Here is a 57,302-nt window from a genome sequence, read left to right on the forward strand (position 1 = left end):
CCCTGGCCCCCGCCCTTGCCGGTCCTTTTTGGGGACCCCTTTGATGCCCCCGTCGCCCAAGGGGCCCCCGCCGACATAGCCGCAGGCGAAGCGGCGGATAAGCGGAATGTCCATGCCGCCGACGAAGCTGATGGTGCCGGTCTTCGAGGCCTTGGCGGCGAGCACGCCGACCAGGAACGAGCCTTCATGCTCGTTGAAGACGATGGACTGCACGTTCGGCACGTCCACCACGCTGTCGATGATGGCGAAGCTGAGATCCGGAAATTCTTTCGCGACCTTCTCGATCGCCGGGCCTTGGGCGAAGCCGACGCCGAGGATCGGATTGGCGCCCTTGCGCGCCATGCGGCGGATCGCCTGTTCGCGCTGGGTCTCGTTGGTGACCTCGAACTCGAGATAGCTGGTGCCGGTTTCCTTCTTGAAGCGCTCTGCCCCTTCGTAGACGCCTTCGTTGAAGCTCTTGTCGAACTTGCCGCCCATGTCGAAGACGACGGCCGGCTTGAATTCCGCGGCATCGGCGGCGGCGCCGAGACCGATCGCGGCAATCGCCGCCAGTACCCACTGTTTCATTTTTTGCCATCCCTGTTTATTGAGGTCCGTCGGACCCGTTCACGGACTGCATTCCGCGGAAGCAGTCTAAGAAAGAAAGACAACGGAGTCCTCAGTCTTTTACCAATTGGTCGAAGCGCGCGCCGGTCTCTCGCGTGCCCGCGGCGGAGTACCCGATGAGCGCACCGCGCCTCAAGTCGAAATTGCTGGTTCAGGCCGGTCTCAGGCAGTGCATGGCCATGGGGATCATGGCGACCGTGGTCCGCTCCGGCGATGATGACGCGGGCGCGGTCTATCTCAAGATCAACCGCCTCGGCCCCGGCTTCACAATCCTGGCACTCGCTCGTGAGATAGACGGCAGTCTCGCCTGGCGGTCGCGCACCGGCGACGCGCCGGTCCCGGAACAAGAGGCCGACGCGGTGCTGGAGCGCGAGCGCCGGATCGATCCGGATATCTGGGTTCTGGAGATCGAGGACCGGGAAGGGCGCAATCCGCTCGAAGGCGCGCTGTTCTTCTGACGCCGACCTTTAAGGCCTGTCCCCCGAACGGTACCCGTTCGGCTCCGGAACGGTCCCCGATATTGCAATTTCGGCGTCCGCCCATACCTCTGGTCGGTCTGAAACTTTGCCGAGAGAGCCCGCCCCGATGGAGATCAACGCCGATTTCTCGCGCTTCGTCGCGACCGACAGCAACCAGTTGCCCTGGGTCCCGTCACCGATGCCCGGGGTTGACCGACGGATGCTGGACCGGATCGGGGAGGAAGTGGCGCGGGCGACGACCATCGTGCGCTACGCGGCGGACAGCGAATTTTCCGCCCACACCCATGGCGGCGGCGAGGAGTTCCTCGTACTCGACGGCACCTTCTCCGACGAACACGGCGATTACGGGCCGGGCATGTATGTCCGCAATCCGGTCGGCTCCAGCCATTCGCCCTTCACCCGTGCCGGCTGCACCATCTTCGTGAAGCTCTGGCAGATGCGGGAGGAGGACCAGGAGTTCGTGCGGGTCGACACGCGCGCGCCGGACGCGCGCTGGGAAGAGGGAGCCGTGGACGGAATCGCCGTGCTGCCGCTGTTCGATGCGGAGGATGAGCATGTGTATCTCACTCGCTACGAGGCGGGTGCGGCGCAACCGCCCTTCGAGATGGCGGGCGGTGGAGAGTTTCTCGTGCTGGAAGGTGCGGTCGAGAGCGGCGGAGTGCGCTACGGGACCGGGAGCTGGCTGCGCTTTCCGAAAGGCGCGCGGGCCGAGTTCGCCGCGCGGGAAAAGGCGCTGGTCTGGACCAAGACCGGCCACTTGGCCGGTCTTGGATCCGGGAAGTGATTATTCGGCGTCGGCTGCGACCTGGACCTTGACCATCTTGTCCGGGTCGACCGGCGGCTCGCCGCGCTTGATCATGTCGACATATTCCATGCCTTCGACGACCTCGCCCCAGACGGTGTACTGACCGTCGAGGAAGCGGGCGTCCTTGAAGCAGATGAAGAACTGGCTGTCGGCGCTGTTCGGATTCTGTGCCCGGGCCGCGCCCACGGTGCCGCGGCGGAACGGGGCGTCGGAGAATTCCGCGTCCAGCTTCTGGCCGGAGCCGCCCATGCCGGAGCCGGTCGGGTCGCCGGTCTGCGCCATGAAGCCGTCGATCACCCGGTGGAAGACGATGCCGTCATAGAAGCCCTCGCGGGCGAGTTCCTTCACCCGCGTGACATGCTTCGGCGCCAGATCCGGCTTCAGTTCGACGACCACGCGGCCGTGGTCGAGGTCGATAAAGAGTTGGTTTTCCTGATCGCTCACGTTTCGATCCTTTTTCTTACTTGTGTTCGGGTCCTAGAGACTTGAGCCGGTTTACTTGACGTCCGCGGCGACGCGCAGCGCGACGATATGATCGGGGTTCGCCGGCGGTTCGCCGCGCTTGATCATGTCGACATATTCCATGCCCTTCGAGACCACGCCCCAGACCGTGTACTGGCCATTGAGGAACTGGCAGTCCTGGAAGCAGATGAACCACTGGCTGTCGGCGCTGTCCGGATTGCGCGCCCGGGCGGCGCCCACGGTGCCGCGGACGAAGGGGGCGTTCGTGAACTCCGCCTTCAGCTTCTGTCCGGAGCCGCCCATGCCGGTGCCGGTCGGATCGCCGGTCTGGGCCATGAAGCCGTCGATCACGCGGTGGAAGATGATGCCGTCATAGAAATTCTTGCGGGCCAGTTCCTTGATCCGCGCGACATGGTTCGGCGCGAGGTCCGGCCGCAGGGTGATTTCCACCCGGCCATATTCGAGATCGAGATAGAGCGTGTTTTCGAGGTCCGCCGCGCGCGCCGGTCCGCCAAAGGCGATCGCGGCAAGCAGCACCAGCAGGACGAAGAGACGTCGGGCCATGCAAGCCTCCGTGGTTGAGCACTCCGGCGCACCATAGACGACCGCGCTCAGCGGGCAAGCGAGAAGAGCCGCGCGGTGTCGATATGCGTTTCCAGATGATCGGCGAGGCGGTCCAGTACACCGTCGATCACGGTCTCGAAGGAGGTCTCAGCAAGGCGCGTCGCGCCGAGTTCCGCGAGGAAGGCCCGGCGGAACCCGTCGGACGCGAACATGCCATGCACGTAGGAACCGGCGATACGGCCGTCCGGGGACGTGGCCCCGTCCTCGTGCGGGCCGCTGCCGTCATCGATGACGGCGAATGGACGGGCTCGGTCGGGACCGTCCGTCCGTCCGATATGGATCTCGTAGCCCGCGATGGCGGCCCCTGCCGAGGTTTCTCCGGAGATCCGGGTCAATGACTTTTCCGGCGTGAGCACAGTCTCGACATCGAGCAGGCCGAGACCGTCCGCAGACCCTGCGGGACCTTCCAGCCCGTCCGGATCGTGCACCCGGCGGCCGAGCATCTGATAGCCGCCGCAGATGCCGAGCGCCCGGCCGCCGCGGCGGACATGGGCCGCGATATCGATATCCCATCCCTGCGCGCGCAGGTCCTGCAGGTCGCCGATGGTCGATTTCGACCCGGGGATCAGGATGAGCGTCGCATCGCCCGGCAGGCATCGCCCGGGCTCGACGATTTCTACCGACACCTCCGGTTCGAGGCGCAGCGGGTCGAGGTCGTCGAAATTGGCGATCCGGGAAAGCCGGGGCACCGCGATCTTTAGCGGTCCGGACCCCTCTCGCGTTGCATGCTCCAGCGCGACGGCGTCCTCGGCCGGGAGCTTCCGCGCCTCCGGGAAATAGGGAACGACGCCGAGCGAGGGCCAGCCGGTATGCTCCGTCACGATCCGGAGCCCCTCGTCGAACAGCGAGACGTCGCCGCGGAACTTGTTGATGAGGAAGGCCGCGATCCGTTCCCGGTCGCGGGGCGGGATGACGTTGTGGGTGCCGACCAGCGAGGCGATGACGCCGCCGCGGTCGATATCGCCGATCAGGACGACCGGACAATCGACGGTCTCGGCGAAGCCCATATTGGCGATGTCGCCGGCGCGCAGATTGACCTCCGCCGGGCTGCCGGCGCCTTCCACCAGGATGAGATCGGCGTCGGCCCTGAGGCGCTCGAAGCTGTCGCGGACCGCGCCCAGGAGCTCGGGCTTCATCGCCTGATAGGCGCGGGCCTTGGCATGTCCGCGGACCTTGCCCTGCACCACAACCTGGGCGCCGAGCTCGGATTCCGGCTTCAACAGCACCGGATTCATGTCTGTATGCGGTTCGATCCCGGCGGCGCGGGCCTGTAGCGCCTGCGCCCGGCCGATCTCCCCGCCATCCACCGTGACGGCGGCATTGTTCGACATGTTTTGCGGCTTGAACGGCCGCACGCGGAGGCCATTCCGAGCGGCGAGGCGGCAGAGCCCGGCGACCAGAACGGATTTCCCGACATCGGAGCCGGTTCCCTGGAACATCAGCGTTTTCGCGGTCATGACCATGGCCTCTTCGCACGCCCCGGCGAGACCCGCCACGCTTTTCGTATTTTGTGCGTTCTGTTTACGAAATGTTCAGGTTTGACGCGTAAAAAGGGTATCAGGCCAGCAAGAATACGCTGGCAAAGTAAAGTTCGAGCCATCCGACTTCGCTCCCTCCCTCTCGGCTCGGACCAGGGCGGCCTCTCGGGGCCGCCCGCTTATTTTGTCCCCTCTGAAAATCGATGAAAACCGGCAGAGTTCCAGGCGTTTTTGCGCCCGCATTGATATAGAACAAATCCGGTCTGAATTTCCGTATTGACAATCAGTCGCAAGAGACTTCATATGCGAATGACTCTCAATTGCGGAATTCGCACGATGTATGTGTGTCTTTGCAACGGCTTTACAAATCGATGTGTGGACCGGGCGATCGATTCGGGCGCGCGGACCGTCGGGCAGGTCTATCAGAACGTCGGATGCCGTCCGCAATGCGGCACCTGCCGGAACACCATCCGCGAGCAGCTCGCCGCCCGCACCGGCGAGGCCGAGCTTGCCGTGACGGATGCCGTCTAGGTCAGCCAAACCTCCCTAAGTTACTGTAATATTGAGTGTTATTCGCAGTATAGATTTTGCGAAGCCCCTTGGAATTATTCTAAGGAGTGCTATGTTCGGCCTCAGGACATCCAATCTGGAGCAAGGCCGATGAAGGGCGACAAGAAGGTTCTCGAGTTTCTGAACGCTGGTCTGAAGGGCGAACTCACCGCCATCAACCAGTACTTCCTGCACGCCAAGATGCTGCAGGATTGGGGTTTTTCGAAGCTCGGCAAACACGAGTACGACGAATCCATCGACGAGATGAAGCATGCGGAGAAGCTGATCGCCCGCATCCTGTTCCTCGAAGGCCTCCCGAACCTGCAGTATCTCGAGAAGCTGCTGATCGGCGAGGATATCAAAGAAATCTTCGAGGGCGACCTCAAGCTCGAACATGACGGCATTGCCAACTACAAGGCCGGCATAGCGCATTGCGAGACGGTGGGTGACTATGTCACCCGCGATCTCTTCCTGGAAATCCTCACCGACGAGGAAGGCCATGTCGATTACATCGAGACGCAGCTCGAGATGATCGAGAAGATGGGCATCCAGAACTACATGCTGCTGCAGTCCGAAGCGAACGAGATGGACTGATCCGGTACGCCGGAACACGAACAGATTGCGAAAGGCATCTCGCTCGCAGGAGCGGGGTGCCTTTTTCGTTTCCGCCTATGCCGAGATGGCGCGGGCCGGACGCGTTCATCGGCGCTGATCGGAGCCGCAGACGTGGTGGCGATGGCGAGTTCGCGCCGGCTTGCGAGGATGAGCAGGGGCATCATTCGATTGAGCGGGGCCGCGGCCAGGCCGGAGGACGTCACTCGCCGGAAGAGTTCGCCAGGGCCAGACCGGCTTTGAGAATGGTGCTTAGCGCAGCCGCGGTATCGCCGGAATCGACGGTACCCGCTGCCGCGATTGCGGTGGCCGCGAGCTGATTGTCGCGTGCCATCCGCAAGAAGAGCTTTGCCAGGGCCTTGCCCGGATATTCCTTCTCCGGATTATTCACCACCTGGATTGCGCCGAGGGTCTCGATCCGGCGCGCGGTGACAAGATGTTCAAGATTCCACGGAACGATAGCTTGCGGGGTTCCGGCCATGGCGCCGGCAATGGCGGTGGAGAGACCTCCGTGATGCACCAGTAGCCGCGCCTTCGGCATGATCTCGTTGAAGGGCAGGGGGCTGGGGCTGACCTGAAAGGTCCCGGTGCTCTGCTGCGTCGCCTGCTCCGGTCCCAGACCGCTGATATAGGCCCGGACGTTGAGTTTGCTCTGCTTCAGCGCGTCCATCACCGTCCGAAGGCTCGGGTGGCTGCGCGGCATGTAGAAAAAGACGCCGTCCTCCGCGCGCTGCTCGAGCGGCAGCGGCTGGATCCCGGTCGGCATGTTGAAGGGAGGCAGGGTTTCCTCGCTCCGGCTGGCCGCGTAGGGATCGACGATCGGCAGGGTGAGCGGGAAGGAGCGGTCGCCGTGGAAGGCATCGCTCAGGAAGGCGAGCTTCTCCTCGCCGCGGAGGCGCAGCACCTTGTTGACCATTTCCAGCAGGCGGGTCTCGTGATCTACGGAGAAGGCCTCAAGCTTCGATTGCCAGGGCCGGATCGGCGGCATCTCGCGTCCGCCCGGCGGCATGGTGTAGCCGTTGCCGATGGTGAGCGAGGGTACGCGTCCCCGGGCGGCGATGTTCAGCGTCGGGCTGAAATCCCCGATGACGAGATCCGGCTGCACGGCGGCGATAAGTCCGCACCAGGCCTCGAGCCGGGCGGCGAATCCCAATTCGTTGCCGTAGCCGATCAGGGTCAGCACGTCGGCGAAGGAATGGGTCGGTACCTGCCGTGCCTTCGGATCGGTCGGCATGCGCCAGTTCGGGATCGGCAGCAGATGATAGCCGTCCGGCAGGCGGGCCGTCGCCGGGTTCCAGAACGCATCCGCACGCTCGTTTTCCTGGAGCGCCAGAAAGATCTCCGCGCCCCGTTCCCGGAACGCCCGCGCGATCGGTTTGATCCGATTGATATGGCCGAGACCGGCGCCGAATTCCCACCCGAATAGAATACGCATGAACCCGTGACTTTTCAGTGCCTTGAATTCTTCGCATAGTGACGCCGCAGATTCGGAAAGCAAGTCGGGAAAGACATCGATATGGAACAGGCGCGCCAATTGCCGGTCGGGGAGGAGATCTTTCTCGATCACGTTGCGCATTTCGTCCCGGACATGGCGGAAGCGCACCGTGACCTCAATCGGCTCGGGTTCGTGCAGACGCCCTATACGGAACACCGGCATCGTCTCGACGAGACCTCCGATCCGGTGCCGTCGGGCACGGCCAATCGCTGCATCATGCTGCCGGAAGGCTATATCGAGGTGATCGCTGTCTCGGATGCCTCTACCGAACTCGGCGAGCGCACGCAGGGGCAACTGGACCGCTATGTCGGCCTGCATCTGATCGCGTTCTCCTGCGTCGATCCCGAGAGTGTCCAGGGACGTCTCACCTTGACCGGGTTCCATCCGCAGCCGCTGGTACATCTGAAGCGGCCGGTCACCCTGCCGGACGGCGGCGAGGACGAAGCGTCCTTCACCTGCTGTCGTGTCCGTCCGCAGGACATGCCGGAGGGCCGCGTGCAGTACGTCACTCACCTCACCGAGGATATCGTCTGGCAGGAACGCTGGATGCGTCACGGCAACGGGATCGTCGCCCTGCGCGATGTGATCATTGGTGCCGAGGTGCTCGACAAGACGGCGGCGCGCTACTGCTGGTTCCTGAATCGCGGCGGCCCGAAACCGGTGAGCCCGCACATCTGGCGCGTTCCGCTCGATCGCGGCGGGGTGGTGATCGCGGATGAGGAAGGCCTCGAGCAGCTGGTGCCGGGCACGGAACTGCCTGACGAAGGCCCAATCGTCGCCGGATACGGGCTTCTCTCCGCGGATCTGCAGCAAACGGAAAGCTTCTTCCGCGAGCGGGGTTTCGAGCCGGAGCGCGTCGGTAAATATCTTCGAATGGCGCTTCCCGAGACACTCGGGGGAACGCTTTTCATCGCCGAGCAGGATGACGATTTCCCCTGGGCGGTCAGATAGGGGCACACTTCGGCCGGCAAGGGCGGGCCCGGACAAGGAGAATAGAGTGATGTCGAGAACGTTGGTCGCGACGATGATGAGTGCCACGGGGGATAATCAGGAGGAGTACGTCTTCACGACCGAGGATGACGATATCTGGCAGAAGACACCGCTCAACATCATCCGTGCCTTTGCCGAGTATGTCGACGAGGAGGTGTTTCCGAAGGAAATGGTCGATTTCGAGATCAACGCGTCCTTCAAGAACGAGGAACACAAGTGTGTCACGGCGATGGGGCAGATGGTGTTCGAGCGTGGCCGCATCCCCTTCACGCTGATGATCGGCGAGCGCAAGGTCCCGAAATAAGCCGCGCTTCCGGCGCCCGGTGCGCTATATGGACCCGATGACAGACAGCCCGACCGAGAATGTTCCGGCGCTCCCGCCGCCGGAAGGCACCGAAAGATTGCGTGCCTGGTGGCACCTGATGATGACGGACCATGGGTTCGTCCGCTCGATCTATCTCAACAAGCACCGGGTCAGCGACGAGCTCTGGCGCTCCGCGCAGCCGTCGCCCTGGCATCTGGAGCGTCTCGCGGAGCAGGGATTCAGGAGCGTCCTCAATCTGCGCGGAGCGGAGGAGGACAATTACCGCTACCGCCTTGAGCGCGAGGCCTGCGAGCGCTTGGGGCTACAGCTCGTCAGCCTGCCGATTCGTTCACGCAATCCGTTGAAACCGGAAATCCTGAAGCAGGCGATCGAGGTCTGGAACAAGCTGGAGGCGCCGACCCTGATGCACTGCAAGTCGGGCGCCGACCGTACAGGGCTGATGAGCACGCTCTACCTGCATCTGGTCAAGGGCGTTCCGATGCGCGAGGCGATGGACCAGCTTTCGCTGCGCTTCGGCCATCTCCGCCACGGCCGGACCGGCATCGTCGATCATGTCTTCGAACAGTTCGCGGCACGGCACGACGAGACCGGGATCTCCTTCCGGGACTGGGCCGAAAGGGAATACGACCCGGACGCGCTCCAGGCAGGGTTCCGCGCGGACTGGTTCGAAACCCTGATCACCGACAAGATCCTGCGCCGCGAATAGGCGCAGGCCCTGGTTTCCGGCCCCGACTCAGGCCGCGATCTTGCCGCCGAGCTCGTCCTCGATGAAGGCGCGGATCACGCTTTCCATGCCCTCGTCCTGCACGAAACCGAGCGCGTTTGCCTTCTTCGTGTTGAAGGCCGGCGGCCAGCCACGGACGATTTTTTCGATGAAGGGATCCGGCGTCCAGTCGATCCGTCCGGCGACGGCCGGGCCGGCGACATTCTCCAGCGCCTTCGCCATTTCCGCCACCGAAATGGAGAAGCCGGGCAGGGAGACGGTGCGCGAGGCGCCCCAGGCGTCGGCGGCGAGGTTATGGGCATGCACCGAGTTCTCGATGATGCTGCGCGGCGAGGCGAGCCACATCTTGGCGTCGCCGGCGACCGGACAGACCGCCCGCTGACCCTGCAGGGGCTCGCGGAAGATCGAGCTGGCGAAAGTGGAGGCGGCCTTGTTCGGCTTGCCCGGACGGACCACGACGGTCGGGAAACGCAGCGAGCGACCGTCGACGAAGCCCTTGCGGCTGTAGTCGGAGACCAGCAGCTCTCCGATCGCCTTCTGGGTGCCGTAGGAGGTCTGCGGTGTGGTTGCCGTCATATCCTCGACGATATGCGGCAGGTCGCCGCCGAACGCGGCGCAGGAGCTGGCGAAGACCATCTTGGGAACGCCGTCGGCGGCCCGGAGGATCTCGAGGATCTTGCGAGTCGCGTCCAGGTTGACCGCCATGCCGAGATCGAAATCCTCCTCGGCGCCGGCACTGACGATGGCCGCGAGGTGGAAGACGCTGTCGGTATCGCCGGGGATGGCCTCGGCCAGCAGCGCCGCGTCGGTGATGTCGCCGGCGAGGCTGCGTACCCGGGCGTCCGAGGTGAGCGCCTTCGGCGCTTCGACGACGTCGAGCAAAGTCAGTTCGGTGACGGGCTTGCGGCTGCCGTCGGAGGCGACGAGCGCGTTGCTGTCCAGCAGGCGGCGGGCCAGTTTCTGGCCGATGAAACCCGAGGCGCCGGTGATCGTGACCTTCATCGAATCCACTCCTTGCTCCAGCCGAGTCCCGCGACGGTCTCGCCGCGCGGCTTGTACTCGCAACCGACCCAGCCCCCGTATCCGAGTTCGTCCATCAGGGCGAAGAGATAGGGATAATTGATCTCACCCACGTCCGGTTCGTGCCGGCCGGGCACGCCGGCGATCTGGATGTGCTCGATGATGCCGAGCTGCTCCCGCATGTGGATCGCGAGGTCGCCTTCCATGATCTGGCAGTGATAGAGGTCGAACTGCAGGCGGACATTCGGAGCGCCGACGGCCTCGAGGATCGACAGCGCCTGCGTCTGGTAATTCAGGAAATAACCCGGAATGTCCCGCGTATTGATCGGCTCGATGATCAGCGTCTTTCCACGCTCGGCGGCCAGCGGCGCGGCGCGGCGGAGATTGCCGATCAGCGTCTCGGTACAGGCCTCCCGCGACGTGCCGTCGGGTACGATTCCGCTCATCACGTGCAGGCGCGGGCAGTTGAGCGCCTCGGCATAATCCAAAGCTTTCGCAAGGGCGGCGGAAAAAGCCTCCTCGCGCCCCGGCATGGCGGCGAGGCCGCGCTCGCCATTCTCCCAGTCGCCGGGCGGCAGGTTGAACAGCGCCTGTGAGAGGCCAGCTTCGTCGAGCTTGGCGCGGATCGTCTCCGCCGGAAAGTCGTACGGGAACAGAAACTCGACGCCCCGGAAACCGGCATCCGCGGCCGCCTTGAAGCGGTCGAGAAACGGCAGTTCCTGGAACATCATGGACAGATTTGCTGCCAGCCTTGGCATGAAGCCTCCCCTGTCGCCATTCTTGATGGGCGCTGTATATCGCACGGACGTGTGCTTGCTTGAGGGCGCAGCCTACAGCAGACTGCCCGGCCCGATCCATAATCCGTTTCATTGAGGGAGGTAGGCCGCCATGGCGCCCATTCTCGGCTGCATCGCCGATGATTTCACCGGAGCCACGGACCTGGCGAATATGCTGGTGCGCGGTGGCATGCGGACGGTCCAGCTGATCGGCGTTCCGGCGACGGATACGCCGGTGCCGGACGTGGACGCGGTCGTCGTCGCCCTTAAATCGCGGACCAACCCGGCCGCGGAGGCGGTCGCGCAATCGCTCCAGTCGCTGCAATGGCTGAAGGGCGCGGGATGCCGGCAGTTTTTCTTCAAATACTGTTCCACGTTCGACTCGACGGACGACGGCAATATCGGCCCGGTCGCCGACGCCCTGATGGCGGATCTCGGAACCACCGTCACGATTGCCTGCCCGGCCTTTCCGGAGAACGGACGGACGATCTTCAACGGCCATCTCTTCGTCGGCACGCAACTCCTGTCGGACAGTCCGATGCGCAATCACCCGCTGACGCCCATGACGGACAGCAATCTCGTATCGGTGTTGCAACGACAAACTAAAAAGCCAGTTAAATTGATCCAATTCGCTACCGTCGATGCGGGTGGCGAGGCGGTTGCGGCCGAGCTCGCGGCACTCGAAGCTGAGGGAGGAGGTATCGCGATTGTCGATGCCGTCCTTGATAAGCATCTCGAATCAATCGGTTACGGAGTGAAAAATCTGCCGCTCGTCACCGGCGGGTCCGGGATAGCCATCGGTCTGCCCGAGAACTACCGGCGTGCGGCCTTGCTTGCGGATCAAGGCGCGGCGGACACCTTGCCTGCCGTTTCGGGGAGTGCCGCAGTCCTCGCCGGAAGCTGTTCGGCGGCGACGCTCGGGCAGATTGCCCGTTTCGAGGCGGAACATCCTTCCTTCGCCGTGGATGCGCTGCGCCTCGCGCGCGGCGAGGATGTCGTGGCAGAGGCCCTCGGCTGGGCCGCCGCGCGGATCGCGGACGGTCCCGTGCTGATTTATGCGAGCCAGCCGGCCGAGAAGGTGCGCGAGATCCAGAAGGAACTCGGCCGCGCCGAAGCCGGGGCGCTGATCGAGGAAGCGATGGCCGCGATCGCCCGCGGCCTTGTTGCCTCGGGGACCCGCAGGCTCGTCGTTGCCGGGGGCGAGACTTCAGGTGCGGTCGTCTCGGCGCTCGGAATCGAGGGATTGCAGATCGGCCCGCAGATAGATCCCGGAGTCCCTGCCACAGTCTCGCTCGGCGGTGAACCGCTGGCGCTCGCCCTCAAATCCGGCAATTTCGGCGGCCCGGATTTCTTCGCGAAGGCGCTTGCCTCCATGCCCTGAAGACAGGCGATCAGGCTTTCGGCGGCGGGAAAACCAGGGAAACCGAGGTGCCGAAATTCGGATTGCTGCGGATCTCGACAGCAACGCCGTACGGAGCAAGCTGCTTCTTGACGATGGAAAGGCCGCGACCGGTCCCCATCTCGCCTTGCAGACCCTCGACCGGTTTTACCGGGAGAAATTTCAGGACCTCGGAAAGTTTCTCCGCGGGCATCCCGATCCCGGTATCGCGGATCACCATGATCACCGCGCCGGTGACCGGGTCGCGCTTGCCGATCACGGCGACCGTTCCACCCGCGGGCGTGAACTTGATCGCATTGACGACGAGATTACCCAGCACATCCTCGAGGACCGCGACCGGGATCGGAACCTTGGGGAACTCCCGGTCGAACCGCATGTCGAGCGTGATTTTCTTTTGCTCCGCCATGGCGCTGTAGCGGGCGATCATGCGTTTCGCGACAGCGCAAGAGTCCGTCTCGACGCCAGCGTCATCGCTGCCTGTCTCCTCGCCCAACAGCAGCCGGTCGCAGATTCGCACCAGAGCCTCGGCGGCATCGTGGGCGATGTCCGAATATTGCTTGTATTTCGGATGGCTGTGCCGACCGTGCCGCTCGGTCTTGAGCAACTCGGTATAGGCGAGAAGCGCGTTGAGCGGATTGCGCATCTCGTGCGCCACATCGCTGACGAGATCGCCCCTGGCGCCGAGCGCATTCAGCTCTGTATCGTCGTCGGACGGGTTTTGACCGTTGGGCATACAGGATCTCGGTGTACCCATGCGGGTATCACTTCCGTCTATTGTTGCATCCGCTTCAGTCGACAGTAACCCTCAGTTAAGTCCGGATTTCATCGCGCGGTGCGGCCCGCCGAATAACCGGATCCAGCGGACGGCACAAAGTGTCTCACAATTTGCGCGAAACCTGCAGTGCAGATTATCGCGCTAAATTGCCAACTTTTCCTTAATGAGACTCGCGCATCAGCGGGGTTCCGCTCTTTCCGACGAGGAAATCAAGATCCGCCCCTTTGTCGGCTTGCAGAACGTGCTCGACATAGAGTTTCGAATATCCCCGGTCATAAGGGGATTCGAAGCCCTGCCACGCGGCCCGGCGTTTCTCCATCTCCGCGTCGGAGACGTCGAGATGCATGCGCCGCGCTTCGACATCGACCTCGATCATGTCGCCGTTCTGAACGAAGGCCAGCGGACCGCCGGCAGCGGCCTCCGGTGCCGAATGCAGGATCACGGTGCCGTAGGCGGTGCCGCTCATGCGGGCGTCGGAGATCCGGATCATGTCCTTGATGCCCTTCTTGAGCACCTTCGGAGGCAGGCCCATGTTGCCGACTTCGGCCATCCCCGGATAACCCATCGGACCGCAATTCTTAAGAACCATGATGCAGGTCTCGTCGATATCCAGCGCCGGATCGTCGATCTTCGCCTTGTAATCCTCGATATTCTCGAACACCACGGCGCGGCCGCGATGCTTCATCAGTTCGGGCGAGGCGGCGGACGGCTTGATGATGGCCCCGTCGGGTGCCAGGTTGCCGCGCAGCACTGCGATGCCGCCGTTCGGCTTGAACGGCTTGTCGATCGGGAAGATCACGTCCCGGTTCCAGCACTCGGCATCCTTGGAATTCTCCCATAGCGTCTTGCCGTTCACGGTCATCGCGTCCTTGTGGATGAAGTCCCCGAGTTCGCGGATGATCGCGGGCAGGCCGCCGGCATAGAAGAAGTCTTCCATGAGGTATTCGCCCGACGGCATCAGGTTCAGCAGGCAGGGAACGTCACGGCCGAGCCGGTCCCAGTCGTCCAGCGTGATGTCGATCCCCATACGCCCGGCGATCGCGAGCAGGTGCACGACCGCGTTGGTGGAGCCGCCGATGGCGCCGTTGACCATGATCGCGTTCTCGAAATTCTCCCGCTTCAGCACATCGGAGAGGCGGATGTCCTGACGGACCATCTCGACGATGCGGCGGCCCGCCATTTGGGCCAGCACGTTGCGCCGGGAATCGACCGCCGGAATGGCGGCGTTATGCGGCAGGCCGGCGCCAAGGGACTCCACCATCGAGGCCATGGTCGAGGCGGTCCCCATGGTCATGCAGTGGCCGGCGGAGCGGGCCCCGTCCTGCTCCGCGTCCATGAATTCCTGCAGCGTCATCTCGCCGGCGCGGACCATCTCGGAAAACTTCCAGACATGGGTGCCGCTGCCGACCAGCTCACCGCGATAGTGGCCGTTCAGCATCGGTCCGCCGGAAACGGTGATCGTGGGCAGATCGCAACTCGCCGCGCCCATCATCAGCGAGGGTGTGGTCTTGTCGCAGCCGACCAGCAATACGACGCCGTCCATCGGCAGGCCGCGGATCGCCTCCTCGACATCCATCGAGGCGAGGTTGCGGTAGAGCATCGCGGTCGGACGGAGCTGGCTTTCCGAAGTCGAGAAGACCGGGAACTCGACCGGCATGCCGCCGGCCTCGTAGACGCCGCGCTTCACCCGCTCGGCGATGTCGCGGAAATGGGCGTTGCAGGGATTGAACTCGGACCAGGTGTTGCAGATGCCGATGATCGGGCGGCCGTCGAACATGTCGGCGGGGATGCCCCGGTTCTTCATCCAGGACCGGTGCGCCCACCCGTCCTTGTCCATCTTGCCATACCACTCGGACGAACGGCGCTTGCCCTTGTTCGGATCCTTCGGGTTCGAATTGTCTTCGGCCATGCTGCCAGCTTCCCCCTGCTGCCGGTCCGGCTCCTGGGCCGGACCTCGTTATGATGTTTCGTTAACCGTCTCACCGGTTCGGCGTACGGTCAAGACGGGGCAGCGTGGACGGCCGATCAGCCGTTGTCGGCGGCCCAGTCCGTCAACTTGCTCATGAACTCGACGCATTCCTGAACCTGGGAACGCTCGATGAATTCGTCCGGCTGGTGCGCCTGCTGGATATAGCCCGGCCCGAAGATCACGCCCGGGACGCCGGCTTCCTGGAAAAAGCCAGCCTCCGTGCCGAAGGAGACCGCACCCGACTGGTTGAGGCCGGTCAGGTAGCGGACCAGTTCCTCGGCCGCGGATTCGGTGTCCGGAATCAGCGGCGGCACGACATTGACCAGCTCCATGGTGATGCCGGCATCCGGCGAGAAGGCCTTCATCTCCGGATTGAGCTCGTTCTCGATATAGTCGCGGACGCGCTGCTCGATCGCCTCGCCGTCGTCGCCCGGATGGATCCGCATGCCCCAGCGGAACTTGGTGAATTCCGGGATGATGTTGTGCGCGGTGCCGCCCTCGATGATGCCGAGATCGATCGTGGTGTAGGGCGGATCGAACGGGCTGTCCTCATACGGGGCTTCGCGCAGCTCCTTCTGGATGGTTTCCAGCAGGTTGATGATGCGCGCGCCGTACATGATCGAGTTGACGCCGCGGTGCGGTTCGCTCGAATGGCCGGGGATCCCGCGGATCGTCGTCATCAGGCCACGGCTGCCCTTGTTCCCGCCGATGATCTTCATGCCGGTCGGCTCGCCGACGATGACGGCGGTGGGCAGCGGCAGATTCTCCGCCATGTCCTTGATCAGGCCGCGCACGCCGATGCAGCCGACCTCCTCGTCATAGGAGAAGGCGAAATGGATCGGGGTCTTGAGCTTGCGCTTCTTCATCTCCGGCGCCATGGCGAGCGCGATGGCGCAGAAGCCCTTCATATCCGCCGTTCCACGGCCGAAATACTTGCCGTCCGCTTCCCACATCCTGAAGGGATCGCGGCTCCAGTCCTGGCCGTCGACCGGCACGACGTCGACATGGCCGGAAAGCACGACGCCGCCCTTGTCCTCGGGCCCGACGGTCGCCCAGAGATTGGCCTTGGTGCCGTCCTCGTTGAAGGTCGTCCGGGTCGGAATACCCAGATCCTCCAGATAGTCCCGCGCGTAATCGATGAGCTCCAGGTTGGAGAGCCGCGACGTGGTGTCGAAGGCCACAAGGCGTTCCAGCATCGAAACGGATTGGGAGAGCATATCGCTCATGAGGATCGGCCTTTCAGGTTGGCGCGTTCAGCGGCGCCAGAAAGAGGGAGAGAGCATCACCAGAACAGTGAAGAGCTCCAACCTGCCCAGCAACATGCCGAATGACAATAACCATTTGGCGCTGTCGGGCAATGAATCGAAATTGCCGGCCGGCCCGATGATCGGTCCGAGCCCCGGTCCGACATTGCTGATCGCGGTGGCCGCGCCCGAGACCGCGGTGATGAAATCGAGGCCGATCGCGGCAAGCAGGGCGGCAAGGATGCCGAAACACAGCATGTAGAGAAAGAAGAAGCCCATGACCGATTCGGAGACCGTCTCCGGGATCGGTTTGTGATTGTAATAGGGAATGAAGACGCCGTGCGGCCGGAGCAGGCGTTCGATCTGCACTTGTGCGGTCGCGTAGAGCACCTGGATGCGGAAGATCTTGATGCCGCAGGTCGTCGATCCGGCGCATCCGCCGACGAACATCAGACAGATGACGAGGGTGACGGGAAAGCCGCCCCAGATCCCGTAATCCGTCGTCGCATAACCGGTCCCGGTCATCACCGAGATGATGTTGAAGGCGGCGTAGCGGACCGCGTCGTGCAGCGGATAGTCGAGTTCCTGCCAGTTCCAGATCGTGACCGAACCGACCACGACAGCGACGATCGCAAAGAACCATTTTACCTGGCTGTCGCGGAAGATCGGCCGGATCGAGCCGCGCATCATGCGCAGGTAATAGACGAAGGGCAGGCTGCCGACGATCATGCCGGCGACCACGATCCAGTCAACCACGACATTGTCGAAATGTCCGACCGAAGCGTCCTTGGTCGAGTACCCGCCGGTCGCAATGGTGGTCATCGCATGCGCGATGGCGTCGAAGCCGGGAAGGCCCGCCGCCCAAAGACCCGCCGCCCAGGCCGCCGTCAGCGCGAGATAGATCCCGCTGATTCCGCCCGCCAGCTGTGCCGCGCGAGGTACCACCTTGTCCGGGGTGTCGAAGGCTTCGGTCTGGAAGAGCTGCATGCCGCCGACGCTCAACATCGGCAGCACGGCAAGCGCCATGACGATGATCCCGATGCCGCCGAGCCATTGCAGCAGCGCGCGCCAGAGCAGGATGCCGGGCGGCGCGTGATCGAGGCCGACGATTACGGTCGAGCCGGTGGTCGTGACGCCGGACATGCTCTCGAAGAAGGCATCGGCGACGGTCATGTCGAGCTGCGAGAAGGCGAAAGGCAGGGCCGCGACGGTCGCGATGGTGAACCAACTCAGCGTGGTCAGCAGAAAGGCTTGCCGCAGGCTCAGGGTCGAGACGGACGGGCTGTTCGTCGTCAGCATCAGCGACACGCCGATGAAGAGCGAAAGCGCTGCCGCGCCCGTGAAGACTTCCCAGTCGGGATTGCCGGCGACGAGATCCACGCCGGCCGGCAAGAGCATAGCGAGTGCCATGATCGACATCAGAAGGCCGACGATATGAAGGACCGGACCAAAGGCGACCAAGTCCACGCTCCCCTTGCGTTGCGCACAGAGCGTGGATCATTGGACCGCCATCGCCGCGATGTCCAGTCCGGAAAAGGCGGTGCGGGAGTCCGCGCCCTGCGAGGGCGCGGACCGATGCCCGCCGCCGGGGCCTAGTCCGCCCTGGTGACGAGGTCGAAGAATTCCTTACGGAGTTCCGCATCCTCCTTGAAGCAACCGGTCAGGGATTTTGTGACCATGCTTGCACCGGGTTTGCAGACGCCGCGCGTGGTCATGCACTGATGGACCGCCTCGACCAGCACTGCTACCCCTTTGGGCTCCAGCACCTCCTGGATAGTGTTGGCGATCTGCGCGGTCATCGTTTCCTGGATTTGCAGGCGCTTGGAAAAAGTCTCCACGACGCGGGCAAGTTTGCTGACGCCGACCACACGGTTGTTCGGCATATAGGCGATCGAGACCTTGCCGATCACCGGGAGCATGTGATGCTCGCAGTGCGACTCCATACGGATGTTCTTCAGCAGGACCATCTCGTGATAATCGGCGGTCTCCTCGAAAACGCGCTCGAGATAGACCTGCGGGTCGCTCGAGTAGCCTTTGAAAAGCTCCTCGTAGGACCTGACGACGCGCTCAGGGGTCTCCGCCAGACCTTCGCGGTCGGGATCGTCGCCGGCCCATTCGATCAGGGTTCGAACGGCCGCTTCCGCTTCTTCGCGCGATGGGCGCTGCCGGACGACCTTGATCCCGGCGTCCTGACCGGCTGCGGCCTCCGCGCGCAGTGCGTTGTCGTATGGCGACATTTTCATTTCCTCTATGATCAAGGGCGCATGAATTGTGATGGGGTTACGCCCTCAGTGTTCCCATGGATGTCCCGCATCCGCTCAGTGTGGCCGTCCGGCCGCTTCCGGAAGATCCAGTGCAAAACTGGGTACCGAAACCGTGAAGATCTGCCCATCCGGACCTGTCATGTCATAGTGGCCGCTCATGAATCCGGATGGCGTTCCAAGCGGCGTACCGCTTGTATATTCGAATGAAGAGCCGGGCTGGATCAATGGTTGCTCTCCGACGACGCCCGGTCCGTCGACGGTCTGTTCGCGTCCGAAAGCATCGGTGATGCGCCAGTGACGTGCGCGCAACTGGACCGCGTCAACGCCGAGATTCTCGATCTTGACACTGTAGGCCCAGACGAAACGGTGCTCTTCCGGGTCCGAGTGATCGGGAAGATAGCGCGGCTCGACCACGACTCTAATCGCGCCTGTAATCTCGCTGTACACCCGTTGAGCTCCCTGCCCGCATGCCCCGGGGCCGTTCCAATCCGGCGGCCCTGTTCTTCGGACGCTAAATGTGGCGCTCCGTAGCGAAGAGTCCAGACCTTCCTTACGGTGCCCCGCCACTCTTGATCCGGCAAGGGGCGGCGGGCGCACAAAGGCTCACCATGTCGTGACCGTATGGGGCTGCAAAATCGCAACGGATCAGCCGTAAATGAACAGTCCGTCGCTCACGGAGCCCGGGGAGATGCCGACGAGGGTGACGCTTCCGCCGCCGCTGAGCGTGATCAGCGTGTTGGCGCCCGATGCGGCGGTCGTATAGGTCGTCCCGGTATTGACCAGGATACGGTCCGATGCGACTTCGAAGTCGTTGAACACGTCGTTGCCGGGGTTGGAACCGATCATGGAGATCGTATCCGCGCCGCTGCCGCCGGCCACCGTGTCGTTGCCTCCGTTGCCCGCGAGCATGTCCGCGCCGAGGCCGCCGAAGAGCACATCGTCGCCGCCGCCGCCATAGAGCGTATCGGCATCGTCGCCCCCGTACATCGTGTCGTTCTCGAGATTGCCGTAGATCAGATCGGTACCGGCATTGCCGTAGATGATATCGCTGCCCTTGTTCCCCGCCAATCTGTCGGCATTTTCTCCGCCGGCCAGGATGTCGTTCCCGGCGCCGCCCATGATCGTGTCGTCGCCCGCATCGCCGTAGAGCGTGTCTTCGCTTGTATTGCCGTAAATGGTGTCGTTTCCGTTGCCGCCATACGCCAGGTCGTTGTCTTTCCCGCCATACAGCAGATCGTTGCCGTCGCCACCGTTCAGCAGGTCGTTGCCGAAATTCCCGTAGAGGAAGTCACGTCCGTCGTTTCCGAACAGGGAATCGTCCCCGGTCCCGCCGATGATCGTATCGGAATCCGCGTCGCCGGAGACCTGATCGTTTCCGGCGCCGGCGATGATCGTGTCGTTCCCGGCTCCGCCAAATATGGAATCCTCACCCTGGCCGCCGAAGATCGTGTCCATGCCGGCATCGCCGTAAAGACTGTCCGACCCGGTGTTCCCGTAGACCAGATCGTTAGAGGCGCCGCCGTAGAGCAGATCGGCGCCGAGCCCGGTGCCGCCATAGAGCACGTCATTGCCGTCTCCACCGGTGACGGTGTCGCCGTCCGGTCCGCCGGTGAACGTGTCGTCCGCTGCCGTCAGGCTGGCGGATATCTTGGTCTGTGTTCCGAGCAGTTTGACGCCCGAAACGGTCACGCCGAGCGTGCTGCTGAAACTGATCGTGATCGTTCCGGCGGAATTGAACAGATAGTCCTGCGCGAATGTAACGACATGCGCCGCGTTGCTGTTCACGGTGATCGTGGCATAGCCGCGCGCGGAATCGAGACTCGCAGCAAGGAGAGTTCCTGACGTGATGGTCAGGGTCCCGGTATCTGACGACAATGCCGTGAGGGCGGAAATACCGTCGACGGTTGAGGAGACCATTCTTACCTCCGCTTCAGCCGAGTTCTTCGGCCCTTCCATATTGCCGGACGCATTTCACGCGCATCCCGGCCATATTCTCTAGCTTCGACAAGTTTAATTAGAGTTAAATGCTTACCAGATGATTTCGCTTGTAAGCAAGACGACGCTTGCGCATGTTTGGATCGTCGCGGGTGTAGTTCAATGGTAGAACATCAGCTTCCCAAGCTGAATACGTGGGTTCGATTCCCATCACCCGCTCCAATTCGGACGCGCGATCCGGCGGATCTGAATTTTCCGTAAAGCTTCGGAAATCCTGCTGCAAAGCAGCCATGCGTATCACGCGACTTGAATTCCGCGGCAAATTTCGCTATCTCCCCCTCGCGAGCTAAGGCTCGTCGGTTTCACGTAATTCGATCCTGCCGTCGGCTTTGACCGCATCGGTTGGGATCCTGCCCAAATTCGGCGTCTAAATGAGAACTGGCTTCCGGTGCCGACTCTTCGGCATGTCCCGGGAGTCGCTCACAGGACCGCATATGGCCGCGCCGCCCGACCGACGAGACGCTGACAAAAAAGGAGAACTAAATGCAGGACAAGCCGCTTACCGGAAAAAATATTGCAATCATGGTCGCCAACGGGTTCGACGAGATTGAGTTTGTCGAGCCGCAAAAGCAGCTGCTGGCCAACGGCGCGACGGTTAAGGCCGTTTCCCGCGCTACCGGTCTGGTCAATGGCTGGTACGATGGTTCCTGGGGCCATTTCTTCCCGGTTGACGCGGACTTGGCCGATACCCTCGCCGTGGATTACGACGGTCTCGTCGTTCCGGGTGGCGTTCGCGGTGTTGAAAAGCTTGCGGAAGACCCGCATGCCCAGCGCATCCTGAAGGCTTTCCTGCGCGCCGGCATGCCGGTTGCGCTGATTGGTGATGCGGCTTCCCTGCTGGTCACCATCGAGGACGCCAAGGGCCGGACCGTCACCTCCTCCGCCGACACCCGCGAAACTCTCGAGGCCGCCGGTGCGAGCTGGGAAGAGACCCCGTCCGTCGCCGAAGGCAATCTCGTGACCGCAAGCGGCAGCGAAGGCATTGCCGACTTGGTGCAGAGCTTTGCCGCTCTGGTCGTGGCGTATGAAAGCGACGTGACCGAAGCCGCCTGAGGCGATTTCCGGTCAATATCTGACGCTGACGGCGTGGATTTTCGGATCCACGCCGTTTTTATTTCTGTCATGCTCCGGGACCGCCGGAACCGGAGACGATAGCGAGCCGCGCATGACCGACATTCCATCTCCCTGTGTCGCCGTTTGCCAGATCGACCGCGAGAGCGGTTACTGCCTCGGTTGCTGGCGCACCATTCAGGAGATCGCCGGCTGGGCGCGTTTCGACAATGCCGAACGGCTCCGGATCGTCAGTGAGCTGCATGACCGCCGGGGAACGGCGGCACCGCGGCAGCGGCGGCGCAACAGGCGCCGGGGGGAAGCGCGGCGGGCGGATGCCGATCTGGGAGAATGAAAATGACAGTACCTGTGTTTCACCTGATGGACCGCGCGCCGGCGCCGGTCGCGCCCTACAGCCACGCGGTCGAGATCGACGGCTGGTGCCTGATCACCGGCCAGCTTGCGACCGATCCCGAGGATGATGCGAGGCCATTGCCGGAGGGGATCGAGGCGCAGACCCGGCGCACGATGGAGAATCTCCGCATCGTGCTGGAGGGGCTGGGGCTCGACTTCAGCCACGTGGTCACCGCCCGGGTTTTCCTGACGGAATTCGAACGCGACTACGAGGCGATGAACGCCGTCTATGCCGAATATTTCGGTGCCGAGACGCGCCCGGCGCGGACCTGCATCGGGGTCACGGGCATCGCCCGGAAAGCGCTTGTCGAGATCGACTGCATCGCATACCGGACACCGAAAAAATAGCCATACAAACCCCTTGACTCAGGCGCACATAATGCGCACGTTTCGAGCACGAAATCCGGCCGGGAAGGCGCTGCGAAATCGCGGAGCAAGCCCGGTCGAATTTTTTTACGCGGATTTTGAGATTTCGCTTGCGAAACAAGGGAAAAAGCCTCAGAACCCCGCGCCTATATCCGCATCGTGCGGAAACGAAAGGAACGCCAGACCATTCCGCCCAACGGTGTTGCGGCAAGCGGGATGCGACGGGGTAACTGGGACATCTACTGGATAGGAGGGGTTGATGGATCGAAACATCGCCTTCGCTGATTTGGGGATGGACTCGGATACTCAGCCGAGCAGAACCAATTCCGACATCACCGGCACGGCCAAAGGTCACGATGGCACGGTCATTCCGCTTTCTCCGAGCTACTCGGATTCGTCTCTCGACCATTTCGTGAAGAAGGACGGTCTGGTCTTCGCCGGCACGCACCTGATCATCGATCTGGTCGGCGCCTCGCGGCTCGACGAGCTCGAGCATATCGAGGAGACGCTGAAGGAAGCCGTGGAGGTTTCCGGCGCCACCCTGCTGCACATTCACCTGCACCATTTCACGCCCAACGGCGGCGTGTCCGGTGTCGCGGTGCTCGCGGAGTCGCATATCAGCATCCACACATGGCCGGAGCGGGGCTATGCCGCGCTCGACGTGTTCATGTGCGGCGATGCCGAACCGCACAAGGCCATCGCCGTGCTGCGCCGGGCGTTCCGTCCCGACGCCGTGCAGCTCAATGACCTGAAGCGGGGCCTGACCGTATGAGTGAGTGGTTCAACGAAACCCTTCACAACGGATACGGACAGCGGCTGACGATGGACAAGGTGCTCTTCCGGGAACGGACGGAGCATCAGGATCTCGTGATCTTCGAGAACAATGTCTTCGGGCGCGTCATGGCGCTCGACGGCATCGTGCAGACCACCGAGGGTGACGAATACGTCTATCACGAGATGCTGACGCACGTGCCGATCCTGGCCCATGGCCGGGCGAAGCGCGTGCTGATCATCGGCGGCGGCGACGGTGGCATGGCGCGGGAAGCGCTGCGCCACACGTCCGTCGAGCAGGTAACGATGGTCGAGATCGACCGCGGCGTCGTCGACATGTGCGTGAAGCATCTGCCGTCGATCAGCGACGGTGCCTTCGACAATCCGCGGCTCGACCTGCAGATCGCCGACGGCGCCAGGTTCGTCGAGGAAACGGACGGCAGGTGGGACGTCATCATCGTCGATTCCACCGATCCGATCGGTCCCGGCGAGGTCCTGTTCCGCGAAAGCTTCTACAAGGCCTGCAAGCGTTGCCTGACAGAGGGCGGGATTCTCGTCACCCAGAACGGCGTGCCTTTCGTGCAGGGCAGCGAGGTCACGAATTCCTTCGACAGGCTTGGGCCGCATTTCGCCGATGTCTGGTTCTATACGGCGGCGGTGCCGACCTACCAGGGCGGTCTCATGGCGTTCGGCTGGGCGACGGATGATACCGCCCTGCGCCAGACACCGGTCCCCGAGATCGCGGCGCGTTTCGGAAATGCCGGGCTCGACTGCCGCTATTACACGCCGGAAGCCCACGCGGGCGCCTTCGGCCTGCCCGGATTCATCCGCAAGCTGATGCGGTCATAACCGCAGAAAAATTGCGCTTCCAGCTTAAGTCTTTTTTTACATCCACGCGCTAAAGTGGTGTTCAAGGAAGCGCCGTTTTCCCCCGACGGCATCTGGTCGCGCCGGACGCAATCCCCCTAACCTGGCGCGAGCTCCTTCCTGAACTTCCCCTCGGGGCTCGTCACTGGCGAGCCCCTTTTGTTTGTGCCGTCGTCTCCGGTCTCGAAAGCCCCGAGGCGGGCATGCTATGGTCCGGCCGAATCAAACACTTGCAGGCATGCATGGCCGCCAGTACACCGATTTTCTCCGTCCTCGTCGTCGCCTATAACTCGGGCGCGCACCTGCCGCGATGCCTTGCCGCCGTTGAGGCGCAGACCTGCCGTGATTTCGAGGTGATCGTGCTCGACAACGGGTCGGCGGACGGTGCCACGATCGACCTCTCCCTCCTCTCCGTGCCCGCCAGACTGGAACGGAGCCCGGACAATCTCGGTTTCGCCGCCGGGAACAATTTCCTGGCACGCAAGGCCGAGGGGACGTGGCTCGCGCTGCTCAATCCCGACGCCTTTCCCGAGCCGGACTGGCTCGCGGAGGTCCTCGCGGCGACCCGGCGCTATCGTGGCGTCCGTGTCTTCGGCTCGACCCAGCTGCTCGACGGGAGTCCGGATCTGCTCGACGGAGCCGGAGATCACTACAGCCCGCTTGGTCTTGCCTGGCGCGGCGACCGGATGCGCCCGGCCGGCACGATCGACGCGGACGGCGAGGTGATGGGGCCGTGCGCCGCGGCCGGGATCTACCGGCGCGACGCGTTCCTGGAAGTCGGCGGCTTTGCCGAGCGTTTCTTCTGCTATTACGAGGATGTCGATCTCGGCCTCCGGCTCCGGCTGAACGGCGAGCGCTGCATCCAGCTTGCGCACGCACGGGTCCGGCATGTCGCCTCGGCCATCGCCGGACAGAATTCCGACTTCTCGCGTTATCACATCACCCGCAACCGGATCTGGACCTTTCTGCGCTGCATGCCGGCGCCGGTGTTCCAGCTCGTGCTGCCGCTGCTGCTGGCACAGCTCGCGCTGATTGTCCTGCTCGGCCCGGTGCGCGGCGACGGTCCGGTCCGGCGCCGGGCGATCCGTGACGCTTTCGTGAACTTCCGCACTGTCATGAAGGAGCGGTCGGAGATACAAGGGAAGCGAAAGGCCGGCCTTGCCGATTTCCTCGGTGCGCTGAGCTGGAACCCCGCGAAGCTGCGCGGGGCAAAGGGGGACCGGAGAGAGATCCGGTCGGAAAACAGGGCGGACGATCGTCCGCCATCCGGGGTGGAGCATGCAGCAGACTAGCGTCGTCGCGGTCGTCGTTTCCTATCGGCCAGACGAGCGTCTCTATCGCGCGCTGGACGCGCTGGCACCGCAGGTCGGCCGGATCGTCGTTGTCGATAACGGTTCGGACACGGAGGTCATCGGGCGCCTGGAAGCGGTCGCGGAAGCGTCTGGTGGCAAGACCACGCTGATCCGGAACGATGAGAATATGGGGCTCGCGGCAGCGCAGAATCAGGGCATCCGTTGCGCGCTGGAGGACGGCGCGGACTGGGTTCTGCTGATGGATGACGACAGCATCCCGGAAGCGGGCATGGTCGCCTCCATGCTGTCGGCCCATTCCGCCCATCCGGCGGGCGAGCGGGTCGGACTGGTGGCGCCGCTGCTCGGGGACGCGGAGGGCACGCTGAAGGCGCGCGCCTATGTCTCCCGCCACGCCTTCGATTTTCGCCCGGTGCGCTTCGGGTCGGGCGACGTGCTGGACGACGTCGCCTTCGCCATGGCCTCGGGCAGCCTGGTCAGGGCCGAGGTGTTCCGCGATGTCGGGCTGATGCGAGAGGATTTCTTCGTCGACTACATCGATTTCGAGTTCGCCTTCCGCATGCGCCGCGCCGACTGGAAGCTGATCGCGGTCGGCGATGCGAGGCTGCAGCACCGGCTCGGCGAGTATGAGCAGAAGACGCTCTTCGGGCGAAAGTTCTGCTTCAACAGCCATTCGAGCTTCCGGCGCTACCACATCTACCGCAACCGGCTGCGCGTCTGGCGGGCACACGGTCTGCGTCTTCCGGCCTTCTTCGCCTTCGAGTTCGCCTCGATCGGCATCGATCTCGCCAAGCTGATCCTGTTGGAGGACGACAAGCTGGAAAAGCTCGGCGCGATCGGCCGCGGAGTAATGCACGCGCTGCTCGGGCGCGGTGGGGCGAGGGTGGGTTAGAAAGCTCCCGCCGCCCACGCCACGATGAGATAGCGCCCCGTCTTCGCGACTGCGACCAGAACCAGAAACATCCAGAACGGCTCGCGCAGGATGCCCGCGGCGAAAGTGAGCGGGTCGCCGATGAAGGGGGCCCAGCTGAGCAGCAGGCTCCATTGTCCGTATTTGCGGTACCAGCCGCAGGCGCGGTCCATCTGTTTCTGTGAGATCGGGAACCATTTGCGGTCGCTGAAGCGGTCGACGAAACGGCCGAGCACCCAGTTCACCACGGAGCCGAGCGTGTTGCCGGCCGAGGCGACGGCGAGCAGCAGGGGCAGGGAATAGTCACCGGTCAGGATCAGGCCGGCGAGGCCGATCTCCGACTGTGCCGGAAAGAAGGTGGCGGCGGCGAAGCAGAGCAGGAACAGCCCGCCATAGACGCCCAGTTCTGAAAACACGCTCACGGCCCCCGGCGAAGGAGGAGCCCGGCACGGGGGGTGCCGGGCTCCGGTTGCTCAGGGCTGCACTCTACCGGCTCGAGGGACCGGTTGTCCCGCCCTAGGCAAGATCCCATCCGGCGGTCGCGGCGAGACCGAGTTGAGACTTGGAGACGCCGAGGAGCGTCACCGTCCCGCCGTCGGAAAGGTTCAGCAGGGCGTTGCCGCTGCTGTCTTCGGATGTCGTGAAGCTCAGCCCGCTTGCGAATTGCAGCGTGTCCTCGCCGACAATGAAGTCCGCGACCGTGTCGTTGCCTCCGCCGAATTCGAAGGCGAAGGTGTCCGCTCCGCCGCCGCCGCCCAGCTGATCGTCGCCGCTACCGCCGAAGAGCAGATCGTTCCCCAGATTCCCCGACAGGGTGTCGTCGCCGATCCCGCCATAGAGAAGATCGTTGTCCTGGCCGCCATAGAGGATGTCTCTGGCCTCGCCACCGTTGATCGTGTCGTCGCCCTTGTTGCCGTAGAGAAGGTCGGCATCGTTTCCGCCGTCCACATCGTCTTGGCCCTGGCCGCCATAGAGCGTGTCGAGACCGCCGCCGCCAACGACGATGTCCAGGTCCTGGTTGCCGTAAACCAGATCGTCGCCCCATCCGGTATCGATCGTATCGGCGCCCCCGCCGCTCGCGACGGTGTCGTTCAGGATACCGAGGGAGAAGTTCTGCAGGTTGTCGTCGCCGACCACATAGGCCGCGCCTTCCGACCCGGTAACGGTGGCGTTGCCGATGATCGCGGTGAAACCGATATGGTCGAGTTTGATGGTCGAACCCGTGGGCAGTCCGCCGGTATCGATGATCAATGCCTCGTTGTTCGTCGTTCCGGAAGACGAGCCGGTAATCTCGATGGTTCTGGCGCCGGTACCAGTCGACGTGAAGCTGACAGTCCGGACATCGACCCCTGATCCGCCAAGCGAGTTCACGTAGGTCGTCGCATGCCCGTCCATGAAGGTCTGCGTCCCGGCGGAGGTTCCGGTCGAGCCGATCTTCTGCTCCAGTTCCGTGGTCGCTCCGCTTCCGCTCATGGACGTCGTGCTGCCGTTGCTGTTGAGCGTCACGCCGCTCGGCAATGTGGCGTTGACGGTATTGTTGCCGCCGTTTTCGATGACGGGCCCCGTGGCCGTGCCGCCTGACGTGTTGGAGAGTGTGCGGGTCGTCTGGGCTCCCGTTCCCGTGCCGCTGGTCGTCGTGGTCACCGTCACGGTGGGAGACGAGGAGCCGCTCGACGAAGTCGGCACGCTGAAAGTCAGTACGGTGTTGCCGCCGGAGGCGGCCCCGGAGATGGTCAGGTTGGCCGCGGCGGCGGAGAAGTTCAGGGTCTCGGAGCCAAGGCTGAGCGTGCTTCCGAGGGTTTGGCCGTTCAGGCTGTTCGCGAGTGCGGTATTGCCGGTAATGACGATGCTGTCGCCCGCTTCGAGCCCGGAGATGGTGTCGCCGTTGAACTCGGCGGCGCTGCCCGAATAGGTGTCGTTCCCGGCACCTCCGACCAGAGTGTCGGCATCGTCGCCGCCGACCAGGATGTCGTTCCCGGCCCCGCCGTAGAGTTGGTCGGTACCGGCATTGCCGCTGAGGGAATCGTCGCCGCCCGCGCCGGAGAGCAGGTCGCCGGCGGCGGCGCCGCTGATATTGTCCGCGCTGCTCGTGCCGGTGATGGAATCGGCGGAACTGGACCCGATGATATGCTCGACGCCGACGATCGTCGTGTTCGAGAGGTCGAGGTTTCCGCCGCCGACGAAAGTGATGGAATCGTTTCCGGCGCCGCCGTCGATGCTCTCCGGACGTCCGCTCATCTCGGAGGTATTGCCGAGGATATTGTCGTCGCCCGCCCCGCCGAAGACCGTGTCGTTGAACGCGCCGCCGAAGAGCGAATCGTTTCCGTCGCCGCCACTTAGAATGTCGTTGTGAGAGCCGCCGTCGAGAGTGTCGTTTCCGGCTCCGCCTGTCAGCGTGTCGTTGCCGGCTCCGCCCTGGATGTTGTCGTTACCGCCGAGCCCGTCGATATTATCGTCGGCCGCATCGCCGCTCAGCGTTTCAGCGTTGTTGGTTGCGGGGCCTCCGGTGAAGGCGAGCCGATGCGGATAGAGCGCGAGTGCCGCGGAGCTGATGTGGTTCTGGGCCGCGGGCAAGGCTTTCCAGCCGGCTGCGCCGCCGACCTCGTCATGGGCGCCATGCACCGTGGCATCGAGCGCATCTTCTAAAGTCCTGAGAAAGGCGCGGCCGATGGCGCCGGCGCCGGTGGCGCAGGCCAGCAGCGTAACCTCGGCGTCTTTCGCCAGCGCTTCGCGGATCCGCGCCAAGCGCCGAACGTCGCGCCGGAGCGCGCGGATGTCGATCTTCCGTCCGGAGAGCCTCAGTGTGCCGGCCGAACCATGTGCCAGGATGACGAGATGCCGTGCGCTTTCTTCGTGCGCTTCCAGCGCGACCGCCATCGCGTCCAGCGCGTTGCCGACGCGCGGCAAGTAATGAACGGCGGTTCCCGAAGCGAGTCCGGAAAGCAGGATTTCCGGGTCGAGAATTTCGCAGTCTACGAAGAAGACCGTCTGCGCGGCACGGGAAGCGGGAGCGGTTTCGGGGGAAACGAGCTGGGCATCGAGCATGGTCTGTACCAGTCCTTTCTGGGGTGCAAACCGACGGGAGATAGCGTTGCCTTTATGGCAATGATTAGAAATTTACATAAAATTAACAATAAAACAAGCGGCAATAGAGTCCTTTTTGACTATGCGTATATTGCCGCAATCGGAAGATGTTCCAGAACGGGGAGATCAGAGTTTCTTGGCGCGTAACTTCATGAAAATAAGAGCATATCGTGCCCAGAGCGCAAGATTGACAAAAGCAACCAATGGATTGTGCCATCCGCCGAAATGCTTTGCAAAGTAGAGAGCGCCGCCCAGCGTTTTCTGTTTTTCGATAAAAATTCCGCTCGTGTCGCTGGTTCCCTGGACGTGGGTCGCGGAGAGGGTCGGGTCGAACCAGATATGCCCTCCGGCCTTGCGCACGCGGTAGCAGACATCGACGTCTTCCATATGCAGGAAGTAATCCTCGTCCATCCCGCCGACCTCCTCGAAGACGCGCCTCGGGAACAGCAGGAACGAGCCGGAGATGCATTCGACCTCCGTCAGTTCGCTTGGCGGTGGCGTTCCGTGCAGGTTGATCCGCTTGAACCCGAGACTATACAGGCCGGAGACCTCGACGAGGCAGGTCCAGGGTGTCATCAGGTTGCGCCGGCAGCCGCGCTGCTCGCTGCCGTCCGGATTCTCGATGCGGACCGTGTAGAGGGAGATGTTCGGCCGTGCTTCGAGTTTTTGCAGGGCGCTGTCCAGCGTGCCGGGCTTCAGCACGGAGTCCGGATTGAACAGCAGGAGATAGGGGCTCGTCGTTGCCCGCGCACCCATATTGCAGGCCCGTCCGAAGCCGACATTGCCGTGCCCGGTGAGCAGCGTGACGCGCTCGTCCCGGTCGGCGAGCGCGCGGAGGTCCGTGACGGTCTCCTCCGGATTGCCATTATCGACGACGACGATCTCGCGCGCGGAAGCCTCGTCCAGCACGGAGCGGATACAATCCATCAGGCACGGGCCGGTATGGTAGCTGACGATGACGACGGCACAGGCGGGCCCGTCGGTCGGGGGCGTGGGATCACTCATCGCTCTGATGTGCCACGATTCGAGGCAAGCGCCAAGGGCTCGCCGCTTGCCGCCGTTGCGGGCCGCATGCTATAGCCCCGCAGGCCCTGAAGGCCGCGTGAATCCAAGGGGAGACAGGGCCTTGCAGGTCGAGCCGCTAGAGATCTCGGACGTCAAGATCATCACGCCGAAAAAGTTCGGCGACCATCGTGGATTTTTCTCCGAGACCTACAACCAGGGCGCCTTCGAGGCAGCCGGTCTCGACTATACTTTCATCCAGGACAATCACTCTTACTCGGCGCCGAAAGGAACGCTGCGCGGGCTGCATTTTCAGACCCCGCCGCACGGCCAGGACAAGCTGCTGCGGGTGATCCGCGGCGCGATCTTCGATGTCGCGGTCGATATCCGCAAGGGCTCGCCGAGCTACGGCAAATGGGTCGGGCGGGTGATCAGCGCCGAGGAATGGAACCAGATCCTGGTGCCGGTCGGCTTCGCGCACGGCTTCTGCACCATCGAGGAAAATACCGAAGTGCTCTACAAGGTGACCGGCAAATACGCGCCGGACTGCGAGGGCGGCCTGACCTGGAACGACCCGGATATCGGCATCGACTGGCCGCTCGACGGCGCGCCGATCCTCTCGGCGAAGGACGAGGCCTATCAGCCCTTCTCCGAATTCGACAGCCCGTTCACTTACGAAGCCTGAGGGATCACGAGCGTGAGCGACATCAAGACAGTCATCGTCACCGGCGGCGCCGGCTTCATCGGTTCCGCCGTGGTCCGCCACGTGATCGCCGACACCGGCGTGAAAGTGGTCAATCTCGACAAGCTGACCTATGCCGCGAACCTCGCCTCGCTCGACGAGGTCAGTGCCTCCGACCGTTACGTCTTCGAGCAGGCGGATATCTGCGACGGTGCGGCGCTCGACCGGATCTTCGCCAGGCACAAGCCGGACGCGGTGATGCATCTCGCCGCCGAGAGCCATGTCGACCGTTCGATCGACGGGCCGGCGGACTTCATCCAGACCAATATCGTCGGCACCTACACGATGTTGGAAGCGGCCCGGAAATATTGGAACGCGGCGCCGGACGCGGTGAAGGCGAAGTTCCGCTTCCACCATATCTCGACCGACGAGGTCTTCGGCTCGCTCGGCGACGAGGGGCTCTTCACCGAGGAGACCGCCTACGATCCGCGCTCGCCCTATTCCGCGAGCAAGGCCTCTTCCGACCATCTGGTGCGCGCCTGGATGGAGACCTATGGCCTGCCGACCGTGCTCTCCAACTGCTCGAACAATTACGGGCCCTACCATTTCCCGGAAAAGCTCATTCCGCTGATGATCATCAAGGGGCTCGCGGGCGAGCCGCTCCCGGTCTACGGCAAGGGCGAGAATGTGCGCGACTGGCTCTATGTCGACGACCATGCGCGTGCGCTCTGGACCGTCTGCTCGAAGGGCGTGCCGGGCGAGAGCTACAATATCGGCGGCAATGAGGAGCGGAAGAACATCGATGTCGTGACCGGCATCTGTTCGCTGCTCGACGAGCTTGTGCCGCAGCAGGGCGGGAAGAAATATTCCGAGCAGATCACCTATGTGACGGACCGCCCGGGGCACGATTTCCGCTATGCGATCGACGCCTCCAAGATCAAGGCGGAGCTCGGCTGGGAGCCGTCCGAGAGCTTCGAGAGCGGGCTGCGCAAGACCGTCGAATGGTATCTCGAGCGCAAGGACTGGTGGCAGCCGATCCTCGACCGCAAATATTCCGGCCAGCGTCTCGGCACCGGTTCCAAGGGGTAAGGCCATGATCCTCGTCACCGGCGCCGGCGGACAGGTCGGGACCGAAATGCTCGCGCGCGCCGCGAGGCACGGGCACGAGGCGACGGGGCTGGTCCGCGCCGATCTCGACATTTCCGACGGGGCGGCGGTAAGGGCGGCGGTGCAGGCGGTGAAACCGTCGCTGATCGTGAACGCTGCGGCCTACACGGCGGTCGACAAGGCGGAAGAGGACCGGGACGCGGCCTATGCGATCAACCGCGACGGCCCGGCCAATCTCGCCGCGGCGGCGAAGGACGCGGGCATCCCGCTGATCCATATCTCGACCGACTATGTCTTCGACGGAACCAAGGACGGGCCGTGGCTCGAAAGCGATCCGGTGGCGCCACTCGGTGTCTACGGCGCCTCCAAGGAAGCGGGCGAGCAGGCGGTGCGCGCGGCGCTCCCCGAGCATGTCATCATGCGCACCTCCTGGGTCTATGCGTCTCATGGGGGCAATTTCGTCAAGACCATGCTGCGCGTCGGCAAGGAGCGCGACGAGCTGCGCGTGGTCGCCGACCAGTTCGGCGCTCCGACTTCGGCGGGTGACATCGCGGACGCCATCCTGGCCATCGCGACCCGCATCCGGGACGGCCAGACCGACGGCTGGGGTACCTATCACTTCACGGCGGAGGGCCGGACCAGCTGGTACGGCTTCGCCGAGGCGATCTTCGCCCGCGCGGAAAAGGTCTGGGGACGGCGCCCGTCGGTCGCGGCGATCCCGTCGAGCGACTATCCGACTCCGGCGAAACGGCCGGCAAATTCGGTGATGGATTGTGCGAAGATCATCGCGGCCTTCAACGTGCCGCGGCGGCCCTGGCAGGACGGCCTCGACGAGGTGCTCGACGTTCTGCTGGCCGCGGAATGAGTGACTAGGAAAGGGAGAGGGATGAAAGGGATCATCCTCGCCGGCGGGTCCGGCACACGGCTGTATCCGCTGACCGTCAGTGTCAGCAAGCAGATCCTGCCGGTCTACGACAAGCCGATGATCTACTACCCGTTGAGCACCCTGATGCTGGCCGGGATCAAGGAAATCCTGATCATCACCACGCCTGCCGACCAGGAAGGCTTCCAGCGTCTGCTCGGGGACGGCAGCCAGTGGGGCATCAGCCTCGAATACCGCGTGCAGCCCTCGCCCGACGGGCTGGCGCAGGCCTTCATCATCGGCGAGAGCTTCATCGGCGATGACCGTTCCGCTCTGATCCTCGGCGACAACATCTTCTACGGCCACGGTCTGACCGAGATGCTTCAGCGCTCGGCCGACCGCGAGACCGGCGCCACGGTCTACGGATATTACGTCAGCGATCCGGAGCGCTACGGCGTCGTCTCCTTCGACGGCGAGGGCAGGGCGAACGAGATCGTCGAGAAGCCGGCCAACCCGAAATCCAACTGGGCGGTCACCGGGCTCTATTTCTACGACCGGGACGTGGTCGAGATCGCCAAGTCGATCAAGCCGTCGCCGCGCGGCGAGCTCGAGATCACCGACGTCAACAAGGTCTATCTCGAGCGCGGCGATCTGCATGTCGAACGCATGGGCCGCGGCTATGCCTGGCTCGATACCGGCACGCACGATTCCCTCCTGCAGGCTTCCGAGTTCGTGCGCACGGTCGAGGAACGTCAGGGTCTGAAAATTGCGTGCGTCGAGGAAATCGCCCACCATATGGGCTATATCGACGACGCGCAGCTGCTGAAGCTGGCCGATCCGCTGGCGAAGAGCGGTTACGGTCTCTATCTGCGCTCGTTGCTGAAGGGATAACGCACCGGAACGGAGCCTGCATTGGGCCGACTGATCGCACTCTATGTCGCTTTCGTCTTTCTCATCGGCGGGGCCTTTTCCTGGCTGATTGTCGACCTGCTCGGTCCGCAAGAAGGTCCCGCGCCGACCGAGGCCTCGGCCGGCACATTGGTCTTTGCGCAAGCGAAGGCGCCGGAGCCTCCCGTTCTCGATGGCCTTGCTCCATCGCCCCTCCCGCTCTCCCTGCCGATCGCTTGCACTCCGGGCAAGGACTGCTGGGTCGTAAATTATGTCGACCGGGACCCGGGCAAGGACTTCCGTGACTATGCCTGCGGGGACATGGGATATGACGGCCACAAGGGAACCGATATCGCTATCGCGCATGCCGGTCGGCTGGAGGAGAATGTGCCCGTTCTGGCGGCTGCGTCCGGCAGCGTCGTCGGCGTGCGGGATGGTATGGCGGACGTGTTCAACCGCGGTGCCAGCCGGGACGACCTTGACGGCAAGGATTGCGGCAACGGCGTGCGCATCGATCATGGCGGCGGTTGGGCCACCCAATATTGCCACCTGAAGAAAGGCAGCGTTGCCGTGAAGGCGGGCGAAACCGTCGTCGCCGGCGACCAGCTCGGCAGCGTCGGGCTGTCCGGGGCGACGCAGTTTCCGCATATCCACATCACGGTAAACAAGGACAACGCCGTGATCGATCCCTTTACCGGCCTCGGCGCATCGGCGGAGAGTTGCGGTCTTGGCAAGGCACCGCTCTGGGACAAGCCGGTCCTGCGCCAGCTCGCCTATTATTCACCCTTCGCCCCCAATGCCGGTTTCGCAGATCATGTGCCTGACGCTGCCGACGCCAAATCCGGCAAGCTGGGTGGTTGGAGGCCTGCGGCAGACAGTCCGGCTCTCGTCTTCTGGACGGAACTCTACGGTTCGCGCGCCGGTGACCGGCTGGAGCTGAAGCTGGTCGGCCCGGACGGAGAAAAGATCGCGGACAAGTCCGAGACCCTCGACCGGAACCGGAACTGGCTCTACCGGGCGATCGGACGCAAGCTCCGGGGGAGCTGGGCGCCGGGAACCTATGTCGGGACGGTTAGCGTCACGCGGCCGGACGGCCCCGGCCAAAGGCAGTTCGAACAAAGCTTCACGACCACCCTCAGATAGTCCCGAGGCGCACGCCGGTCTTGATCGCGCGCGGTTCTTCCGGAAGCGCAAAGGCTGGCCGTTCCGGTGTGATGGAAAGATTGGGGTTGTAGGCCGGATCGTCTTCCAGCAGGGCGCCCCAGCGCTCGACCATGAAGGCGCGTTCCTTGTCGTAGAGCGCGGCCTTCTCCGGCGTGATCACGGTTCCCCTCGAGGCGGACTCGTGGTGCACCAGCACCGCATGCGGAGTCCAGAGCACCCGGTATCCGGCCCGGCGGACGCGCAGGCAGAGGTCGATATCGCCGAAATCGACCGCCAGTGCCTCGTCAAATCCGCCAATCTTCTCAAAGATCTCACGGCGCATGACCATGCAGGCGCCGGTGACCGCGGAGAGGTTCTGTGCCTGCGTGGCACGGCCCCAGTAGCCGCCGTCATTCTCCGCGATCTTCAGGTTGGTATGCCGTGCGACATGGGCGCCTGCGAGAGCGATCCCCGCATGTTGAACGCTCCGGTCGGGATAGAGCAGCTTGGCACCGACAAGGCCGATCTCCGGGCGTGCCGACTCCGCGACCATTTCCCTCAGCCAGTCCGGGTTGGCAGGCTCGATGTCGTTGTTGAGAAAACAGATATAGGCGCCCGTCGCTCCGGCCGCGCCGAGATTGCTGAGGCGGGAGAAGTTGAACGCACCCGCATCCTTCAGCACGGTGACGTTGGCCCGGCGTTCCAGCCCGTCGAGATAGCGCAGGGTGGCGCCGTCGTCGCTGCCATTGTCGACGATGCGGATCTCCAGATCCGGATAGTCGGTCTGGTCGAGCAGCCCGTCGATGCAGGTACGCAGCAGGCCGAGCCGGTTCTTCGTCGGGATGACGACGGAAACGCGCGCATCGGCGGGCAGGGGACGGACGAGGCGCCAGCGGCCGCCTCTGAGCTCGGCGCGCGCGTCCGAACCGCGCCGTTCCAGCGCATCGCGGATGACCCGGCCGGTGGCGGCCAGCGCGTAGGGCTTGGTTTCGACCGAGGCGGCGGTGGAATTCGCCGTCGCCCGCCAGTGATAGAGGATGCGCGGGACATGCCCGATCCGCTCCGGTGCGCTCCGTTCCGCCACGCGCTGCACGAGATCGTGGTCCTGGCTGCCTTCGAGGCCGAGGCGGAAGCCGCCGACCTCTTCCGCCAATGACCGGCGGATCACACTGAGATGGCAGATGTAATTGGAGACGAGGGACAGGTCCGGGTCCCAGGCCGGCTTGAAATGGGGCGAGAAGCGGGTGCCCTGATCGTCGATCTTGTCCTCGTCCGAATAGATGAGATCGAGCTCGGGATGCGCCGCCAGCGCCCGTGCCATTTCAGCCAACGCATCCGGCGCCAGACAATCGTCATGGTCCAGGAGGCCGATAAAGGTTCCGCGCGCGATTTCGAGCGCCGAATTCGACGCGGCCGAGATATGTCCGTTCTCCGGTCGCAAGACCAGTTTCACGCGGGGCTCCTGCGCGGCAGCCTCCTTCAGGACCCGGATGACGTCCGCATCCGTCGAGGCGTCGTCGGCAAGGCAGAGCTCCCAGTCATCGAAGCTCTGCTCCAGAACGGAGGCGATGGCATCGCGCAGATGACCGGGTTCTGGATTGTAGACTGGCAGCAGCACGGAAAAGAGCGGGGTGTCGCTGGCGGCTGCGGTCACCGGCGCGCGCGTCTCTTCGAGCGCGGCGCGTTTTCCTAGCCATTCCTGATACTGCGTTTTCGGCAGCGCGGCGCCGTCTGAACCACAGCGTCGATGTGCCTCGGCTGCGAGCAGGAGCAGTTCGTCGGGCGGCGTCGCGTCGGCATTGATTTCGCCCAGCACCTCCAGCGCCCGCTCCGGCCGACCCGCGCCGAGCAGCGCCCGCATGTAGAGCATCGCCGGTTCGAGATCCCGGCGGCTGACGCACCACCAGCGGGCGGCCGCGGCCGCATCACCGGTTCGCGCGGAGCCGACGAGCCCGCGCGCCGCTTTCGGATCGACGAGCTGCGATTTCCGCGTGCTGGTCTCCGCACCCGGTTTGCCGAGGCGTCGGCGGAGCTGCGCCTGGCGGGCTAGCGCGGGCCCGTTCAGCGGGCGGACCGCGAGGCTGCGGGCGAGATGGGCAAGACCTTCCTCGCGGTCACCAAGCGCCGGCTCGAGTACGGAGAGATTGAACCATGCATCCGCGGCTTCCGGCCGCAGCAGCGCCTCGCGACGGAAGGCACGAACGGACTCGGAGAGCCGGCCGGCACCGTGCAGCGCCGCCGCGTGGCGCGCGTGGGCCGCCGGGTTCAGGCCATCGAGACGGGCTGCCTCGCCATAGCGCCGGAGGCTTTTGCCCGGTTGCTTCGTCTCGGCATAGATCCAGCCGAGCAGTTCGGCCGTTCCTGGGTGATAGGGCAGGATAGTGCGTAGCCGCTCGTACTGCCGCGCCGCCTTGAGGGACGGGCCGGGGGCACCCTCGAGATCGGCAAAGAGGGCGAGCGCTGTCGGGTTGGCGGGTTGACGCAACAGTGCGCGTTGCCAAGCTTTCTGCGCCCCGTCCGGGCGGCCGCTACGGGCTTCGATCTGGCCGAGATGGATCAGCGCGGCCGCATCGTCCTTTGCGGTGCGCGCGACACGCCGGAACAGCTCGGCCGCATCCTCAGCACGCCCGTCTGCGAGCGCCGCCTGCGCCTGTCGGAAGGCTTCGGCGGCACCCAGCATCGGTCCTTATCCGGCGGCCGGTTTCGGCGGCAGCGCGAGGCGGATGTTCAGTTCCTTCAGATGCTCCGGCGTCGCCTCGCTCGGCGCGCCCATCATCAGGTCCTCGGCCCGCTGGTTCAGCGGGAAGAGGATGACCTCGCGGATGTTCGGCTCCTTTGCCAGCAGCATAACGATCCGGTCGATGCCCGGCGCGATGCCGCCGTGCGGCGGGGCACCGTACTTGAAGGCGTTCAACATGCCGCGGAACTTGTCTTCCAGCACCTCGGCCGAATAGCCGGCGATCGCGAAGGCCTTGTACATGACCTCCGGCAGATGGTTCCGGATCGCGCCCGAGCTGAGCTCAAGACCGTTGCAGACGATGTCGTACTGGTAGGCGAGGATATCGAGCGGGTTCTCGTTTTCCAGCGCCGCGAGGCCGCCCTGCGGCATGGAGAACGGGTTGTGCGAGAAGTCGATCTTCCCGGTTGCCTCGTCCAGCTCGTACATCGGGTAGTCGACGATCCAGCAGAGCCGGAAGGTGTCCTTCTCGACGATGTCGAGATCGTTGCCGAGCTTCACGCGGGCCGTGCCTGCGAGCTTGGCGGCTTCGCTTTCCTTGCCGGCGGAGAAGAAGATGGCGTCGCCGTCTCCCATGCCGGTCTGTTCCTTGAGGGCGGCGATCTTCTCCGGCGTCAGGCGGTTCGCGATCGGGCCGCGGGCCTCGCCCTCGCCGAAGATGATGTAGCCCATGCCCGGCGCGCCTTCGCCCTGCGCCCAGCTGTTCATCCGGTCGCAGATCGCCCGGCTGCCGCATTTCGGACCCGGCACCGCGCGGACCACACCGCCGCCGGCGATGACCTTGGCGAAGACGGCGAAATCGCTGTCGCGGAAGATCTCGGTGACGTCGGAGATCTCTATCGGAATGCGCAGGTCCGGCTTGTCGTTACCGTATTTGAGCATCGACTCCTTGTAGGGGATGCGCGGGAACGGGCCCGGCACCTTCCAGTCGGAGAATTCCTCGAACACCCCCGCCATGACCGGCTCGATCGCCTGGAAGACGTCTTCCTGCTCGACGAAGCTCATCTCGACATCGAGCTGGTAGAATTCGCCCGGCGAGCGGTCTGCCCGGCTGTCCTCGTCGCGGAAGCAGGGCGCGATCTGGAAGTAGCGGTCGAAGCCGGAGACCATGATCAGCTGTTTGAACTGCTGCGGCGCCTGCGGCAGGGCGTAGAACTTGCCCGGATGCTGGCGGGCCGGCACCAGGAAGTCGCGCGCGCCTTCCGGCGAGGAGGCGGTCAGGATCGGCGTCTGGAACTCGAAGAATCCCTGCTCGACCATGCGGCGGCGGATCGAGGAGACGACCTTGCTACGCAGCATGATGTTGTTGTGGATGCGCTCGCGGCGCAGGTCCAGGAAGCGGTAGCGCAGGCGGGTCTCCTCGCCGGCATCCTCGTCCGCGTTGACCTGCAGCGGCAGCACTTCGGCGGTGGACTGGACCTCGATCTCGTCGATACGGAGCTCGATATGGCCGGTCGGCAGCTTCTCGTTGACCGTCTCGTCGGTCCGCTTCACGACCCGTCCGGTGATCGTCACCACGCTCTCGACGCGGAGCTTCTCGACGGTCTTGAAGGTCTCGTCCTCGATATCGACCACGCACTGCGTCAGGCCGTAATGGTCGCGCAGGTCGATGAAGACCAGCTGGCCGTGATCGCGACGGCGGTGGATCCAGCCGGAAAGGCGGACGGTTTCGCCGACATGGTCTTGGCGGAGATCGTTACAGGTATGGCTGCGATAGCGATGCATGACAGATCAATCTTTTCGGAAATTCGCGCGCGGCATCTCCTAACGCGCGGCGCCGCGCCCGGCAAAGGAAAAATGACGGAAACGGCCTGCTCTCGGGTCAGACGACCTCGAAAGTCACGCTGCTCGAATCGGAATAGCCGATCAGGTCGATCCGCGTGCCGCTGCTCAGCCGGATCACCGTATCGCCGAAGCTGTCGACTGTGACGCTCGTCGTGGTGACGCCGCTGGCGAGCTGTATCGCGTCCTCGGCCTGATAGCCGTGGATATAGTCCCAGCCTTCGTTGCTGTTGGCATAGCTGAACTTGTCTGCACCGAGATTGCCGTAAAGGTCGTCGTATCCGGCGCCGCCGGAGATCGTGTCCGCGTCCTGGCCGCCGAAGATCGTGTCGGCGCCGGCATCGCCGTTGATGATGTCGCTGCCGTGATTGCCGTAGAGGATGTCGTTGCCGTCGCCGCCGGAAATCGTGTCCGAGCCTTCCCGTTGGGCGAGCGGGCTGCCGCTGGTCGGGCCGTTGTTCTGGCCGCCGAAGATGGTGTCGTTGCCGCTGCCACCGAAGAGCAGGTCGGTTTCCTTGTTGCCGTAGATCAGGTCGTTGCCGCTGCCGCCCGAGATCGTGTCGCTGCCGCCCGCGCCGCTCAGGATGTCGTCCGCCGAGCTGCCGAACAGGCTGTCGGCGCTTTCGGAGCCAACGGTTCCGGTCGTGGTCGTGCCAGATCCGGCGGCGCCGTAGAGCGACTGGATGACCTCGATGTCGTAGCTCGTGACGGTCGAGAGCGAGGTGTCGAGGAAGGTCGACATGATCGAGGGGGTATGATTGATGTGATCGAGGCCCAGCCCGTGCCCGGCTTCGTGGATCGCGGTCGAGAGGAAGTACTCGGTGTCCGCCTGGTCCATGAAGATGACGACGGAGTCCGTGCCGGAGACCATCCGGCCGTCCTGTCCGACATCGATGTAGTAGGCGGTCCCGAGCACGCCGCCGGAGCCGTCGGAGTTCGGTTCCCAGGCGATCACCCAGTCCGCGTTGGCGGCGCTGGTTTCGCTGAAGGTGATGTTGGCGACATTGCTCCAGGTCGCCATCGCGCTCTCGAAACGGGCCTGATAGGTACTGTCGAAACTGCTGTAGCCGAGAGACGAGCCGTCGAACGAGTAATTGATCGTGGTCGTCCAGGTGAAACCGAGCACGTCGGAGGAGCGGACGGCGAGCCCGCCCTCGCTCGCGCGCTGCAGATCGATCGAACGGGCCTCGGAGAGCCCGTGGTCGTGGCTGTACTGCCCTTCGAGGCCGACGCTGTGCCCTTCGGATGCTCCTGTGAGACCGGTACCGTTGTCGCTTGTCATTTGCTGACCCTACGCCTCTCCGTGCGCAGATTGACCGCAGATTTCCTTAAAATTCATTAAGGTAATGTGCGGCAGAGGGCCCGATCTTCCAGTGGCCGATCCCACATCGCGATGCGCGCGATCGATCAGAAGGCGGGCGTCGGTCGGATGAAGCCCACCAGCGTGCCGGCCCAGTTGCGGACCTCCTGCGAACAGGCCGCTTCGATGCGGGCTTTCTGGGCCTCGTCGATCACGCCGAGCCGGACCAGAACGGCGAGCACGGCCGCATGGGACGCCCGGCCCGCGCCGTCGTCGATCTTGATCGCGACACCGAGGCCTTTTTCCGGAATGGCGGCGGTGTAGTAGCCCTCCGCTCCGCCCTTCAGGATGCAGCTCTCGCCGGTCTCCGCCAGCACCACGGAATTGAACTGTCCGGTGCCGGAGAGCATCAGCGGATTGGCCGCGCAGGCCTTGGCGACGCGGCGGCAGGCGGCGGCGCGCTCGGGGGAGAGGCCGTCCGGCGCTGCGAAACGGGCCATGGCATAGGCGATGCCGCGCAGCGGCGCCCCGAAGACCGGGATGCCGCAGCCGTCGACACCGCGCGCCGTGCGGGAGAGATCCATCCCGCCCATCTCGCCGATCAGCTCGATCAGCCGGGTCTGCACCGGATGGTCCGCCGCCGTATAGCCTTTGGTCGGCTCGCCCAGATGTACCGCCGTGGTCAGCATGCCGGAATGCTTGCCGGAACAGTTGTTATGCGCCCGGGTCGGCTCCGTGCCTGCCCTGATCAGGGCATGGGCGGCCTTCTCGCTGTAGGGCAATTGCGGGCCGCATTCGAGATCGTCGACCGAGAGTCCGAGCCGGGCGAGCCAGGGGACGACTTTATCCGTGTGGATCGGTTCGCCCGCATGGGAGGCGCAGCAGAGCGCGATCTCGGCTTCGGAGAGATTGAAGGCGTCGGCCGCCCCGCTCTCGATCACCGGCAGGGTCTGCAGCGGCTTGATCGCTGAGCGCGGATAGGTCGGGCGCTCGACGTCGCCGAGGCGGAGCACGTCCTTGCCGCTCGCGTCGACCACGGAGACGATGCCGCGATGCACGGACTCGACCATGTCGCCGCGCGTGACCTCGATCAGCAGGGGGGCGGCATCGACGTCCGAAATGTGCGTGCGCACGATGCGATCGTCAGCGGCGAGGCTGTCGGGGCTCATGGGGCGTCTCCTGATATGTCATGGTTTTGTCCGGCTCTGCGGCCGGTCTCCGTGCAGTCATGGCAACTTGCCTTGGAGCAGGGGTTTGTGCAACACCGTCGCGATGCGAGGATATTTCGGAGTGGGCGTCGAGGGGATCAGCAAATCCCGGAACGCCGGTGCGATCTACAGGACGGCGCATGCCTTCGGCGCCAGCTTTGCGTTCAGCGTGCAGGCGGCGATCTCGCTGCAGGAGCTGAACCAGGTGGACACGTCGGGAACGGCGGACTCCCTGCCCTTCTATCATTTCGACACGGTCGAGGAGATGCTGCTGCCGCGGGGCTGCGCCCTGGTCGGTATCGAGATCACCGACGATGCGGTGGTTCTGCCGAGCTTCCAGCATCCGAAGAACGCGGCCTATGTGCTCGGTTCCGAGCGCGGTGGTTTGACGGAAGAGATGATCGCGCGCTGCGATCACATCGTGAAGATCCCGACCAAGTTCTCGCTCAATGTCGGTCTCGCCGCCGCGCTGGTGATGTACGACCGCCAGACCTCGCTCGGCAATTTCGCCCGCCGTCCGGTCATGCCGGGCGGGCCGACCGAGCCGCAGCCGGGCAAGGTGCCCGGTTTCGGGCCACCGCTCTGGGTGCGCAAGAAGCGCAAGCGGGACGCGGTTTCCAAGGCGGAAAGCGGCGGATCGTACAGTACCTGAGATTGTATTTGGATTTACGCGCGTGCTAGATAGCTCGTCTTTTTGGATCTGGGAGTACCAATGCGCGTCTCGATCTCAAATATCGCTTGGAATAGAGAAGAATTTGACCGGATGCTAGACGTTGTCTCCGAAGCAGGAGGCGATGCGATCGAACTGGCGCCCAACTCGATCTGGCAGGAGCCGATCAAGTCAAGCCCTAAGGAACGAAAAGAGTTCATGAACCGGGTTTCCCGGGCAGGCCTTGATGTTTCCGGGTTCCACGCCTTGCTTTTCACCCGCCCGGATCTTGCTCTGTTCCGGGACAAAGCCTCCAGCCGGGAGTATGCGGACTACCTGATCGCGCTCGGTAATCTCGCCGTTGATCTCGAGGCCGGCGCAATGGTTCTCGGTTCACCCAGAAACCGTGCTCGCGGTTCGCTGGGCCTGGACGAAGCCTGGTCATGGGCAGTCGAGAGCTTCAGGTATGTCGCCGAGGAACTTGAAAAGGCCGGTGAGGTCGATCTGTGTATCGAACCGCTCGCACCTTCGGAAACGGACTTCATTTCCTCCGTCGCAGAGGGATGGGATCTCGCCGCAGCCGTGGACCATAAGAGATTCGGTCTGCTCATCGACACCAAGGCCGTGTTCGAGAGTGAGGCGGATCCGCTCGGCACGATCTCCGGTTTCGGGGCCAGGGCGCGCCATTTTCATATCTCGAACCCGGGGCTCGGACCGGTTTACAACGGCGAGATCGATCATGCGGCTGTCGGTAAAGCGCTTCGAGGCGCAGGGTACAAGCGCTATGTTACGATCGAGATGAGGCGCCTCGAGGCGCCGAACGAAGCGCATGTTCGGAAAGCCCTTCAGTATGCGAAAAGCAGTTACCTGTCGTAACGGCAATTGAAGTAGACAGGGGTCCGGGTTCCGACGCTTCGGCGTTTCCGGGCAGCAAGCAGTAGGGAATGTAATGGCGAACGCAATAAGACGGAAAAAATATTCAGATTTCAAAGTTCTCTTTGTTTATCCGAATATCCAGATGTCGTCGCTCGCTCCTCAGGGCATCGGCTATCTGTCGGCGATGCTGAAGCAGGAAGGCATGCAGGTCGAGCTGTTCGACAGCACGTTCTATCTGAATCAGCTGACCGGCGACGCGAACAACGAGAAGGTCTACCTCTCGATGGTGCGCCCGTTCAGCTGGGAAGAGCGCGGTATCCGGCCGAAGACAACCAACATGCTCGACGACTTCAACAAGATGGTCGAGGAGTTCGAGCCGGATCTGCTCGCTTTCTCCGTCGTCGAGAACACATGGTATCTCGCCGACGAGATGATGCGCGGCCTGCGGACACGCGTCCCGACCGTTGTCGGAGGGGTGTTCCCGACCTATGCGCCGGAAATCGTTATTTCCCACCCGAAGGTGGACTACATCTGCCGCGGCGAGGGTGAGGTCGCCCTGAGCGAGCTTTGCCGAGCGCTCGCTGACGGCGAGGACACGACCCGGATTCAGAATCTCTGGGTCAAGGAGGATGGGACGGTTCACAAGAACCGGGTTGGACTCGGCATCAAGCTAGACGACCTGCCGTTCCCGGACTGGACCATCTTCGAGGAGCAGAGCCTGTTCCGTCCGATGCAGGGCCGTGTCTACAAGACCATCGGGGTCGAGACCCAGCGTGGGTGTCCCTACAAGTGCACCTTCTGCAATTCCCCGGCGAACAACGACATCTATAAGGAAGAAAGCGGCTCGGTCTTCTATCGCAAGAAGTCGGTCGAACGTGTCCACGCCGAGCTCGAATACATGCGCAAGACGCAAAACCCCGAATTCATCTATTTCGTGGTTGATACCTTCCTCGCCCTGGGCGATCGCGAATTCGCCGAATTTTCGGAGATGTACCAGGACTTCAAGGTTCCGTTCTGGATGAATACCCGCGCCGAGACGATGAACGATTGGCGCTCTGATGAACTCGAGAAAATGAACTGTCTGCGTATCAATATCGGCGTCGAGCACGGGAACCCCGATTATCGCGCCAATATGCTGAAGCGACCGGTGAGCAACGAGCGGATGCTGACGGCGTTCGAGAGTGCGGCGGGACGGAGCTTCACCACGGTTGCGAACTCGATTATCGGTATGCCGGACGAGACGCGCGACCTGGTTTTCGACACAGTCGAGTTCAATCGCCAGCTGCCCTCCGACATTGAAGCTTCCGGCGCGTTCATCTTCACGCCCTATCATGGCACCACGTTGCGCAATATCGCGGTGCAGAAGGGGTATGTCGAAGACGGTGTGGTCTGTTCCCTCGGCACGACGCGAGGCAGCATCATTAATATGCCGTGGCTCTCGACCGAGGAGATTCAGGGGCTCTGCCGGGTCTTCAGCTTCTACGTCAAGTTCCCGAAGGAGCGTTGGCCGGAGATCAAGGAAGCCGAGAAACTGACCGACAAGGGCAACGCCAAGTTCGAGGCTTTGAGGGACGAGTTCGTCGCGACGTATCGTCGGTCCGACGTCAATCCCAAGGACGTCAGCAGCTATGACCTAGTCCTGAATGGTGAGGACGATTGGAAAAAGGCGGAAAGAAAATCCGGCGATATGTACGCGGACCTGCATTGAGGTCACGTATATCGTCTCTCGCGATCTCCTGATGGACCCTTTCGATTGCAGGTGAACTGATGCGGTACGGAATTCTGGCGGAATTCTCGGGTGAACTGAGTCTCGAATACATTGCGGAGAGCCTCGACCGGAACCTCGTTCCCGATTTTATAGTGTTTTGCGGCTCGGAGAGCGATCCGGAACGCGAGCGGCTCGTCGCGGAACGAACGGAGGGACGGTACCGGCGCAAGGTGCTCTCGAAGATCGAGGGTATCGAGAAAATCCCCGCCTACTTCGTTCCGGAATTGAATTCCGAGGTTACCCTTGATGTTATCAAGGGCCTGTCTCCGGACCTGCTCGTCTCGGGCGCGACCAAGATCATCAAGATTCCGATCTGGGATCACGTGCGGCTCGGGGCCCTCAATTGTCACTCCGGGTACATCCAGGAATTCCGCGGATGTTCCTGCGTCGAATGGGCCATTCTTAAGCAGCGCCCGGTCGGTGCGACAGTGCATCTACTGAATCAGCGGATCGATGCAGGGCCGGTCGTTGTCCAGAAGGTCATGGAGATCAAGAAGGGCGAAACCTATCCCGCCGTCCGCACGAACATGATCTATCACCAGGCCCGGCTGATGATCGATGCCGTCGAGATGGCGATGAGAAACCCGGAAGACTTCCACCAGGACGTTGAACTCGGGGACTATTACAAGCCGATGCGGGATCTCGAACTCGTCCGGGACGTCGAGGGTATCCTGAAGGAAGAGAAGTACCAGCATTACGCTGCGGTCTGAGGCCGAGGTGCGCGCCGCCTCCGGCTCAACCCTGCGGAAACAAATTGTCGTGAATTTTGCCGTCTCCGGGTGAAGCTATTGTGCTCGGGCCGGAACCTGGCCGGACACCGGTTAAGTTGGGAGACCATAGAGTGAAGATCGCTCCGAAACCCTCAGTCGCATCCCTGGTGCGCTTCCCGCATGAGAAGAGCGACCGTCACGGCATGGTCCGGCTCGACCGGAACGAACGCGCTGTGCCCTTCCCCGAAAAGGTGTGGTCGCGCTTTCAGGAGCTGCTCACCCAGGAAATGGTCCTGGCCTATCCGCAGACGGCCGAGCTTTTCCAGGCGATCGCGAACTATGTCGGCGTCGACGAGGATCGGATCGGACTGGCCAGCGGTTCGGACATCGCGATCCGGTCTGTCTATGAAGCCTACATTTCCAAAGGCGACCGCGTGGTCGTTCCCGATCCCTGCTATGCGATGTACAAGGTTTACGGCGAGCTTTTCGAGGCTGAAACCGTCGAGGTCCCGATCGAGGACGATCTCGAGCTCGATCCCGAGCGGGTCCTCGATGCGCTGACTCCCGGGACACGGGCCGTCGTGATCGAGTTTCCGGGCGGGTTCGCGGGCACTAGCATGGCGATCGAGGATGTCCTGCGGGTCGTTGCGCAGGCGCGCGAGATCGGCGCACTCGCCATCGTGGACGAGGCATACAGCGCCTTCAACGGGTACACGCTCGTGCCCTATGTCGATGAGTACGAGAACCTGATCGTTACCCGTTCCTGTTCCAAGGATCTCGGTGCGGCGGGGCTTCGCGTCGGATACACCGTGGCGTGCAGGGAAGTCACCGACATCCTGCGCCGTGTCCGGCCAATGCACGAGGTGACGAGTGCTTCTGCCTGCTTCATTCGCGCGGCGCTCGAATCCCCGGAACTGATCGACGATTATGTCGAAACCATCCGGGCGAACATCCGCTACACACGAGACGCGCTTGCCCAGCTCGGCTACAGGACAGCCGGCGGCACCGGGAACTTCATCGTGGTGAAGTTCGACGACAACGAGTCGGTCAAGACGGTCATCGCCAGGCTCCAGGAGAAATCCATCCTCGTCCGGCGGCCGTTCGAGAGCGGCCGCATGAAGGGCTGGATGAGGGTCGGCATCGGCACGAAGCAGCAGATGTCGGAGTTTGTCGACGCACTGGCGACGGTGGTCTCGGGCTAACCCCCCGCGGACCAGCCTTTCGGAGCAGCCATGATATTCCTATTTGTGCGGCACTTGGTCGACCTCGATCATTTTACTCCGCTGGCATACGCTCTCGGCAAATCGGGCCGAAGAGCGGCGCTTGTCACCTATACTGCGAATATTCCCACCGATGATTTCCGGCTTAGCTTTCTGGAAACACAGGCTGGTGTCGAGGTCGTCCATTTGGCAGCTGACGAGGCTGGCCTGAACCCCAATCTCACCATAGACGAAATTTTTCAGATCTTCTCTAAGAGCGTCTTCGAGGAACTTTTCAACCCAGTCGAAGGGGCGGTTTTTGTCCATGAGCGGGAATGGAATGCGTTCACCGAGAGGCTGGAGCAGATCTCCCGTGAGCGTGGCGTCCCGATGATCTGCGCGCCCGCCTATGCGGAGACTTTTATAAATTTCCTTCAGAGGTTCGACGTATTCGATCAGGGGCCGCTGAAGCGGGGCTATGCCGGCGTTGAGAACTTCCGGGCGGTGATATCGCCTGGCGGACCTATTGATGAGCGCTTGGAGAGATCATTCTGGCCGGGAAAGCGGGTGGTGTTAGGGTCGCCGCGCTTCAGTCTGGAGTGGATCGATGTGCTTCGAGACATCGCTCCGCCCGCAGTGATCGGCGGCAGGGAAGGTAACCTCCGGCTTGCGATTTTTATGCGAAACCGATTCTATCCCGTTTTCTGGAGCGAATTGTTCGCGGCGTTAAAACTGATGCTGCGGTTCCCCAATGTGTCGATAGCGATCGTGGGTCACATTCGGAAAGGGGACCGCAGCGCTTATTGGGATCCCCTCTTTGGAGATGTCGAATTCCCTTTTCCCAGGGAGAAGTTTCAATTCGGCAAGAACAGCGAGATATTCGAGGTCGCCGAGGGTACGGCAGCGACGAGAGTTATGGAGTGGGCGGACTGTGTTCTGAACATGGGGACGAGTGTCGTGATGGAAGCTGTTGCGCTCAGGAAACCCGTTTTCTCACTCGATAACCTGCACAGCAACGTCACCGTCACGGCCCGTTATCTTCCGAGTACGCATATTGGCTGCCGCGACGATCTTCTGAAGGTCATGTTGGCGCTTGTGCGAAACCGGGAAAGCGCGATCGAACAATTCTATGACACTGACCGTTGGACAAGCTTCGTGCGTGTCTTTCTCGGCGAGGGTGACGTTCTTGCGAGGTATTCAGATTACTTTGACGAAGCCCGGGTTGCCGCCATCGGCAAGGACTGACATTCCTCCAGCTACATCCGGTCTGGAGTACGGGACGCGCAGACTGGAGAGGTCGAGGATTTGCTGTTGCGGCAGTTCACGAGGAGGTTGCTCAACAAGCTATCGCTTTTTTCAGGCTGGACACGCACAATAACAAGCCTGTTTGAGCTACGCTCCCAACACCCTGCCAAGCAATACGGGCGGCCAGCTACGCTATGCCGCCCGTATTGCTTGGACGAGGACCCGGCCATGTACCGACATGCAAATCGAATCAGGCAGATCAGGTTGCTCAAGAGGCGGCTGGAATAGGTCCGCAGATCGTTCGGGGCCGTTTCACCAGCCGTCATCTCCAATCGCTCGAAAAGCCACCGCCACGTTGATTTTTATAGCGGAATCGGAGATGAGTGTTGCGGAATGGCTAGGCAATCCTGGAAATACAGGTTGATGGTCAGATAATTGGCTGTTGCGACCAAACAGGCTTCGACACCCGCATCAAGTCGTTCGGAAATAGAGGAAAAAAGGTCAAATGGATAATTCGAACAAATCTAGTGTCAATATATACGAATTTTTGTCTGAAGCCGCGGCCAAAAAAAACTACGGCAACATAGTTTCCGTAATTTTCTACAATCTCCAGAAATCCTTGAGCTTTATTGATAGGGTGCGCGAATTTCCGGGATCTCCATTGAAAGAGATCGCGCTCTCGATGTGCCTTATCGCCCAGGGAAAAATCGATTCCAGTCGTTCTCGGCTTCTTAGGGTCAAGGAAAAAGAATGGGAGCTACTTGTCAGCTACCTCATGATCAAATGCTCGATCATCGACCATCGTTATGCAGACGCGGAGCTGATCTGCGATCGAATGATCGAACGTTATCCCTTGCATGACGACATCGATTTTGCGCTGGTCTTTTACCTGATCAAATCAACGCTTGCCACAATCCGGGGCGATGTGGACGGGGCGAATGCCTTGGCCCGCGAGTGGAGTGCCGTCAGGAACGGTCATTGGTTCCGCTCAGCCAAGTCGGCCTTGGTCGAGAAGACCGGTGGCGACATTTATCAGGATAAGGGTATCGAGAGAGGCGCGTGGCTGGAGTATCAGAGAGATATTTCCTCAAAGCACACAAAGACTCAGAATCCGTCAGTGTGGCTGCAGCATCTTTTCATCTACAACGTAGAAATGGAAATCAGGCAGGTCGAGAACGCCGACTGCTTCATCAATTATGGCGCCCTCTATGGCTGGATGGACCACCAGATCGCATCACGGTATCCGGAGATTCATGTCATCGGGTATGATCGTTCACTCGACGTGAAACAATGGAATGACAGGGTTTTTTCGGCTCCCAATCTGGAATATGCCTATGGCGATTTCGAAAAAATCCTCAAAGAGGCTTCCGAGAAATACAAGCGTATCGTTCTGGGGCATTGCCGAACCGTCACCTATCTTTCGGAATCAGAGTTGCTTTCCTTCTATCGTATGTGCGCAAGCAACAATGTAAAAGGTGTCGTCGCGATCGAAGGGTTGGGTTTCAGCTCTCTCACCAAAGAGTATTTCGACATCTCAAAAGATCGTTCTGTCTTCAAGCTCGACTCGAAAGCAAACTACCTGCACAATTGCGGAACTTATCTTGAGGAGTGCGGATACAGAGTCTCTTATACGGACTCTGAGATCACACCGACGATCAATCGTTTTAAACCTACAGAAGGTAATATCTACAATATTACCTGGCGCGGGGAACTTTCGTAAACCTCAAGCCAAGTGGAGCAGGCAGCCGGCAGGAACCGCTGGCCGCATCTGGTGACTGCGCCACTGCATGCTCTCGCGGCCGTCCCGATCCTTATCCCGGAAGCCTGACTCCATCATCTGATAGGCGTTCGTCCGGCATCTGGTAAATGGCTTATCCGGCTGGAAAAGCCGCATGCGTTCGTGATAACAGGTGCATTCGCAGATCGCAGCAGGCGGAAAGAAAATATCGCGATGAAAGTGCTGGTGCTTGGGAACTTGGGATACATCGGGCCCGTTGTCGTCGATGAGCTCGGCTCCAGGCATCCTGATATGGAGATCGTTGGGTTCGATACGGGATTGTTCAAGGAGTGTGTGGTCGATCCTGAGCACGATTTTGGGGCCAGGCTTGATCACCAGATCTTTGGAGACGTTCGCGATCTGACGGCGGAATTGTTCTCTGGTGTCGATGCCGCGATCTACCTGTCCGCGCTCTCCAATGATCCGATCGGCAACGCATTCGAAGCCCTGACTGACGAGATCAATGCGGGCAGCGCGGTGCGCGCGGCCGAAGCCGCCAAAGCGGCAGGCGTGAAACATTTCGTCTTCGCCTCGAGTTGTTCCGTCTATGGAGCCGGTGGTGAGGAAGCGAAGACGGAGGAGTCCTCGCTCGCGCCGCAAACGGCTTATGCGCGCTCCAAGATCGCGGCGGAAAAGGCCCTGGCTTCCATGGCGGACGACAGTTTCGTCATCACCTGCCTGCGTTTTGCGACGGCGTGCGGTTTCAGCCCGCACCTGCGTCTGGATCTCGTGCTGAACGATTTTGTCGCCACTGCGTTGAGCCACAGGAAGATCGACGTGCTTTCGGACGGTAGACCCTGGCGCCCTCTAATTCACGTCAAGGACATGGCGCGCGCCATGGAATGGGCATTGCAACGCTCTAGCGCGCAAGGCGGAGCTTTCCTGGCGATGAACACCGGAGCGGATACGGCGAACTATCAGATCCGGGATCTGGCGGCAGCTGTGGCCCGTAACCTTGGTGACGTCGCGGTGGCCATCAATGAAAACGCGTCGCCGGATACGCGATCCTATCGCGTCGATTTTGGCCTGTTCCGGAAACTGGCTCCCGCACACCAGCCCCGTATGATGCTGCAGGACATGGTTGGCGATCTGGTGGGCAATCTCAATCGAATCGGCTTCAAGGATCCGGATTTCCGCTCGGGCAACCTGATTCGTCTGAACTACATCAAGGATCTGGTCGCGAAGGGCGCTCTCGACGGCACCCTTCGCTGGCAGTAGTCCTGACAAACCACAATAGAATTTTATCCGCAGAGAGGAAGCATGGTCGATTTTGATGATGAAGCGAAAGCCTTCGATCAGAGAATCATGGATCGAACGGAACACGGGTTCATCGCTGACCTGCGGCGCGTCCAGCCAAACGAATATTTCTACAAGAGCTTCTGGCGACACCCGCACTATACGGACCTTTTTCTCGGCGAGATGTTCCGGAACTATGTGAAGGTCCTGGAAGAGCATGTTGCGCAGGGCGCCCGCGTGCTCGATCTTGGCTGTGGGGCAGGGTACTTCTCCCTTGAGCTCGCCCGGCTCGGATACCATGTTGTCGGAGTCGATATTTCCGCTAAATGTATAGAGACTGCCCGCCAGATACTGGAGCAAAACCCCTACAAGGACGGCTTCGGCAGTGTGGAATATGCCGAGGGATCCTATACTCTCGTCAGAGATCTCGGTCAGTTCGATGCGGTCCTCTGTTCCGGGTTCCTGCATCATATCCCCGACCTCGATGAAGTTATCTCCATCATCGACGCGGCGCTCGTGTCGGGCGGGATGCTGATCTGGCACGAACCGTCTCACAAGAGCTGGACGCCCGCAGACGCCGCGTTCGTTGCCGCTATCCGGCTCATACTCGCTGAGGCCGGTTTGTGGTATGACGAAACTATTCTGAGAGACCTCGACAGCGCGAAGCTCATGGAACTGGTCGCTGGAACCCAGGAAGAATATGTCCTTGAACGCGATCCTCATGAAGCTGGGGGGCAATCGCCGAACGATCTGTCTTGGGATGGTAACGAGATTACCCAGAGAGTGGCGGGGAAACTCGAATTGTTGATGACGAAACCTAGTGTTTCCTTTATCTACAGGGTTCTTGGGGGCATGCGCGGCGACCAGGAAAAACTTAACAGAATCGCATCTCTGTTGACCCTGATCGACAGGACCTACCTGGATGAGGGGATATTGAACGCCAATTACTTCTATGGCGTTGCGCGCAAAACTTGAGTGTGTCTTGCCTAGCACTGCCGGAGAGACCATTGAAGATCTACATCACCGAAGACGACATGTGCACGACTCAGAAGCTCAACCTGGCACGGGTCCAGCGATGGCTTGAAGCGAACGGTGCAACGATTGTCGATGAAGAGGCTGAGGCTGATCGGCTGATCTGCATGACCTGCAATGGCTGGTCCCTGCTTGAGCAGGCGTCCTACGACCGGATCAATAAATACAAGGACGACTTCAAGGATCGGATGATTGTGCTGGGATGCGTTGTCGACGCGCATCCCAGGAACGTTGCCGAGCTGTATAACGGGCCGGCAGTCGGAACGAAGGGTACCAGACCGCTATCGTTTGGTGGCATCGAGGAGCTGTTTCCGGAGTTTGCTATTCCTCTGGAAGACATTCCCGCGCAATCGATCTTCAGGAGGAAGGAAGACTACCGCGACTACAATCTTTCGAAGCGCTTCATCAACATCGCAGAGGGCTGCGCCTTCAACTGTTCTTTCTGCACACACAAGCCCGGCCTCGGCAATCGCCGCAGCCGGCCGCTCGACGACATCATGAAACAGATCGAGCAATGCGTGAAGGAAGACGTCAGGGTGGTGAACCTGATGGGCATGGAAACCGCGCTCTACGGCATGGACGTCGGCTCGTCCTATCCCGAAATGCTGCGCGCCGTTCTCGAGTACGATGAATCCTATGAGGTTCATGTCGCCCAGTTCCAGCCGCAGGGCATCTTCCGCTACTACGACGAGTTGCTGGAGCTGTTCTCGAACAGGCGCGTTACCGATATCCAGGTGCCGATCCAGTCCGTTTCCGCGCGGATCATGAAGATGATGAACCGGCGCGAGCACTCCGATCGCGTCGGCCCCTTCATGAAGAAGCTGCGTGCTGCGAATCCACGCGTCGTGCTGCGCACGGACCTTATTATCGGCTGGCCGACCGAGACAGTCGAAGAGCGCATGGCTTCACTTGATTTTGCCGGCGCACATTTCGATGAGATCTCCCTCTACACCATCGAACTGAGCCCCGATCTGCCCGCGTGGAAATACCAGCCCGATGCCTTCGGTACAGCTGAACTCGACGAGATCCGGAGAACGTCGCGCGATTACCTCAACGCGAACTACAATGTCGTCGTCTCGACGGGCCAGCAGGAAGATTCCTCGATGAAGGACGCCGAACTGAAGCGCATCCAGTTGCGTGAGCGGCGCATGAAGGAAGCGGTCTGATGATCTAGATATCCCACTCGAACTGATTTGAGCGATCAACCTGATTTACGAATGCGAGTGGAATATCTGAAATGACTGCCGACCGCGAAATCACTGCCGGTGACTATTCGGTATTGATCGTCAATTCTCATCCGAGAGAGACGCTCCTGAAGCAGATACGGTCGCTGCGGTCGCAGGGATTCGAAGGACAGATCGTCGTGACAGACGGCCGCAACGAGCCTTTTGACGATAGCTCCGAGCTCTACACGAATGTCGTCGTCGTCCACATTCCCCTTGTGAGTCAGGATCTCGAATCCCGGGCCGGGAACTTCTTCGAGAGAATTTACAAGGGCGTTCTGGCGCTGGAATCAGAGCGGATAGTTCTATGTCCGTCCGACGACCTGATGGATCTTGAAGCTGTACGTATGGCCTTTGCTTTTCTCGATCGCGACAGTTCCTTTGCCACGTGCGCGATGAACTCCATCCGGGTCCAAGGGGCCGCGGCACGCCGCTACCGGCAGATCCCCGTTACTCAGGAACACTGGACTGATCGCATTTCATTCCACGCAATCGGCGGCAGCTCTTTTTTCTGGGCCGCCCACAGAAAGAGCATCCTGAGCCGGACCCTCAGATTCATCACCGAGCTGAATTTTCCGGCACACGCTCACTGCGAGCACCTTTTTCACTTCCTCATTCTGCTGCAGGGGAAAGTCAACGTCATAGACAAGCTTGGCATCGTCAAAGATTTCTTCGACGACAGCCTGCCGCAAACCGGACAGGAGGGTATCCACGACATTTACTCAAAGGTCTATTGGGAAATCCTGCTTTCCGGAAGCGAAAGAACCGCGCAATCCATCGGCCGCTTCCTGCCTGAAATCGGCCTGGGCTCGGAGACCGACCGGGTTATCGACTTTGTGCTCAAATACCACATTGGATTTGGCGCTCTGCGTATCGACCGCTTCGACACGCACCACATCAATGACAAGAGAGCGCGCTTTCAGTATTTCGAAAGCATGGTAAAAAGCCCGAGTATTGAAGATCTTATGAAACAGTTCAGATCACTGGTTCCGAAGGTCTCGCAGATGCGTTCTCACTGACCGAGCGACGCCGAGTCTAACTCATCGTATCCAATGGGGAAATTAGAGGTCGCGCCCCGGACGTCCACGGTCGCAGGTTTTTTGCATCCTTGAAACAGGCGAGCCGCCCGGAACAGATCTGACACGGCGCCTGTTCGGTCAGCTTCGGCCTCGGGTGGAGGCTGGTCGTGCCCTTGACTCGGATCATAACAGCGCGATCAAACTTCCACACCGGCCCAATACACTGTACGGTAGTACAGTCATGGTGAGATATTGGGCTCGGAAATTCTATTTTCCTCTTAATTTGTGTGTGAACTTCGGAAAATAGACTGGTTTTCTGTGTCCTTCTATTTACTGTCAGGCATCCGACCAGGGGCTGAAGGAACCAGCGCATGCGAAGTGACCGGAAACCAGTACTCATTTATCTGGCTGATCCCATCCACACATATATCCAGACGAAGAGCTCATGGTTTATCCCGCTGAGCGTCTTGAATATTCAAGCCTATCTGGAATCGAAGTTCGGAAGTTCTGTCGAAGTTCACAGCTTCAAATATCCCGAAAGAATAATCGACGCCATTGACAGGCGGGCGCCTGATTTTGTTGGTGTATCCAACTATATTTGGAACCGTCACGTAGGCGCCGGCATTTTACGTCATGCCCGGTCACGGAATTCGCAGGTCGTCACTGTAATGGGCGGCCCCAATGTGACTCTTACCCGGGGTTACATGCAGCAGTTCCTCCAGACAGAAGACGTGGACTTCTATGTTCCGGACAATGTGATCGGTGGCGAGCAGCCTTTCGCCAGTCTGATTGCGGCCCATCTTGCCGGTTTCCCTCGTCTGCAGGATTGCGACGACGTTCATGGAGTTTGGTACCTTGACCCCGCGACAAACGGCGCTGTCGAGGTTCCGGCGCGCATCTCCGAGAAAACCCTGGACTGGCTGCCATCGCCATTTCAGGCGGGACTCGCCGATCCCTTCCTTGAGGAGGGGTTGGGAGCGATGATCGAAACCAACAGGGGCTGTCCGTTCCATTGTACATTCTGCGTATGGGGCAACGGATCGAAAGTGGTCCAGTTCAGTACGGAACGCGTTAAGAAAGACCTCGAACGTTGTGCCGCGAAAGCCACGCGCGAACTTCTGATGATCAACGACGCCAATTTCGGACTGTTCAAGAATCGCGATCTCGAGGTTGCGCGAGAGATCAGGAGACTCAAAGAGACGGTCGGCTGGCCCATGTCAGTGTTCGTGAACTGGGGGCAGGTCCGTTCAGAAAGCGCGATCAAGGTTGCCGAGGAACTGAAAGGCATTACGCTGCTGCGACAATCATCGCAATCCATGAACACCACTGTACTGGAAACCATCAAGCGTGACAGCGTGCCCGATTTCCAGTGGCGCTATGTCGTCGACGAATGCAAGAAGGCCGGGATCGAATCCTACTCCGAGGTCATTGTCATGCTGCCCGGCGAGGACCTGACCTCATATCTCGATGGACTCCGCTTCTTCTTCGATATCGGGATCGACTGCATCAGCACCAACCAGTGCCAGCTGCTGCACGGTGCCGAACTCAACACGCCCCAGTCCCGGGAAAAGTTTGAAATGAGGACTGCTTGGCGTCTCCTTGAGGGCGCCTACGGCGAATATGCCGGCGAACGCTATCTGGAGGCAGAAGAAATCGTCATCGGCAATTCAACATTCTCGGAGGCCGAGAATCTGAAAGTCAGGAAGATGAACTGGCTGATCCAGATGAGTTGGACGCTCAAACGGCATGATGTCATTTTCAAAATCTTCCAGGAACATGACGTCAACCCGGTCGATTTGTTCTTCAAATGCGCCCAGCATCGTGCGGATGGCGTGGCAGCTTTGGCGAACGAGAAGATCACGGAGCTTTTTGACAGATTCGATCGAGATGCCGAAAGTGAGCTCTTCGATTCGTACGAAGACCTGTGTAATTTCTATACGTCCGACAAGGAATTCAAAGATCTCTCGGAAAATGGTTTCAAAAAACTGAACACCTTCTATTCCGGCTTGGCCTTGGCAATCAATGAAGATTTGATTGACTATTATATCGCGGCGGGAAAAAGCCTTCTCAAGGAAACCGTCAATATCGACGAAGTCAATGAGATGCTTTCAGAGGGCAAGCGCTTCCTGATGAACCGATGCATTGCACCGGAGGACCTGCTGAATATGGAGAAATTCGAGAATTCAGACAGGACCGGGCAATTTCAGTATGATTTCACCGGTTGGCTTGAATCTCCTGAGAGCCGAAAATTGACGAATTTCCGACTCGGGAATAGCGAAACATTAATTTTCTACGCAGATCCGGAGCAGAGTGAGGCAATCGGGCGTTTTGTCGGCAATATGTCTCACAAATCGAAAGACTATATCCTCAAGAAGCTTTGCGAACCCTTCTATGGCGTAAAAAAAGAGTATCTGAATTTTCGCGTTTCCAAGCTATTGGAGGCAGGAATTCGGAAAGCAGAGCTCGAGAACGCGACAGCTCTATGATCGCTTGC

General features: G+C 61.8%; 53 protein-coding genes and 1 tRNA gene. 33 read left to right on the top strand and 21 right to left on the bottom strand.

Translation table 11 applies throughout. The features are described 5' to 3' along the window. On the bottom strand, window positions 1–567 hold a 567-nt coding region (locus IG122_RS16880), incomplete at its 3' end, for a BMP family lipoprotein (RefSeq protein ID WP_193186288.1). 155 nt (window positions 568–722) lie between these two features. Between IG122_RS16880 and IG122_RS16885 the strand changes: the two genes are divergently transcribed. Continuing rightward, window positions 723–1,064, top strand: coding sequence for a DUF1491 family protein (locus IG122_RS16885; RefSeq protein ID WP_193186290.1), 342 nt, complete (start codon window positions 723–725; stop codon window positions 1,062–1,064). A 127-nt stretch (window positions 1,065–1,191) separates the two neighbouring features. Then, on the top strand, window positions 1,192–1,869 hold the full coding sequence (locus IG122_RS16890) for a cupin domain-containing protein (RefSeq protein WP_193186293.1): 678 nt from the start codon (window positions 1,192–1,194) through the stop codon (window positions 1,867–1,869). Here IG122_RS16890 and IG122_RS16895 read toward each other — a convergent pair whose 3' ends face one another. Genes IG122_RS16895 through IG122_RS16905 form a run of 3 tightly spaced genes read right to left on the bottom strand, consistent with a single transcriptional unit; the run spans window position 1,870 to window position 4,433 of the window. Continuing rightward, window positions 1,870–2,334 (bottom strand): peptidylprolyl isomerase, encoded by a 465-nt coding sequence (locus tag IG122_RS16895; protein WP_193186296.1) that lies wholly within the window; start codon window positions 2,332–2,334, stop codon window positions 1,870–1,872. 51 nt (window positions 2,335–2,385) lie between these two features. After that, window positions 2,386–2,916, bottom strand: a complete 531-nt coding sequence (locus tag IG122_RS16900) for a peptidylprolyl isomerase (protein ID WP_193186299.1) — start codon at window positions 2,914–2,916, stop codon at window positions 2,386–2,388. A gap of 47 nt (window positions 2,917–2,963) precedes the next feature. Then, window positions 2,964–4,433: a cobyric acid synthase gene (locus IG122_RS16905; protein WP_193186302.1), complete on the bottom strand. Its 1,470-nt coding sequence runs from the start codon at window positions 4,431–4,433 to the stop codon at window positions 2,964–2,966. A 357-nt stretch (window positions 4,434–4,790) separates the two neighbouring features. Between IG122_RS16905 and IG122_RS16910 the strand changes: the two genes are divergently transcribed. Together IG122_RS16910 and bfr are read left to right on the top strand one after the other, a co-directional pair. Continuing rightward, window positions 4,791–4,985 (top strand): (2Fe-2S)-binding protein, encoded by a 195-nt coding sequence (locus IG122_RS16910; protein WP_193186304.1) that lies wholly within the window; start codon window positions 4,791–4,793, stop codon window positions 4,983–4,985. A gap of 129 nt (window positions 4,986–5,114) precedes the next feature. After that, on the top strand, window positions 5,115–5,597 hold the full coding sequence (bfr, locus tag IG122_RS16915; protein WP_193186307.1) for a bacterioferritin: 483 nt from the start codon (window positions 5,115–5,117) through the stop codon (window positions 5,595–5,597). A gap of 220 nt (window positions 5,598–5,817) precedes the next feature. On the opposite strand, the gene IG122_RS16920 is transcribed toward bfr, so the two are convergent. Then, window positions 5,818–7,050 carry a glycosyltransferase gene (locus IG122_RS16920; RefSeq protein ID WP_193186310.1) on the bottom strand — a complete coding sequence of 411 codons (1,233 nt, stop codon included), beginning with the start codon at window positions 7,048–7,050 and terminating at the stop codon, window positions 5,818–5,820. Between the two features lie 81 nt (window positions 7,051–7,131). Here IG122_RS16920 and IG122_RS16925 point away from each other — a divergent pair, with 81 nt between their 5' ends. Genes IG122_RS16925 through IG122_RS16935 form a run of 3 tightly spaced genes read left to right on the top strand, consistent with a single transcriptional unit; the run spans window position 7,132 to window position 9,131 of the window. Further along, window positions 7,132–8,061 (top strand): VOC family protein, encoded by a 930-nt coding sequence (locus tag IG122_RS16925; protein WP_193186313.1) that lies wholly within the window; start codon window positions 7,132–7,134, stop codon window positions 8,059–8,061. 49 nt (window positions 8,062–8,110) lie between these two features. Continuing rightward, complete coding sequence (locus tag IG122_RS16930; RefSeq protein WP_193186315.1) at window positions 8,111–8,404, top strand: hypothetical protein; 294 nt, start codon at window positions 8,111–8,113, stop codon at window positions 8,402–8,404. Window positions 8,405–8,432: 28 nt separating this feature from the next. Further along, window positions 8,433–9,131 carry a fused DSP-PTPase phosphatase/NAD kinase-like protein gene (locus IG122_RS16935; RefSeq protein WP_226893693.1) on the top strand — a complete coding sequence of 233 codons (699 nt, stop codon included), beginning with the start codon at window positions 8,433–8,435 and terminating at the stop codon, window positions 9,129–9,131. Between the two features lie 27 nt (window positions 9,132–9,158). Here IG122_RS16935 and denD read toward each other — a convergent pair whose 3' ends face one another. Both denD and otnI read right to left on the bottom strand, forming a co-directional pair. Continuing rightward, on the bottom strand, window positions 9,159–10,151 hold the full coding sequence (gene denD, locus IG122_RS16940; protein WP_193186536.1) for a D-erythronate dehydrogenase: 993 nt from the start codon (window positions 10,149–10,151) through the stop codon (window positions 9,159–9,161). After that, a complete protein-coding gene (gene otnI, locus IG122_RS16945; RefSeq protein ID WP_193186318.1) occupies window positions 10,148–10,927 on the bottom strand; it encodes a 2-oxo-tetronate isomerase in 780 nt (259 codons plus the stop codon). Before otnI ends, denD begins: the two co-directional genes overlap by 4 nt. 130 nt (window positions 10,928–11,057) lie before the next feature. Here otnI and otnK point away from each other — a divergent pair, with 130 nt between their 5' ends. Continuing rightward, window positions 11,058–12,326 carry a 3-oxo-tetronate kinase gene (gene otnK / locus IG122_RS16950; protein ID WP_193186321.1) on the top strand — a complete coding sequence of 423 codons (1,269 nt, stop codon included), beginning with the start codon at window positions 11,058–11,060 and terminating at the stop codon, window positions 12,324–12,326. 10 nt (window positions 12,327–12,336) lie between these two features. On the opposite strand, the gene IG122_RS16955 is transcribed toward otnK, so the two are convergent. From IG122_RS16955 to IG122_RS16985, 7 genes are all read right to left on the bottom strand, one after another. Further along, window positions 12,337–13,077, bottom strand: a complete 741-nt coding sequence (locus IG122_RS16955; protein ID WP_193186324.1) for a sensor histidine kinase — start codon at window positions 13,075–13,077, stop codon at window positions 12,337–12,339. 202 nt (window positions 13,078–13,279) lie between these two features. Next, the gene (gene araD, locus IG122_RS16960; RefSeq protein WP_193186327.1) at window positions 13,280–15,028 is read right to left on the bottom strand and encodes an L-arabinonate dehydratase; all 1,749 of its coding nucleotides are present in this window, start codon (window positions 15,026–15,028) and stop codon (window positions 13,280–13,282) included. A 116-nt stretch (window positions 15,029–15,144) separates the two neighbouring features. Next, window positions 15,145–16,314, bottom strand: a complete 1,170-nt coding sequence (gene argE, locus IG122_RS16965; protein ID WP_193186329.1) for an acetylornithine deacetylase — start codon at window positions 16,312–16,314, stop codon at window positions 15,145–15,147. Between the two features lie 27 nt (window positions 16,315–16,341). Continuing rightward, window positions 16,342–17,799 carry a TrkH family potassium uptake protein gene (locus IG122_RS16970; RefSeq protein ID WP_404924626.1) on the bottom strand — a complete coding sequence of 486 codons (1,458 nt, stop codon included), beginning with the start codon at window positions 17,797–17,799 and terminating at the stop codon, window positions 16,342–16,344. 125 nt (window positions 17,800–17,924) lie between these two features. After that, on the bottom strand, window positions 17,925–18,569 hold the full coding sequence (gene folE / locus IG122_RS16975) for a GTP cyclohydrolase I FolE (protein WP_193186332.1): 645 nt from the start codon (window positions 18,567–18,569) through the stop codon (window positions 17,925–17,927). Window positions 18,570–18,650: 81 nt separating this feature from the next. Next, the gene (apaG, locus tag IG122_RS16980; protein ID WP_193186336.1) at window positions 18,651–19,043 is read right to left on the bottom strand and encodes a Co2+/Mg2+ efflux protein ApaG; all 393 of its coding nucleotides are present in this window, start codon (window positions 19,041–19,043) and stop codon (window positions 18,651–18,653) included. A 198-nt stretch (window positions 19,044–19,241) separates the two neighbouring features. Then, the gene (locus IG122_RS16985; protein WP_193186339.1) at window positions 19,242–20,513 is read right to left on the bottom strand and encodes a calcium-binding protein; all 1,272 of its coding nucleotides are present in this window, start codon (window positions 20,511–20,513) and stop codon (window positions 19,242–19,244) included. Window positions 20,514–20,679: 166 nt separating this feature from the next. Here IG122_RS16985 and IG122_RS16990 point away from each other — a divergent pair. The 8 genes from IG122_RS16990 to IG122_RS17025 all read left to right on the top strand — a co-directional run bounded on the left by IG122_RS16990 (window position 20,680) and on the right by IG122_RS17025 (window position 26,261). Next, window positions 20,680–20,753 (top strand) — tRNA-Gly (locus IG122_RS16990). Window positions 20,754–21,074: 321 nt separating this feature from the next. Next, window positions 21,075–21,644 (top strand): DJ-1/PfpI family protein, encoded by a 570-nt coding sequence (locus IG122_RS16995; RefSeq protein ID WP_193186342.1) that lies wholly within the window; start codon window positions 21,075–21,077, stop codon window positions 21,642–21,644. Window positions 21,645–21,756: 112 nt separating this feature from the next. Beyond that, entirely contained in the window at window positions 21,757–21,996 is a 240-nt protein-coding gene (locus IG122_RS17000; RefSeq protein ID WP_193186345.1) for a DUF1289 domain-containing protein, read from the top strand. A 2-nt stretch (window positions 21,997–21,998) separates the two neighbouring features. After that, a complete protein-coding gene (locus tag IG122_RS17005) occupies window positions 21,999–22,403 on the top strand; it encodes a RidA family protein (protein WP_193186348.1) in 405 nt (134 codons plus the stop codon). Between the two features lie 277 nt (window positions 22,404–22,680). Beyond that, a complete protein-coding gene (speD, locus tag IG122_RS17010) occupies window positions 22,681–23,193 on the top strand; it encodes an adenosylmethionine decarboxylase (RefSeq protein WP_193186351.1) in 513 nt (170 codons plus the stop codon). Beyond that, window positions 23,190–24,041, top strand: coding sequence for a polyamine aminopropyltransferase (speE, locus tag IG122_RS17015; protein WP_193186354.1), 852 nt, complete (start codon window positions 23,190–23,192; stop codon window positions 24,039–24,041). The genes speD and speE overlap by 4 nt, the downstream gene beginning before the upstream one ends. Window positions 24,042–24,301: 260 nt before the next feature. Next, a complete protein-coding gene (locus IG122_RS17020; protein WP_193186357.1) occupies window positions 24,302–25,351 on the top strand; it encodes a glycosyltransferase family 2 protein in 1,050 nt (349 codons plus the stop codon). Further along, window positions 25,338–26,261 carry a glycosyltransferase family 2 protein gene (locus IG122_RS17025; RefSeq protein ID WP_193186360.1) on the top strand — a complete coding sequence of 308 codons (924 nt, stop codon included), beginning with the start codon at window positions 25,338–25,340 and terminating at the stop codon, window positions 26,259–26,261. Before IG122_RS17020 ends, IG122_RS17025 begins: the two co-directional genes overlap by 14 nt. On the opposite strand, the gene IG122_RS17030 is transcribed toward IG122_RS17025, so the two are convergent. The 3 genes from IG122_RS17030 to IG122_RS17040 form a co-directional block, all read right to left on the bottom strand. Further along, complete coding sequence (locus IG122_RS17030; RefSeq protein ID WP_193186363.1) at window positions 26,258–26,695, bottom strand: YqaA family protein; 438 nt, start codon at window positions 26,693–26,695, stop codon at window positions 26,258–26,260. The two genes, IG122_RS17025 and IG122_RS17030, sit on opposite strands and share 4 nt — an antisense overlap. A 100-nt stretch (window positions 26,696–26,795) precedes the next feature. Next, entirely contained in the window at window positions 26,796–29,324 is a 2,529-nt protein-coding gene (locus IG122_RS17035; RefSeq protein ID WP_193186366.1) for a DUF4347 domain-containing protein, read from the bottom strand. A gap of 165 nt (window positions 29,325–29,489) precedes the next feature. Further along, a complete protein-coding gene (locus IG122_RS17040) occupies window positions 29,490–30,368 on the bottom strand; it encodes a glycosyltransferase family 2 protein (protein WP_193186369.1) in 879 nt (292 codons plus the stop codon). 121 nt (window positions 30,369–30,489) lie between these two features. On the opposite strand from IG122_RS17040, the gene rfbC reads away from it, so the two are divergent. The 5 genes from rfbC to IG122_RS17065 are packed head-to-tail and all read left to right on the top strand — an operon-like array spanning window position 30,490 to window position 35,047. Further along, the gene (gene rfbC / locus IG122_RS17045; RefSeq protein ID WP_226893695.1) at window positions 30,490–31,050 is read left to right on the top strand and encodes a dTDP-4-dehydrorhamnose 3,5-epimerase; all 561 of its coding nucleotides are present in this window, start codon (window positions 30,490–30,492) and stop codon (window positions 31,048–31,050) included. Window positions 31,051–31,071: 21 nt separating this feature from the next. After that, window positions 31,072–32,136, top strand: a complete 1,065-nt coding sequence (gene rfbB, locus IG122_RS17050) for a dTDP-glucose 4,6-dehydratase (protein ID WP_193186542.1) — start codon at window positions 31,072–31,074, stop codon at window positions 32,134–32,136. A 4-nt stretch (window positions 32,137–32,140) separates the two neighbouring features. Next, complete coding sequence (rfbD, locus tag IG122_RS17055; RefSeq protein WP_193186372.1) at window positions 32,141–33,019, top strand: dTDP-4-dehydrorhamnose reductase; 879 nt, start codon at window positions 32,141–32,143, stop codon at window positions 33,017–33,019. A 21-nt stretch (window positions 33,020–33,040) separates the two neighbouring features. Continuing rightward, a complete protein-coding gene (rfbA, locus tag IG122_RS17060) occupies window positions 33,041–33,907 on the top strand; it encodes a glucose-1-phosphate thymidylyltransferase RfbA (RefSeq protein ID WP_193186375.1) in 867 nt (288 codons plus the stop codon). 21 nt (window positions 33,908–33,928) lie between these two features. Further along, the gene (locus IG122_RS17065) at window positions 33,929–35,047 is read left to right on the top strand and encodes a M23 family metallopeptidase (RefSeq protein WP_193186378.1); all 1,119 of its coding nucleotides are present in this window, start codon (window positions 33,929–33,931) and stop codon (window positions 35,045–35,047) included. Here the strand turns inward: IG122_RS17065 and IG122_RS17070 are convergent. The 4 genes from IG122_RS17070 to IG122_RS17085 all read right to left on the bottom strand — a co-directional run bounded on the left by IG122_RS17070 (window position 35,040) and on the right by IG122_RS17085 (window position 42,035). Then, window positions 35,040–37,727, bottom strand: coding sequence for a glycosyltransferase (locus tag IG122_RS17070; protein WP_193186381.1), 2,688 nt, complete (start codon window positions 37,725–37,727; stop codon window positions 35,040–35,042). The two genes, IG122_RS17065 and IG122_RS17070, sit on opposite strands and share 8 nt — an antisense overlap. A gap of 6 nt (window positions 37,728–37,733) precedes the next feature. Next, window positions 37,734–39,509 (bottom strand): aspartate--tRNA ligase, encoded by a 1,776-nt coding sequence (aspS, locus tag IG122_RS17075; RefSeq protein ID WP_193186384.1) that lies wholly within the window; start codon window positions 39,507–39,509, stop codon window positions 37,734–37,736. A 97-nt stretch (window positions 39,510–39,606) separates the two neighbouring features. Continuing rightward, a complete protein-coding gene (locus tag IG122_RS24120) occupies window positions 39,607–40,848 on the bottom strand; it encodes a matrixin family metalloprotease (RefSeq protein WP_226893696.1) in 1,242 nt (413 codons plus the stop codon). A 125-nt stretch (window positions 40,849–40,973) separates the two neighbouring features. Beyond that, window positions 40,974–42,035, bottom strand: a complete 1,062-nt coding sequence (locus tag IG122_RS17085; RefSeq protein ID WP_193186387.1) for an asparaginase — start codon at window positions 42,033–42,035, stop codon at window positions 40,974–40,976. An 85-nt stretch (window positions 42,036–42,120) separates the two neighbouring features. Between IG122_RS17085 and IG122_RS17090 the strand changes: the two genes are divergently transcribed. The 12 genes from IG122_RS17090 to IG122_RS17145 all read left to right on the top strand — a co-directional run bounded on the left by IG122_RS17090 (window position 42,121) and on the right by IG122_RS17145 (window position 57,294). Next, a complete protein-coding gene (locus tag IG122_RS17090; RefSeq protein ID WP_319024914.1) occupies window positions 42,121–42,726 on the top strand; it encodes an RNA methyltransferase in 606 nt (201 codons plus the stop codon). A gap of 60 nt (window positions 42,727–42,786) precedes the next feature. Next, entirely contained in the window at window positions 42,787–43,599 is an 813-nt protein-coding gene (locus tag IG122_RS17095; RefSeq protein WP_193186390.1) for a sugar phosphate isomerase/epimerase family protein, read from the top strand. Between the two features lie 142 nt (window positions 43,600–43,741). After that, window positions 43,742–45,307 carry a B12-binding domain-containing radical SAM protein gene (locus tag IG122_RS17100; RefSeq protein WP_193186394.1) on the top strand — a complete coding sequence of 522 codons (1,566 nt, stop codon included), beginning with the start codon at window positions 43,742–43,744 and terminating at the stop codon, window positions 45,305–45,307. 59 nt (window positions 45,308–45,366) lie between these two features. Next, window positions 45,367–46,077 (top strand): formyltransferase family protein, encoded by a 711-nt coding sequence (locus IG122_RS17105; RefSeq protein WP_193186397.1) that lies wholly within the window; start codon window positions 45,367–45,369, stop codon window positions 46,075–46,077. Between the two features lie 131 nt (window positions 46,078–46,208). Continuing rightward, entirely contained in the window at window positions 46,209–47,279 is a 1,071-nt protein-coding gene (locus tag IG122_RS17110; protein ID WP_193186400.1) for a pyridoxal phosphate-dependent aminotransferase, read from the top strand. Window positions 47,280–47,309: 30 nt separating this feature from the next. After that, window positions 47,310–48,521 carry a hypothetical protein gene (locus tag IG122_RS17115; RefSeq protein WP_193186403.1) on the top strand — a complete coding sequence of 404 codons (1,212 nt, stop codon included), beginning with the start codon at window positions 47,310–47,312 and terminating at the stop codon, window positions 48,519–48,521. Between the two features lie 505 nt (window positions 48,522–49,026). Then, the gene (locus tag IG122_RS17120) at window positions 49,027–50,241 is read left to right on the top strand and encodes a hypothetical protein (protein ID WP_193186406.1); all 1,215 of its coding nucleotides are present in this window, start codon (window positions 49,027–49,029) and stop codon (window positions 50,239–50,241) included. Between the two features lie 231 nt (window positions 50,242–50,472). Next, window positions 50,473–51,516, top strand: a complete 1,044-nt coding sequence (locus IG122_RS17125; RefSeq protein WP_193186409.1) for an NAD-dependent epimerase/dehydratase family protein — start codon at window positions 50,473–50,475, stop codon at window positions 51,514–51,516. 42 nt (window positions 51,517–51,558) lie between these two features. Continuing rightward, window positions 51,559–52,509 carry a class I SAM-dependent methyltransferase gene (locus IG122_RS17130; protein ID WP_193186412.1) on the top strand — a complete coding sequence of 317 codons (951 nt, stop codon included), beginning with the start codon at window positions 51,559–51,561 and terminating at the stop codon, window positions 52,507–52,509. A 32-nt stretch (window positions 52,510–52,541) separates the two neighbouring features. Continuing rightward, window positions 52,542–53,732 carry a radical SAM protein gene (locus IG122_RS17135; RefSeq protein ID WP_193186415.1) on the top strand — a complete coding sequence of 397 codons (1,191 nt, stop codon included), beginning with the start codon at window positions 52,542–52,544 and terminating at the stop codon, window positions 53,730–53,732. Window positions 53,733–53,803: 71 nt separating this feature from the next. Next, the gene (locus IG122_RS17140; RefSeq protein ID WP_193186418.1) at window positions 53,804–54,808 is read left to right on the top strand and encodes a glycosyltransferase family protein; all 1,005 of its coding nucleotides are present in this window, start codon (window positions 53,804–53,806) and stop codon (window positions 54,806–54,808) included. Window positions 54,809–55,179: 371 nt separating this feature from the next. Beyond that, window positions 55,180–57,294 carry a B12-binding domain-containing radical SAM protein gene (locus IG122_RS17145; RefSeq protein ID WP_193186420.1) on the top strand — a complete coding sequence of 705 codons (2,115 nt, stop codon included), beginning with the start codon at window positions 55,180–55,182 and terminating at the stop codon, window positions 57,292–57,294. The last annotated feature ends 8 nt before the right edge of the window (window positions 57,295–57,302 follow it).

It is taken from the genome of Nisaea sediminum (assembly GCF_014904705.1).
GTDB classification, from domain to species: domain Bacteria; phylum Pseudomonadota; class Alphaproteobacteria; order Thalassobaculales; family Thalassobaculaceae; genus Nisaea; species Nisaea sediminum.

Excerpts from the sequence above, each read along its gene's own strand:
- IG122_RS16885 (WP_193186290.1), top strand. The coding sequence starts at position 723 with ATGAGCGCACCGCGCCTCAAGTCGAAATTGCTGGTTCAGGCCGGTCTC.
- IG122_RS16890 (WP_193186293.1), top strand. The coding sequence starts at position 1,192 with ATGGAGATCAACGCCGATTTCTCGCGCTTCGTCGCGACCGACAGCAAC.
- IG122_RS16900 (WP_193186299.1), bottom strand. The coding sequence starts at position 2,916 with ATGGCCCGACGTCTCTTCGTCCTGCTGGTGCTGCTTGCCGCGATCGCC.
- IG122_RS16905 (WP_193186302.1), bottom strand. The coding sequence starts at position 4,433 with ATGACCGCGAAAACGCTGATGTTCCAGGGAACCGGCTCCGATGTCGGG.
- IG122_RS16910 (WP_193186304.1), top strand. The coding sequence starts at position 4,791 with ATGTATGTGTGTCTTTGCAACGGCTTTACAAATCGATGTGTGGACCGG.
- bfr (WP_193186307.1), top strand. The coding sequence starts at position 5,115 with ATGAAGGGCGACAAGAAGGTTCTCGAGTTTCTGAACGCTGGTCTGAAG.
- IG122_RS16920 (WP_193186310.1), bottom strand. The coding sequence starts at position 7,050 with ATGCGTATTCTATTCGGGTGGGAATTCGGCGCCGGTCTCGGCCATATC.
- IG122_RS16925 (WP_193186313.1), top strand. The coding sequence starts at position 7,132 with ATGGAACAGGCGCGCCAATTGCCGGTCGGGGAGGAGATCTTTCTCGAT.
- IG122_RS16930 (WP_193186315.1), top strand. The coding sequence starts at position 8,111 with ATGTCGAGAACGTTGGTCGCGACGATGATGAGTGCCACGGGGGATAAT.
- IG122_RS16935 (WP_226893693.1), top strand. The coding sequence starts at position 8,433 with ATGGACCCGATGACAGACAGCCCGACCGAGAATGTTCCGGCGCTCCCG.
- denD (WP_193186536.1), bottom strand. The coding sequence starts at position 10,151 with ATGAAGGTCACGATCACCGGCGCCTCGGGTTTCATCGGCCAGAAACTG.
- otnI (WP_193186318.1), bottom strand. The coding sequence starts at position 10,927 with ATGCCAAGGCTGGCAGCAAATCTGTCCATGATGTTCCAGGAACTGCCG.
- otnK (WP_193186321.1), top strand. The coding sequence starts at position 11,058 with ATGGCGCCCATTCTCGGCTGCATCGCCGATGATTTCACCGGAGCCACG.
- IG122_RS16955 (WP_193186324.1), bottom strand. The coding sequence starts at position 13,077 with ATGCCCAACGGTCAAAACCCGTCCGACGACGATACAGAGCTGAATGCG.
- araD (WP_193186327.1), bottom strand. The coding sequence starts at position 15,028 with ATGGCCGAAGACAATTCGAACCCGAAGGATCCGAACAAGGGCAAGCGC.
- argE (WP_193186329.1), bottom strand. The coding sequence starts at position 16,314 with ATGAGCGATATGCTCTCCCAATCCGTTTCGATGCTGGAACGCCTTGTG.
- folE (WP_193186332.1), bottom strand. The coding sequence starts at position 18,569 with ATGTCGCCATACGACAACGCACTGCGCGCGGAGGCCGCAGCCGGTCAG.
- IG122_RS16985 (WP_193186339.1), bottom strand. The coding sequence starts at position 20,513 with ATGGTCTCCTCAACCGTCGACGGTATTTCCGCCCTCACGGCATTGTCG.
- IG122_RS16995 (WP_193186342.1), top strand. The coding sequence starts at position 21,075 with ATGCAGGACAAGCCGCTTACCGGAAAAAATATTGCAATCATGGTCGCC.
- IG122_RS17000 (WP_193186345.1), top strand. The coding sequence starts at position 21,757 with ATGACCGACATTCCATCTCCCTGTGTCGCCGTTTGCCAGATCGACCGC.
- IG122_RS17005 (WP_193186348.1), top strand. The coding sequence starts at position 21,999 with ATGACAGTACCTGTGTTTCACCTGATGGACCGCGCGCCGGCGCCGGTC.
- speD (WP_193186351.1), top strand. The coding sequence starts at position 22,681 with ATGGATCGAAACATCGCCTTCGCTGATTTGGGGATGGACTCGGATACT.
- speE (WP_193186354.1), top strand. The coding sequence starts at position 23,190 with ATGAGTGAGTGGTTCAACGAAACCCTTCACAACGGATACGGACAGCGG.
- IG122_RS17020 (WP_193186357.1), top strand. The coding sequence starts at position 24,302 with ATGGCCGCCAGTACACCGATTTTCTCCGTCCTCGTCGTCGCCTATAAC.
- IG122_RS17025 (WP_193186360.1), top strand. The coding sequence starts at position 25,338 with ATGCAGCAGACTAGCGTCGTCGCGGTCGTCGTTTCCTATCGGCCAGAC.
- IG122_RS17035 (WP_193186366.1), bottom strand. The coding sequence starts at position 29,324 with ATGCTCGATGCCCAGCTCGTTTCCCCCGAAACCGCTCCCGCTTCCCGT.
- IG122_RS17040 (WP_193186369.1), bottom strand. The coding sequence starts at position 30,368 with ATGAGTGATCCCACGCCCCCGACCGACGGGCCCGCCTGTGCCGTCGTC.
- rfbD (WP_193186372.1), top strand. The coding sequence starts at position 32,141 with ATGATCCTCGTCACCGGCGCCGGCGGACAGGTCGGGACCGAAATGCTC.
- rfbA (WP_193186375.1), top strand. The coding sequence starts at position 33,041 with ATGAAAGGGATCATCCTCGCCGGCGGGTCCGGCACACGGCTGTATCCG.
- IG122_RS17070 (WP_193186381.1), bottom strand. The coding sequence starts at position 37,727 with ATGCTGGGTGCCGCCGAAGCCTTCCGACAGGCGCAGGCGGCGCTCGCA.
- aspS (WP_193186384.1), bottom strand. The coding sequence starts at position 39,509 with ATGCATCGCTATCGCAGCCATACCTGTAACGATCTCCGCCAAGACCAT.
- IG122_RS24120 (WP_226893696.1), bottom strand. The coding sequence starts at position 40,848 with ATGACAAGCGACAACGGTACCGGTCTCACAGGAGCATCCGAAGGGCAC.
- IG122_RS17085 (WP_193186387.1), bottom strand. The coding sequence starts at position 42,035 with ATGAGCCCCGACAGCCTCGCCGCTGACGATCGCATCGTGCGCACGCAC.
- IG122_RS17095 (WP_193186390.1), top strand. The coding sequence starts at position 42,787 with ATGCGCGTCTCGATCTCAAATATCGCTTGGAATAGAGAAGAATTTGAC.
- IG122_RS17100 (WP_193186394.1), top strand. The coding sequence starts at position 43,742 with ATGTCGTCGCTCGCTCCTCAGGGCATCGGCTATCTGTCGGCGATGCTG.
- IG122_RS17105 (WP_193186397.1), top strand. The coding sequence starts at position 45,367 with ATGCGGTACGGAATTCTGGCGGAATTCTCGGGTGAACTGAGTCTCGAA.
- IG122_RS17115 (WP_193186403.1), top strand. The coding sequence starts at position 47,310 with ATGATATTCCTATTTGTGCGGCACTTGGTCGACCTCGATCATTTTACT.
- IG122_RS17120 (WP_193186406.1), top strand. The coding sequence starts at position 49,027 with ATGGATAATTCGAACAAATCTAGTGTCAATATATACGAATTTTTGTCT.
- IG122_RS17125 (WP_193186409.1), top strand. The coding sequence starts at position 50,473 with ATGAAAGTGCTGGTGCTTGGGAACTTGGGATACATCGGGCCCGTTGTC.
- IG122_RS17130 (WP_193186412.1), top strand. The coding sequence starts at position 51,559 with ATGGTCGATTTTGATGATGAAGCGAAAGCCTTCGATCAGAGAATCATG.
- IG122_RS17140 (WP_193186418.1), top strand. The coding sequence starts at position 53,804 with ATGACTGCCGACCGCGAAATCACTGCCGGTGACTATTCGGTATTGATC.
- IG122_RS17145 (WP_193186420.1), top strand. The coding sequence starts at position 55,180 with ATGCGAAGTGACCGGAAACCAGTACTCATTTATCTGGCTGATCCCATC.